The 56,559-nt window shown below is 42.3% G+C and carries 69 protein-coding genes (2 of these 69 cut by a window edge); 11 read left to right on the top strand and 58 right to left on the bottom strand.

Annotation, left to right across the window (positions count from 1 at the left end):
* On the top strand, positions 1–451 hold the 3' end of the coding sequence (locus M1J35_RS18915; protein ID WP_254651931.1) for a DUF4179 domain-containing protein. The gene continues 566 nt to the left of window position 1, outside the view; the window shows 451 of its 1,017 coding nt (coding positions 567–1,017); its start codon lies off the left edge, out of view; its stop codon occupies positions 449–451.
* A gap of 16 nt (positions 452–467) precedes the next feature.
* Here M1J35_RS18915 and M1J35_RS18920 read toward each other — a convergent pair whose 3' ends face one another.
* From M1J35_RS18920 to M1J35_RS18980, 13 genes are all read right to left on the bottom strand, one after another.
* The gene (locus M1J35_RS18920; RefSeq protein ID WP_254651932.1) at positions 468–1,337 is read right to left on the bottom strand and encodes an alpha/beta fold hydrolase; all 870 of its coding nucleotides are present in this window, start codon (positions 1,335–1,337) and stop codon (positions 468–470) included.
* Between the two features lie 63 nt (positions 1,338–1,400).
* Positions 1,401–1,814, bottom strand: coding sequence for a GNAT family N-acetyltransferase (locus M1J35_RS18925; protein WP_254651933.1), 414 nt, complete (start codon positions 1,812–1,814; stop codon positions 1,401–1,403).
* 26 nt (positions 1,815–1,840) lie between these two features.
* The gene (locus M1J35_RS18930; protein WP_254651934.1) at positions 1,841–2,707 is read right to left on the bottom strand and encodes a phosphotransferase family protein; all 867 of its coding nucleotides are present in this window, start codon (positions 2,705–2,707) and stop codon (positions 1,841–1,843) included.
* Positions 2,708–2,886: 179 nt separating this feature from the next.
* Complete coding sequence (locus M1J35_RS18935) at positions 2,887–4,101, bottom strand: MFS transporter (protein ID WP_254651935.1); 1,215 nt, start codon at positions 4,099–4,101, stop codon at positions 2,887–2,889.
* Positions 4,102–4,359: 258 nt separating this feature from the next.
* A complete protein-coding gene (locus M1J35_RS18940) occupies positions 4,360–4,983 on the bottom strand; it encodes a hypothetical protein (protein WP_254651936.1) in 624 nt (207 codons plus the stop codon).
* A gap of 49 nt (positions 4,984–5,032) precedes the next feature.
* The gene (locus M1J35_RS18945) at positions 5,033–6,061 is read right to left on the bottom strand and encodes a DUF4362 domain-containing protein (protein ID WP_254651937.1); all 1,029 of its coding nucleotides are present in this window, start codon (positions 6,059–6,061) and stop codon (positions 5,033–5,035) included.
* Between the two features lie 18 nt (positions 6,062–6,079).
* Entirely contained in the window at positions 6,080–6,901 is an 822-nt protein-coding gene (locus tag M1J35_RS18950; protein WP_224519349.1) for a lipid II flippase Amj family protein, read from the bottom strand.
* A gap of 83 nt (positions 6,902–6,984) precedes the next feature.
* Positions 6,985–7,386, bottom strand: coding sequence for a cytidine deaminase (locus M1J35_RS18955; protein WP_159362374.1), 402 nt, complete (start codon positions 7,384–7,386; stop codon positions 6,985–6,987).
* A gap of 152 nt (positions 7,387–7,538) precedes the next feature.
* A complete protein-coding gene (locus tag M1J35_RS18960) occupies positions 7,539–8,498 on the bottom strand; it encodes an LLM class oxidoreductase (protein ID WP_254651938.1) in 960 nt (319 codons plus the stop codon).
* On the bottom strand, positions 8,467–8,634 hold the full coding sequence (locus M1J35_RS18965; RefSeq protein WP_172655766.1) for a hypothetical protein: 168 nt from the start codon (positions 8,632–8,634) through the stop codon (positions 8,467–8,469). Before M1J35_RS18965 ends, M1J35_RS18960 begins: the two co-directional genes overlap by 32 nt.
* A gap of 1 nt (position 8,635) precedes the next feature.
* A complete protein-coding gene (locus M1J35_RS18970; protein ID WP_254651939.1) occupies positions 8,636–9,841 on the bottom strand; it encodes an MFS transporter in 1,206 nt (401 codons plus the stop codon).
* Positions 9,842–10,482: 641 nt separating this feature from the next.
* Positions 10,483–11,166, bottom strand: a complete 684-nt coding sequence (locus M1J35_RS18975; protein ID WP_254651940.1) for a DUF3600 domain-containing protein — start codon at positions 11,164–11,166, stop codon at positions 10,483–10,485.
* On the bottom strand, positions 11,159–11,686 hold the full coding sequence (locus tag M1J35_RS18980; RefSeq protein ID WP_254651941.1) for a sigma-70 family RNA polymerase sigma factor: 528 nt from the start codon (positions 11,684–11,686) through the stop codon (positions 11,159–11,161). Before M1J35_RS18980 ends, M1J35_RS18975 begins: the two co-directional genes overlap by 8 nt.
* A gap of 242 nt (positions 11,687–11,928) precedes the next feature.
* On the opposite strand from M1J35_RS18980, the gene M1J35_RS18985 reads away from it, so the two are divergent.
* The gene (locus M1J35_RS18985) at positions 11,929–12,894 is read left to right on the top strand and encodes a quinone oxidoreductase family protein (protein WP_254651942.1); all 966 of its coding nucleotides are present in this window, start codon (positions 11,929–11,931) and stop codon (positions 12,892–12,894) included.
* A 43-nt stretch (positions 12,895–12,937) separates the two neighbouring features.
* On the opposite strand, the gene M1J35_RS18990 is transcribed toward M1J35_RS18985, so the two are convergent.
* From M1J35_RS18990 to M1J35_RS19030, 9 genes are all read right to left on the bottom strand, one after another.
* Positions 12,938–13,390, bottom strand: a complete 453-nt coding sequence (locus M1J35_RS18990; protein WP_254651943.1) for a GNAT family N-acetyltransferase — start codon at positions 13,388–13,390, stop codon at positions 12,938–12,940.
* A 270-nt stretch (positions 13,391–13,660) separates the two neighbouring features.
* Positions 13,661–14,356, bottom strand: a complete 696-nt coding sequence (locus tag M1J35_RS18995; RefSeq protein WP_254651944.1) for a hypothetical protein — start codon at positions 14,354–14,356, stop codon at positions 13,661–13,663.
* Complete coding sequence (locus M1J35_RS19000) at positions 14,343–14,885, bottom strand: RNA polymerase sigma factor (RefSeq protein ID WP_254651945.1); 543 nt, start codon at positions 14,883–14,885, stop codon at positions 14,343–14,345. Before M1J35_RS19000 ends, M1J35_RS18995 begins: the two co-directional genes overlap by 14 nt.
* Before the next feature lie 10 nt (positions 14,886–14,895).
* Positions 14,896–15,420 carry a hypothetical protein gene (locus M1J35_RS19005; protein ID WP_254651946.1) on the bottom strand — a complete coding sequence of 175 codons (525 nt, stop codon included), beginning with the start codon at positions 15,418–15,420 and terminating at the stop codon, positions 14,896–14,898.
* A gap of 151 nt (positions 15,421–15,571) precedes the next feature.
* On the bottom strand, positions 15,572–15,766 hold the full coding sequence (locus M1J35_RS19010) for a hypothetical protein (protein WP_254651947.1): 195 nt from the start codon (positions 15,764–15,766) through the stop codon (positions 15,572–15,574).
* Between the two features lie 84 nt (positions 15,767–15,850).
* Entirely contained in the window at positions 15,851–16,189 is a 339-nt protein-coding gene (locus M1J35_RS19015) for a hypothetical protein (RefSeq protein WP_254651948.1), read from the bottom strand.
* 21 nt (positions 16,190–16,210) lie between these two features.
* Positions 16,211–16,738: a chloramphenicol phosphotransferase CPT family protein gene (locus M1J35_RS19020; RefSeq protein ID WP_229593850.1), complete on the bottom strand. Its 528-nt coding sequence runs from the start codon at positions 16,736–16,738 to the stop codon at positions 16,211–16,213.
* Between the two features lie 257 nt (positions 16,739–16,995).
* Entirely contained in the window at positions 16,996–18,015 is a 1,020-nt protein-coding gene (locus M1J35_RS19025; protein ID WP_254651949.1) for a DUF4179 domain-containing protein, read from the bottom strand.
* Positions 18,008–18,532: a sigma-70 family RNA polymerase sigma factor gene (locus M1J35_RS19030; protein WP_254651950.1), complete on the bottom strand. Its 525-nt coding sequence runs from the start codon at positions 18,530–18,532 to the stop codon at positions 18,008–18,010. Before M1J35_RS19030 ends, M1J35_RS19025 begins: the two co-directional genes overlap by 8 nt.
* A 164-nt stretch (positions 18,533–18,696) precedes the next feature.
* Here M1J35_RS19030 and M1J35_RS19035 point away from each other — a divergent pair, with 164 nt between their 5' ends.
* The gene (locus M1J35_RS19035) at positions 18,697–19,191 is read left to right on the top strand and encodes a hypothetical protein (protein ID WP_034756866.1); all 495 of its coding nucleotides are present in this window, start codon (positions 18,697–18,699) and stop codon (positions 19,189–19,191) included.
* A gap of 40 nt (positions 19,192–19,231) precedes the next feature.
* On the opposite strand, the gene M1J35_RS19040 is transcribed toward M1J35_RS19035, so the two are convergent.
* From M1J35_RS19040 to M1J35_RS19120, 17 genes are all read right to left on the bottom strand, one after another.
* A complete protein-coding gene (locus tag M1J35_RS19040; RefSeq protein WP_254651951.1) occupies positions 19,232–19,645 on the bottom strand; it encodes a hypothetical protein in 414 nt (137 codons plus the stop codon).
* Positions 19,642–19,851 carry a hypothetical protein gene (locus M1J35_RS19045; RefSeq protein ID WP_254651952.1) on the bottom strand — a complete coding sequence of 70 codons (210 nt, stop codon included), beginning with the start codon at positions 19,849–19,851 and terminating at the stop codon, positions 19,642–19,644. The genes M1J35_RS19040 and M1J35_RS19045 overlap by 4 nt, the downstream gene beginning before the upstream one ends.
* A gap of 49 nt (positions 19,852–19,900) precedes the next feature.
* Complete coding sequence (locus M1J35_RS19050; protein WP_254651953.1) at positions 19,901–20,413, bottom strand: phosphoribosylanthranilate isomerase; 513 nt, start codon at positions 20,411–20,413, stop codon at positions 19,901–19,903.
* Entirely contained in the window at positions 20,397–20,942 is a 546-nt protein-coding gene (locus M1J35_RS19055; protein WP_254651954.1) for a GNAT family N-acetyltransferase, read from the bottom strand. Before M1J35_RS19055 ends, M1J35_RS19050 begins: the two co-directional genes overlap by 17 nt.
* A gap of 14 nt (positions 20,943–20,956) precedes the next feature.
* Positions 20,957–21,718, bottom strand: coding sequence for a hypothetical protein (locus M1J35_RS19060; protein ID WP_254651955.1), 762 nt, complete (start codon positions 21,716–21,718; stop codon positions 20,957–20,959).
* Positions 21,715–22,176 (bottom strand): NUDIX hydrolase, encoded by a 462-nt coding sequence (locus M1J35_RS19065; RefSeq protein ID WP_254651956.1) that lies wholly within the window; start codon positions 22,174–22,176, stop codon positions 21,715–21,717. Before M1J35_RS19065 ends, M1J35_RS19060 begins: the two co-directional genes overlap by 4 nt.
* 55 nt (positions 22,177–22,231) lie before the next feature.
* Entirely contained in the window at positions 22,232–22,411 is a 180-nt protein-coding gene (locus M1J35_RS19070) for a hypothetical protein (protein ID WP_254651957.1), read from the bottom strand.
* Positions 22,412–22,447: 36 nt separating this feature from the next.
* Positions 22,448–22,825, bottom strand: a complete 378-nt coding sequence (locus tag M1J35_RS19075) for a hypothetical protein (protein WP_254651958.1) — start codon at positions 22,823–22,825, stop codon at positions 22,448–22,450.
* Positions 22,826–22,837: 12 nt separating this feature from the next.
* Positions 22,838–23,455 (bottom strand): histidine phosphatase family protein, encoded by a 618-nt coding sequence (locus tag M1J35_RS19080; protein WP_254651959.1) that lies wholly within the window; start codon positions 23,453–23,455, stop codon positions 22,838–22,840.
* A gap of 40 nt (positions 23,456–23,495) precedes the next feature.
* Positions 23,496–24,266, bottom strand: a complete 771-nt coding sequence (locus M1J35_RS19085; RefSeq protein ID WP_254651960.1) for a Cof-type HAD-IIB family hydrolase — start codon at positions 24,264–24,266, stop codon at positions 23,496–23,498.
* Positions 24,267–24,390: 124 nt separating this feature from the next.
* Positions 24,391–25,236: a DinB family protein gene (locus M1J35_RS19090; RefSeq protein ID WP_254651961.1), complete on the bottom strand. Its 846-nt coding sequence runs from the start codon at positions 25,234–25,236 to the stop codon at positions 24,391–24,393.
* A 29-nt stretch (positions 25,237–25,265) separates the two neighbouring features.
* The gene (locus tag M1J35_RS19095; RefSeq protein ID WP_254653803.1) at positions 25,266–25,616 is read right to left on the bottom strand and encodes a nuclear transport factor 2 family protein; all 351 of its coding nucleotides are present in this window, start codon (positions 25,614–25,616) and stop codon (positions 25,266–25,268) included.
* A complete protein-coding gene (locus M1J35_RS19100; RefSeq protein ID WP_254651962.1) occupies positions 25,609–26,379 on the bottom strand; it encodes an HAD family hydrolase in 771 nt (256 codons plus the stop codon). Before M1J35_RS19100 ends, M1J35_RS19095 begins: the two co-directional genes overlap by 8 nt.
* A gap of 12 nt (positions 26,380–26,391) precedes the next feature.
* Positions 26,392–26,937 carry a GNAT family N-acetyltransferase gene (locus M1J35_RS19105; RefSeq protein WP_254653804.1) on the bottom strand — a complete coding sequence of 182 codons (546 nt, stop codon included), beginning with the start codon at positions 26,935–26,937 and terminating at the stop codon, positions 26,392–26,394.
* Between the two features lie 81 nt (positions 26,938–27,018).
* Complete coding sequence (locus tag M1J35_RS19110; RefSeq protein ID WP_254651963.1) at positions 27,019–27,807, bottom strand: ABC transporter permease; 789 nt, start codon at positions 27,805–27,807, stop codon at positions 27,019–27,021.
* A gap of 3 nt (positions 27,808–27,810) precedes the next feature.
* Positions 27,811–28,623: an ABC transporter permease gene (locus tag M1J35_RS19115; RefSeq protein ID WP_254651964.1), complete on the bottom strand. Its 813-nt coding sequence runs from the start codon at positions 28,621–28,623 to the stop codon at positions 27,811–27,813.
* 3 nt (positions 28,624–28,626) lie between these two features.
* Positions 28,627–29,601, bottom strand: a complete 975-nt coding sequence (locus M1J35_RS19120) for an ABC transporter ATP-binding protein (RefSeq protein WP_254651965.1) — start codon at positions 29,599–29,601, stop codon at positions 28,627–28,629.
* 175 nt (positions 29,602–29,776) lie between these two features.
* Between M1J35_RS19120 and M1J35_RS19125 the strand changes: the two genes are divergently transcribed.
* Complete coding sequence (locus M1J35_RS19125; protein WP_254651966.1) at positions 29,777–30,517, top strand: MerR family transcriptional regulator; 741 nt, start codon at positions 29,777–29,779, stop codon at positions 30,515–30,517.
* Positions 30,518–30,577: 60 nt separating this feature from the next.
* Here the strand turns inward: M1J35_RS19125 and M1J35_RS19130 are convergent, their stop codons facing one another.
* The 3 genes from M1J35_RS19130 to M1J35_RS19140 all read right to left on the bottom strand — a co-directional run bounded on the left by M1J35_RS19130 (position 30,578) and on the right by M1J35_RS19140 (position 33,295).
* Entirely contained in the window at positions 30,578–31,048 is a 471-nt protein-coding gene (locus tag M1J35_RS19130) for a DinB family protein (RefSeq protein ID WP_254651967.1), read from the bottom strand.
* A gap of 206 nt (positions 31,049–31,254) precedes the next feature.
* Positions 31,255–32,775 (bottom strand): hypothetical protein, encoded by a 1,521-nt coding sequence (locus M1J35_RS19135; protein ID WP_254651968.1) that lies wholly within the window; start codon positions 32,773–32,775, stop codon positions 31,255–31,257.
* Positions 32,768–33,295, bottom strand: a complete 528-nt coding sequence (locus tag M1J35_RS19140) for a sigma-70 family RNA polymerase sigma factor (RefSeq protein ID WP_254653805.1) — start codon at positions 33,293–33,295, stop codon at positions 32,768–32,770. Before M1J35_RS19140 ends, M1J35_RS19135 begins: the two co-directional genes overlap by 8 nt.
* A 198-nt stretch (positions 33,296–33,493) precedes the next feature.
* Between M1J35_RS19140 and M1J35_RS19145 the strand changes: the two genes are divergently transcribed.
* From M1J35_RS19145 to M1J35_RS19155, 3 genes are all read left to right on the top strand, one after another.
* A complete protein-coding gene (locus M1J35_RS19145) occupies positions 33,494–34,720 on the top strand; it encodes a TolB family protein (protein WP_254651969.1) in 1,227 nt (408 codons plus the stop codon).
* A gap of 457 nt (positions 34,721–35,177) precedes the next feature.
* Complete coding sequence (locus tag M1J35_RS19150; protein ID WP_254651970.1) at positions 35,178–35,981, top strand: alpha/beta fold hydrolase; 804 nt, start codon at positions 35,178–35,180, stop codon at positions 35,979–35,981.
* A gap of 133 nt (positions 35,982–36,114) precedes the next feature.
* A complete protein-coding gene (locus M1J35_RS19155) occupies positions 36,115–36,495 on the top strand; it encodes a DUF3139 domain-containing protein (RefSeq protein WP_254651971.1) in 381 nt (126 codons plus the stop codon).
* A 182-nt stretch (positions 36,496–36,677) separates the two neighbouring features.
* Here the strand turns inward: M1J35_RS19155 and gpmA are convergent, their stop codons facing one another.
* Positions 36,678–37,445, bottom strand: coding sequence for a 2,3-diphosphoglycerate-dependent phosphoglycerate mutase (gene gpmA / locus M1J35_RS19160; protein WP_079532757.1), 768 nt, complete (start codon positions 37,443–37,445; stop codon positions 36,678–36,680).
* Between the two features lie 115 nt (positions 37,446–37,560).
* Here gpmA and M1J35_RS19165 point away from each other — a divergent pair, with 115 nt between their 5' ends.
* A complete protein-coding gene (locus tag M1J35_RS19165; protein WP_254651972.1) occupies positions 37,561–39,261 on the top strand; it encodes a pyruvate oxidase in 1,701 nt (566 codons plus the stop codon).
* A gap of 52 nt (positions 39,262–39,313) precedes the next feature.
* Here M1J35_RS19165 and ppsA read toward each other — a convergent pair whose 3' ends face one another.
* From ppsA to M1J35_RS19185, 4 genes are all read right to left on the bottom strand, one after another.
* A complete protein-coding gene (gene ppsA, locus M1J35_RS19170; RefSeq protein WP_254651973.1) occupies positions 39,314–41,902 on the bottom strand; it encodes a phosphoenolpyruvate synthase in 2,589 nt (862 codons plus the stop codon).
* Between the two features lie 201 nt (positions 41,903–42,103).
* Positions 42,104–42,949 carry a permease prefix domain 1-containing protein gene (locus M1J35_RS19175; RefSeq protein WP_254651974.1) on the bottom strand — a complete coding sequence of 282 codons (846 nt, stop codon included), beginning with the start codon at positions 42,947–42,949 and terminating at the stop codon, positions 42,104–42,106.
* Complete coding sequence (locus M1J35_RS19180; protein WP_061809375.1) at positions 42,936–43,286, bottom strand: PadR family transcriptional regulator; 351 nt, start codon at positions 43,284–43,286, stop codon at positions 42,936–42,938. The genes M1J35_RS19175 and M1J35_RS19180 overlap by 14 nt, the downstream gene beginning before the upstream one ends.
* 119 nt (positions 43,287–43,405) lie before the next feature.
* Positions 43,406–43,825 (bottom strand): SRPBCC family protein, encoded by a 420-nt coding sequence (locus tag M1J35_RS19185; protein WP_034756812.1) that lies wholly within the window; start codon positions 43,823–43,825, stop codon positions 43,406–43,408.
* Positions 43,826–44,197: 372 nt separating this feature from the next.
* Here M1J35_RS19185 and M1J35_RS19190 point away from each other — a divergent pair, with 372 nt between their 5' ends.
* Positions 44,198–45,181, top strand: a complete 984-nt coding sequence (locus M1J35_RS19190; RefSeq protein ID WP_254651975.1) for a phosphotransferase enzyme family protein — start codon at positions 44,198–44,200, stop codon at positions 45,179–45,181.
* Between the two features lie 52 nt (positions 45,182–45,233).
* On the opposite strand, the gene M1J35_RS19195 is transcribed toward M1J35_RS19190, so the two are convergent.
* The 8 genes from M1J35_RS19195 to M1J35_RS19230 all read right to left on the bottom strand — a co-directional run bounded on the left by M1J35_RS19195 (position 45,234) and on the right by M1J35_RS19230 (position 48,972).
* Positions 45,234–45,776: a ribonuclease FAU-1 family protein gene (locus tag M1J35_RS19195; RefSeq protein WP_254651976.1), complete on the bottom strand. Its 543-nt coding sequence runs from the start codon at positions 45,774–45,776 to the stop codon at positions 45,234–45,236.
* Positions 45,777–45,780: 4 nt separating this feature from the next.
* Positions 45,781–46,179 carry a VOC family protein gene (locus M1J35_RS19200; protein ID WP_034756807.1) on the bottom strand — a complete coding sequence of 133 codons (399 nt, stop codon included), beginning with the start codon at positions 46,177–46,179 and terminating at the stop codon, positions 45,781–45,783.
* Positions 46,180–46,275: 96 nt separating this feature from the next.
* Entirely contained in the window at positions 46,276–46,482 is a 207-nt protein-coding gene (locus tag M1J35_RS19205; protein ID WP_229593778.1) for a hypothetical protein, read from the bottom strand.
* 62 nt (positions 46,483–46,544) lie between these two features.
* Entirely contained in the window at positions 46,545–47,207 is a 663-nt protein-coding gene (locus M1J35_RS19210; protein WP_254651977.1) for an AraC family transcriptional regulator, read from the bottom strand.
* A 28-nt stretch (positions 47,208–47,235) separates the two neighbouring features.
* Positions 47,236–47,904: an HAD family hydrolase gene (locus M1J35_RS19215; protein ID WP_254653806.1), complete on the bottom strand. Its 669-nt coding sequence runs from the start codon at positions 47,902–47,904 to the stop codon at positions 47,236–47,238.
* A 44-nt stretch (positions 47,905–47,948) separates the two neighbouring features.
* Positions 47,949–48,332, bottom strand: a complete 384-nt coding sequence (locus M1J35_RS19220; RefSeq protein WP_254651978.1) for a hypothetical protein — start codon at positions 48,330–48,332, stop codon at positions 47,949–47,951.
* A gap of 29 nt (positions 48,333–48,361) precedes the next feature.
* A complete protein-coding gene (locus M1J35_RS19225) occupies positions 48,362–48,583 on the bottom strand; it encodes a hypothetical protein (protein WP_254651979.1) in 222 nt (73 codons plus the stop codon).
* A gap of 47 nt (positions 48,584–48,630) precedes the next feature.
* Positions 48,631–48,972 carry a hypothetical protein gene (locus M1J35_RS19230; protein WP_254651980.1) on the bottom strand — a complete coding sequence of 114 codons (342 nt, stop codon included), beginning with the start codon at positions 48,970–48,972 and terminating at the stop codon, positions 48,631–48,633.
* A gap of 394 nt (positions 48,973–49,366) precedes the next feature.
* On the opposite strand from M1J35_RS19230, the gene M1J35_RS19235 reads away from it, so the two are divergent.
* On the top strand, positions 49,367–52,399 hold the full coding sequence (locus M1J35_RS19235; protein WP_254651981.1) for an efflux RND transporter permease subunit: 3,033 nt from the start codon (positions 49,367–49,369) through the stop codon (positions 52,397–52,399).
* Positions 52,400–52,633: 234 nt separating this feature from the next.
* Here M1J35_RS19235 and M1J35_RS19240 read toward each other — a convergent pair whose 3' ends face one another.
* Both M1J35_RS19240 and M1J35_RS19245 read right to left on the bottom strand, forming a co-directional pair.
* The gene (locus M1J35_RS19240; RefSeq protein WP_254651982.1) at positions 52,634–53,059 is read right to left on the bottom strand and encodes a VOC family protein; all 426 of its coding nucleotides are present in this window, start codon (positions 53,057–53,059) and stop codon (positions 52,634–52,636) included.
* A gap of 16 nt (positions 53,060–53,075) precedes the next feature.
* Positions 53,076–53,885: a class I SAM-dependent methyltransferase gene (locus M1J35_RS19245; protein ID WP_224521037.1), complete on the bottom strand. Its 810-nt coding sequence runs from the start codon at positions 53,883–53,885 to the stop codon at positions 53,076–53,078.
* 189 nt (positions 53,886–54,074) lie between these two features.
* On the opposite strand from M1J35_RS19245, the gene mraY reads away from it, so the two are divergent.
* The gene (gene mraY, locus M1J35_RS19250) at positions 54,075–55,025 is read left to right on the top strand and encodes a phospho-N-acetylmuramoyl-pentapeptide-transferase (protein ID WP_254651983.1); all 951 of its coding nucleotides are present in this window, start codon (positions 54,075–54,077) and stop codon (positions 55,023–55,025) included.
* Positions 55,026–55,126: 101 nt separating this feature from the next.
* On the opposite strand, the gene M1J35_RS19255 is transcribed toward mraY, so the two are convergent.
* Positions 55,127–56,559, bottom strand: partial view of a carboxypeptidase regulatory-like domain-containing protein gene (locus M1J35_RS19255; protein WP_254651984.1) — the 3' portion only. 6,115 nt of this gene lie beyond the right edge of the window; 1,433 of the gene's 7,548 nt are visible here — the last part of the coding sequence; its start codon lies off the right edge, out of view; the stop codon is at positions 55,127–55,129.

Genomic DNA, 56,559 nt, shown 5'->3' on the forward strand with positions numbered 1-56,559 from the left:
TCTTTATAGCACGTCCAATGATACAGAAGTTAAAGGAGACTGGTCATTCGCCTTCTCATTAAAACGGCTGGAAGGCGATCTGCAGCTTATCAATGAAACGGTTCAGAGTAAAGATGTAACCTTCACACTGAAGTCTATTGAGTTTACCGATGTATCAACCGTCATTGCTTATAAGCAGATGGCAGCGGACGCCCTTCTCGAGGAGTGGCCGGAGGTATCACCCGTCTTCAAAGTGACGGACGACCTGGGTCATGTGTATATGGACGGAACGGGCGGTGGCGGTTTTTCAACCGATAACGGAAAAACATACGAAGGGACAACGGAGTTTGGAACCATCCAGAAAGAAGCCAGCCAACTCATCATCGAACCCATTGAAATTGCCAGTCTCGGGTCGGGGAAAGGTCATACAGAAATTGAACTTGAACCGATCGTCATTGATTTAGAAAAATAAATGATAACTCCCCTATTTAAGTTGTGGTTCGAACTTTTATAGGGGAGTTATTCATCCACTCACGAATTTCTCCCGCCACTCGTTCCGGACAATCCCAGTGCACATTATGTTTCGTATTCTCGATTCCGACAATCTTCACCCTCCTGACCGAACGCAGCAGTTTCTCGATGGCTTTCTGCCTTGAAGGGTCTGAGAAGGGAATCGTAGCATGAAAGAATAACACAGAGCACTCAATCTCTTGATAAGCTGTGGAGCACGGTTCATAATAAAAAGCTTTGATTGTTGCCAAAAGGCTGTCCCGATCCGCTCTCAGCTGGTATTGGCCATCCACAATGCCAAAGTTTGAAGAAATAATTCCGTCAAGCTGAGGGTCCCAAGGTCTTGTCGTGTACTCCTGATATATGTTCACTACATCAGTCCAGGACTGATACCGGCTGGAATCGATGTATTCCGCCCAATCCGAAAGAGCTTTTTCCTTCTTGTATCCCTCAACCATTTCAGGGAACACATACCCTCCGTCTATTAAAATAAGTCCCTTTATTTGATGCGGGTATTGTTTGGCGATATGCAGGGACAGATCTGCTCCCCAGGAATGTCCCAAAACATATACGGGTCCAGACGTCATTCTCATAATGACGCCCATGATCCGATTCGCAAGTGATGAAAAAAGGTAGTCTTCCTCGCTTCCCAAAGGCTCGGTTTCTCCGTGTCCCGGGAGGTCCAATAGAATGAGATGAAAATCGTTGAGGAGATATCCTGTGAGCTCAATAAAGCTTTTGGAGTCACCTGTCATTCCGTGGAGACAAACAAGAGTGGGGAGGTGTTTGTCTCCTATTTCATATATTGTAAAGGTATGGTGGTCTATGGATATCTTGACTTCATTCATATACAATCACCCTCATTCATTTTATAGGATTATCTTAAATATTTATTGTGGTCACTCTTTTTATTAACAATTTGATCTAAGCCTGTCCAGCACACACCTAAACCGCTCCACCCCAGGATATTTCTCACCCAAACTCGTAATATCAAACCCAAGTATCTTATAAAACAACACTGCATCCTGATCCGTTTCAGCAGTAATCCTAGTGCAATGGACGATATGATCGATCATCTTATAGCCTATCCCCTTGCCCTGGTGTTTCGGCATCACGGCTATATGCTTTATTTCACACTCTCCCTCATTCAGGAATTCAACTCCTATACATCCAACCAGCTCATCTCCAGACGTAAACCCATATAATTTCCGTTCGGTGGAATGGATGTACAGATCATATTCCTCTTCCACTTTTTCTACAGAAGTTGCAAAGCATAATAATTTTCTAATATCCGGGTGCATGGATTTTGTTTTGATTTCTTCCATAATCGTCCCCCATTTTCAACCAGGTATCATCTATACCCCTTCATCCCATTCTCAAATGCTACCGGATCATCATTCTCAATTCCGTGAAGTGCTTCCTGCAACGCAAATGTACCTCGGTAAAAATTCATTCTGTCGAGAATTCGATCCCCGTTCGGATATTTCTCTAGACATCTCCTGACGAAGTGTTCGCCGTAACTGGATAATAGTCCTGCAAAGTCATAGGCAGGGTCACCCACTTCGGCTTCACCAAAGTCGATGATTCCGGAGACTTCATGACGTTCCGGATCCCACAGGATATTGGATGCCCCAAAGTCACCGTGAGTGAGGGCCGGTTGGAAACCTGGAAGTTCATTCTTTGATAAAAACGAATCGAAATGGTGGCTGACTTCCACCTTTGCTCGTTCATTCATATGGGGAAAAAGTTTCTCCTTGAACCGATCGTATAGGTCTTCAATCGAACTTCGTATATCCCCTATACTCTTTTTCTCGATGTTCATAGAATCAATAGATTGTGAGTGAAGAGCAGTCAAAAAATCCACCAATCGGGAAGCGATTTGTTCATGATGTTCTTCATTTTCTATAAGCACGCCTGGCCACAGTGGACTCCCTTCAACCAGCCTATATCCTGTAAATACCATACCCACTTCCTCTGGTTCCAAGGATTGATAAATAGGATAAGGGACCGCTAATGGAATGTTTCCCTTTATCCCTTCCAACACACTCGTTTCTTTCTTCAATTTCCTGATTCCTTCCCTATACTTCGGGAATCTGAAAACGAGAGAGCCGTTAACGATAAGAACATCGTTATTCTGACCTATTTCATTCATTTTGCTGTTGGTGATCGTTAACTCCGGGTACACCTCTCTTATTCTTTTTTCATAAGCTGAAACCATATTTGCTCCCCCTACTTCTTTTCATTTAAAAACAATTCATACTCATCCCTAAACCGGTCTGCTTCCTCAAGGAATGGGTAATGATTATTCCTCTCGAAGATGACCAGCCTCGAATTCGGTATCCTTTCACCCCTTTTTCACTTTGAAAAAAGGCTTCCCGAAATGGGAAACCTGATGATTCACGATTCTTCAAACCGGACGGTTAAAGGTTCGTTCAAATTCTTCAACCTGGGATTCACCCAGAAGTACATAGCAAATGCCAGGTAACCGACGCCTGATAATACTAATAGGAATCTTCCAGAAGTGAACTCTCCAATCACACCGCCGAGCAGGTATCCTAAAGGACTCAGTGACCCGAGCAGCGACGAAATGAAAGCAAAACCGATTCCTATATATCCTTTTGGAAGATTGACCTGAATCAACGTTTGCACATAAATCCCGATGATGCCGATCCCCATCCATGATAAAGAAAACAATAGATAAGGCATGATCGACAAGTCCTTCAGGGTAAACGCCAGCATCCAACACAAGCCGGACCAAAGCGACAGTAGCGGTAGAATACGATTTAGCGCTATTTTCTCTACCTTACTGGATAAGGCGGTCCCTGTCAGAGTGCCTAATGACATGGACGTCAACCAGAATCCGTATTCCGCAGAAGAATCCGAAATGACCGGAAGCATAGCCATCCCCATCGTCGCCATCACATTCATGACGATGATGCCGAATACCATGGTTAGAAGCGTCTGACGTTTTCTCACCACCAGAAATCCCTCTTTGAAATCTTCCTTGTACTGCCTGATAAAGTGAACGGTTCGTACTTCCGTTTCCTTTTTCGACCTCGGGACGCTTAAATAGAATAAAAACAGCATTCCTGTCCCGATCAATAAAACGCTATTCGTCACATAAATCAAACCCAACCCAACAAATGTGATCAAGATCCCCCATACAGCATCACATATGATATCGAGGGTTTGATAAGAAAAGGCGAAAATCGAGTTTACTTTTGTAAGCTGTTCACGGGGAGTCAGGCTCTCAATGAGGGCACTTTCAGTCGGGTACGTGCATTCCGATAACGAAAGGGCCACAAACATCAATGTGAATAACAGTGGCATCCATAAGAGATTCGTATAATACAAGACAGAAATGGCGCTGACCAGCACCCCCTGCCCGAGCATGGCGACATAAAGAATCTTCTTCTTTGAAAATCGGTCAATGATGGGACCGTATAGAAATTGAATGGTGACGGGCAGAATGGCCACTGCACTTGTCAAGCCGATTAACAAAGGCGAAGGCGTCGTCGTTTTCACGTACCAGATCGTCGCAATCATGTAAAAGCTGTCAGCAAAATTGGTGATGATCCTGCCTGTTAACAGAATCATTAATTGTTTATTCATATATGAAAATCCTCCTTTAATCATCAGCAAATAACACGAAGTCATTCGCTAACCTTAAGGCGGTTTCCACACAATGAATGAGTTCTAATGATCGAATGGATTTTGAAAGCGTATGAGAATCATAGACTCTTTCCTTTCTTATACTAGTATTGGTAATTATTTCATAAATATTCCGAATCTTCAACCTTAAAAAATAAACACCCCCGCATGCAGATCGGCTTTTCTGCAAGCAGGGATGTTTGACTTTAGTGTGTTAAATCATTGGTTGGACAACTGATCAGAGGCAAGCCCCATCAATCTTCTCCCTATCATCCAAATGGCAAAGCTCGTCACCCACAGAATCAACGCAGATCCCAAGCCGACAACAGACATGTAGGCATTGAGCTGATGACCACTCAATGACATTGTCTCAGGTACGAAAAGCCAGGTGACAATAGGAACCACACATAGTAAAAGACCGGTGTAATAATAAATCCTAACCCGGAATAGTCGGGCCAACGGCAGAAAATGAAGTCCGACGATGATGGCAATGACGATTGGGATATTTTCTGTGTGTCCAACAGCATTGCACACTGCAATGGCAATCCCGATCGCTATCCCCTCCCCGGCGAAAATAATGTTAAACCACATCCTTATTTTCTTTCCATTATTCCCGCTGTTGATGGAGGTCCCTTGGGGGAACCCCTTCGATGCCGAAATCAATGAGAAGCCACCGATGACTAACACCATTCCGATTGCTAAAGCAGCGGTTAACCACCACGGGCTTCCCCAACCTTGCAGACCCATGACGCCTGTATACGACCATAAGGTACCGAAAAACGCCATGAATAAAACACCAGAAGCCGTCCCACGCAAGTCCCCTTTCGTAACGATATGTACCATCAAATACACTCCTTCTCAAGTTTCATTGAAAGTTCAATCATTATCATATCTATTCCGTTATCGTCTGAATATCACTTGCCCTGACCCTTCCAGGAGAACCTTCCTCTAACACCTCATCGACTTTCAAGACAATTTTGTCTCCCTTTGAAAATTCTTGGGCGTCTTCCGTTTCTACATATAAAAAGGTACCGTTTAAATTCGCTAAATCTTCCCCTTTTACTTTTTCCAGGGACACTAAATCTGGAGCCGTCAAATCTTCTCCAATCAGAATCTGATTTTCCTTCACCTCCAAGATGTAACCGTAGACGACATTTTCACTGGATTTTGTGGGATGTTGGGATGCATAAATAATGTACTCAGCAATATCAGTGAAGGATTTAGAGCTTTCATGAGAACCGCAGGCATTCCAGTTAAGCGTTCGGCCACCTCCATTTATCTTCACTTTCATCAGATAGTTGTCCGCCTGTTTTCCTTTAGGGCATTCATCACTCGTAGGCTTGGAGTCTAGATAATTCGCCAACACCAACTGCTTATAGACCTCCTGCTTATCCTCATCATCCAGTTGAATCGTTTGTTTTTCTCCTTCTTTGGGACCGTACCTTAACTCCACTTCAAAAACATCCTGGCGCTTGACGTCATAAGAAGTCTCGAGAACCCCCCAGGTTTCACCCGTTACACCCTCACAACCTGTCAGATAATAAGACAGATTGGTAGGATTCTCTTCCCGTTTCAGCTTTCCGCATTGAAAGGACTCCACCTCGCCATCGCCATATTGGTCTCTAGTGTAATCGAATGTTACATCGATTTGTTTCCCATCGTAAGCTAAATCCGTGAGTATGGGATCTCCCTCGATTGTGTAGGATACGACTCTCAAATCTCCTTTTTTCTGCTTCTTTACCTTTTGAAAATAGTTCTTCATGTTATCCAATCCTGAAATCCCACCATGCATGTTCACTACATCCGCATTCAGTTCAGAATCGTTTTCTTTAGTAGGTTCTGCGGTCTGATTGGATTCATTGCATGCTGTGAGAATAGCCAAGATGATGGCAAGTATCCATAACCATTTTAGATGTTGCATAGAATCCCTCCTCCATACTTACTTCATAACAAAAAACTGAGTCATCCAAGCAATATAGTATGAACCCGGGATAAAGATCAGTTGAGCGAGCAGTGTCCCGAACAGTCTCGAGATGACCATCATGATGGAGAGACCCTTCAACTCATGATAATTCCCCTTCCCATTGGCCACATCATCAGCCAGAACGGAAATCTTGGGGTCAATAAACAGAGTCAATAAAATCGTTGCGATACCATTGATCAAGCCTGAAGCCATGGTCGCACTGCCTGCTCGATCTGGTACGATGAGCGCAGCATAAAGCGCTGAAAGAACGCCAATCGTGTAAACCGCTGTAATCAACATATTGATAAAAAACAACCTTTTTGGAATGGCCCTGAAATTGATTCCCGTCAAATACCTTCTACCTGGTTTAGCAAAATGGTTCATTCCTCTTTTATATAGATCATTCTTAAACCCAAGCTTGATTAACCTTGGCACAGAGCCTCCCTGCTCGGAAAGGTGGATAATCCCCCTTGAAAACAATGCAACAAACGTAGGCAATAACACGATTCCAAGGAGAGTACCTAAAGTCGAGGCACCGATCAGCACCCTGAACTGCTCTTCCACCACTTCTAGTTTTCGGCCCTCAGGTGCAGCATCAGTGAGTCCCCCTGTAAAAGGCTGCTGCATCATATTTGACATCCGTGACACAATGACCATCATATTAAACAGAGAAAGGCCTGAAGCAATCAACTTCACCCTTGCACCGGATAACCTGACCGCATAAGCGAGTGTTTCAATGCTATGTATGATTAAAATGAATAGTGCAATCGAGATAACCGGTAATGATATGAATTCCACGATGACATCTCCCTTTTTTATCCAATCCTATTATAGCATTTTAAAAAAGGAACATTTCGTATTTTTGAAATGTTCCTTTAAATTTACTTTCTATAGGCTTCATACCAATGAAAGGGCTGGACTTCATTTAATGTCTTAAATTGAAGATCGCCTTTTGGATGGTAAATACCCACTTGAACTTGTGGTCCCCAATAGAAGAGTCGTTCCTGGCAAATTCCACAAGGAGTGAGTACTTTGTAGTCTGAGTTTTCATCATCACGCACGACACAAATCGAATGAGTCACTTCCGTATCCAATTTGTGCGCCTCCAATATGGCTCCCGTTTCAATACATAGCTCTGTGGACGCATTGATGATTTCCGGGGAAACGCTGGTCAGGATTTCCCCGCTTTTTGTATACATGGCCGCAGCACCACCCCAGCCTGTTGGATATCTTTTTTCAATTAAAGCCACTGCATCGTTGAATAGTGTTTGTTCAATGTTCATGTACCCGCCCCCATTATAAATACTATGTTTTTAATACTACTGGGGAATTTCCCATAATACCAGATGAATTCAGAAGAAAGCTCACTTTACATATGAACTACTTGAAGCCACAAGTCACAGAATTCAATGACTTGTGGCTTCAAGTAGTTCACTCATTCCTGAACCGCAGGAAAATATGGAACCACTTCCTCCCCCAGCTCCTGAATGACTTCATCAGCAGGTCGCTGACTGTCAAACAGGGCAAAAAAGAGATGATTGACTCCGGCCTGTTTGTAGATATTCAGTAATTCAATCAGATAGTTCCGGCCGATTCTAAATCCAAGGCGGATCGGTCTTGGGATTTCATTCGGATCCTCTGCAAGATCCAGATGCATAGGCTGGCTGAATGGCTTGAAGACGCCGGGATGGTACTCTGCTACCAGGCTTCTCCAGCGCTGGATCGTCACTTCCTGATCATGTGGACTGCGTGGATAGTACATCCAACCATCCCCATGTTCAGCAAACCACTGCATGTCCTGTTGGGCATATCCCGTAATAAAGGTAGGTATGCGCGTGGTCGGTTTTGGCACAAGGTTAGCCCCACGAATATTTCCTCTCGACGACTCTATATGAGGGAACTCCTTGTACAGGGCTTCCTGCAGATAGTGATATGCTTCTACAAACTTCTGACCACGGTCCGGATGGGATGCACCGAGCGCGGCAAAGTCTACCCGGCGGTCGCCGGATGATACCCCAAGCAGGACCCTGCCCGGGAACAATTGATCAATCGTGGCGATTTCCTTTGCCACCCGAAGCGGATGACGAATCGGCAGTACCGCAGCAGCCGTTCCAAGGGCAATATCCTTGGTCTGTCCGGCAAGGTAGGTCAAGTAAATCATCATATCATAGATCTGGCCGACGGCAGGATCTCCGAAGTTCGGATCCTCGAGGAGAACATCCCTTAACCACAGGCTCGTGAAACCAAGTTTCACTGACAATTGGGCAAGTTCCACCTGCTTCTCCATCGTCGGGGTGTCGAACTGATAATTTTCAAGGGGGATGTGAAGGCCCAGCGTCAATTCTCCCTCTTTGTACATGCGGTTATAAGCTTTGTGATGTGCAAATGGATTCATCTTTCCCTCTCCCTTTCTTCATCTGACGGGAGGCGGCGAAAAGTGCCGCCCCAGTCATGATGGTTATGACAATTCCCTTTTCAATTGCAAAGCGTTTCTGCCGTTGAGCCACTCGTTCCTTCCATATTTCAACCATTCTAGGCTGACTTTCGTTCGATACCGCGGAGCCACGCTGTTAACAGAACCGCTCCTGCCACCATGATGGCACCAATCCAAGGCGTATGAATCAAGCCTATTCCATCCACGATAAGTCCACCGACGAAGGAACCGATGGCAATCCCGACGTTGAATGCGGCGATGTTCAGTGCAGATGCCACATTGACCGCTGAAGGGACATATTTTTCAGCCAGGTTCACCACAAGGATCTGCAGCCCCGGCACGTTCATGAATGCGAATAATCCCATTAGGAAGATGGCGATGAGACCCGCCACTTTAAATGGTGCTGCGAATGTAAGAGCTACTAGAATGATGGCTTGCATAACAAACATCCAGAATAATGCTTTTAACGGGCTCTTGTCAGATGCTTTCCCTCCAACGACATTTCCGATCGCAACGGCAATTCCGTATACAAGAAGGATGATACTCACCCATTTCGCGCTGAATCCTGTTACGTCTTGCAGTAAAGGTGTTAAATAAGTGAACGCGACGAACGTTCCGCCATACCCAAGGGCTGTAATGGCAAAGGCTAATAACAATCGACCGTTTGTTAGAATCTTCAATTGTTCACTGAACTTGGCTGGTGGTGCTTCTTTCAAATTTTTCGGTACAAGGATCGAACTGGCAATGATCCCGACAATACCGAGAAGTGCAACTCCCCAGAATGTGGCTCTCCATCCAAATGCCTGCCCGATGAATGTTCCAAGTGGTACTCCTGTAACGGTCGCCACCGTCAATCCTGTGAACATAAAGGCAATCGCACTGGCCCGCTTATGGGCAGGCACTAGATCGGCCGCAATCGTCGATCCGATCGAGAAGAAAATCCCGTGTGAAAAGGCTGTGATAAAACGTGCTACAAGCAATAGTCCAAAGCTTGTGGACATGGCTGCAACCGAATTTCCTACAATGAATAAGAGCATCAAGGACATGAGAAGTGATTTCCGGCTCATCTTACTGGTCAATGCCGTCAATACCGGTGCCCCGATGGCGACTCCTATGGCATAACCTGAAATCAATAAACCTGCGAGTGTGATGGATATTGATAAATCATCGGCAATCGATGATAATAATCCAACGGGAACAAACTCTGTCGTCCCGATTCCAAAGGCACTGATGGCAAGGGCAAGTAACGCCGGCGTGCCGCCTTTCGTTTTTGATTGATGTATAGTAGCTGAAGTTGAACTCATAACGTAACTTCCTCCTTAAAATTTAAATGAAATGAGAAACGAAGGCGCCTTTCGTTTCTCTGTACACACATGATAATGGGTACAACTATTTATGCGAAGTACGCACTTTAAAGTCATGTAGGCACTTTTTTGTAACCTAGGGACTCTTAAGTGCCTATATACCTTTCAAACCTCTTCGATGAAAATAGGCAGGTACTGTTTGAAAAGCTAAATTGAATTATGAGGGCTGGCTAACCTTTTGGGAAGAACGCACTTTGAAGTGGCATAGGCACCTGGAAGTACCCTAGTCAATGCAAAAAACGCTCACTCTATTGATAACGGGTTTGGTGTTAAAGTGGAAAAATTGAATTATCAGTGCTTTTTGCACAGTGAATTTCAGTAGAATCAGTAGAATATTTAGCAGTGAAATGAACACGTAAAAAAGCTCGAAGCCTTATGCTTCGAGCCTTTTTTATCAATTTCTAAAGTGAACCCTTATGTTGAATAAGGGGAACCGATCGCTTCTGTGGCGTATGAAAATAAGCGGAAAAATTCCGTCTAAACCGGAAAATATAGCTATTTCACGAAAATTAGCCGGAGTTTTTCCGCTTATAAATCTGTCGCCATCATTTAAGCAGTATGCTTCATTGGATTTAGATACATTACTGATTTAATTGTTTTTCATTTACTTTTCTAAGTACATGTTGAGCTTCTAAAAAAATTTCTCTTTGATCATCTGAAAGTTTATCGATTTCATCGGATTCTTTCATTCCACTTTTGGCCATCGTTTGCTCATATATCATGATTGCTTCGATATATTCTTCATAGTCACCTGATGACAATATCTCTTTGCTTGATTTTTGTCCATTAAGCCGATCAAAGAAAGGCTGTATCTCATATAAAGTATTTTTCAGTTTAGCCAGCTGTTTAGCAGGAACTTCTGAATAATCAATGTTTCCATATTTATCTCCATATTCTACCTTTGCGTTTGTTACGGTTTTTAATAATTCTTTAAAACGCTTGAACTCTTCTTTTTCCATATCCCCTTGGGCTTGAGTCAATTTTGCATCCAGAAGCAGGTACCCTTCCATTGTCGCACTGGATAGGTGAGCCTGCACATTTTCAAATGAGCCATAGAACTCATCAGCAAGAAAGGTTTGATAAGCGATAGCTCCTGTTGGAAGAATTAAAGAAGCCGCAAGTATAGCTGATACCATGTTTTTCTTAATAAACCTGTTAACTCTTCCACCTTTTTCGAGGCGTGCTTTTCTCACTCCCATTTTTGATCGTTCGTGCAGTGTTGGTGGAATGACAATTTTGTTTATCTCCTGCTTGATATTACTCACACGTATCAGCCTCCCTCATGTGCTTTCGAAGTTTCCCTAACGCACGGTACAAGATCGTTTTTGCAGTGCCTAAAGGTATTTCTACTATCTCTGCAATTTCTTTGAAGGAATATCCTTCATAGAATCTCAAGGTAACGACGCTTTTTTCTTCTTCACTTAATTTTTCCAATAGTTCATGAAGCGTGATGCTAAGGAGCGTATCCTGGTCTTCCAATCCGATCATTTCCTCATATTCCGGTTTAAGTTGAACTACTTTTTTATTTTTTTTCAATATATTTAATGAAGTAGTAATCGCAATTTTGATTAACCAGGTTTTAAAATACGCAGGATTCTTTAACGTTTCAATATTCTTAAAAGCACGGTATGCGACCTCTTGTACGACATCTAACGCATCACTTTCATTTTTCACATACACATAGGCCATTCTGTAAATATCCTCTTCATATTGTTTAAAAAGTTTTAAAAACGCCTTATCATCGCCTTTTTGAGCTTTCTTAACTAATCGATCGATGTCCTTCACCCCTTATTATCTTCTTTCATCCATTAGACAACTGAAAAGACGATTTGGCTTTCATTTTTTTATAAAAGTAAAAATAATAGAGAACTATGAATTGCTGTAGATCATTAAACCAACGCTCTATTCCAGTATTATACATTACAAACCATTAGTCTTGGACTTTGTGTCAGATAAGCTCTTCCCTAGTCAAAAATCAAACAACTGGTTACACTAAAAGAGAATGATGTTAAAGAGGAGAGTACATAATGAAAGCACTTGTATTTGAAAAGTTTGGCGGACCGGATGTCCTCCACTATCAGGAGATTGATTCTCCCCAAATAGGACCGGATGAAATGTTAGTGGAAATGAAGGCAATCGGTCTGAATTTCGCCGATGTATATAGAAGAAAAGGGAATTATCACTTAGCAGGAGATCCACCGTACATTTGTGGATATGAAGGAGCAGGCGTCGTCAAAGAGATTGGAGCCAACGTGCAAGGAATGGCTGTTGGGGACCGCATCGCTTTTGCCGATGTACCTTATGCGAATGCGGAACTTGTGGGCGTGCCAAAGGATAAAGCCATCCCATTGCCGGATGACATATCGTATGAAACGGCTGCATCCCTTTTGTTACAAGGACTTACAGCTCATTACTTAACGAAAGACAGCTATAGTATCAAGAGTGGGGATACCGTTTTAGTCCATGCTGCAGCCGGCGGAGTAGGACAACTCCTCGTTCAAATCATTAAGATATTAGGTGGCACAGTCATAGGATTAACGTCTACGGAAGAAAAAAGGCAGGCGGCGCTTGCGGTTGGGGCCGATCACATGATTTTATACAGTGAAGACTGGAAACAACAAGTCCAGGATGTGACAGATGGTAACGGCGTGGACGTGGTATATGAATCAGTCGGTTCGACTCTGATGGACAGTTTCGAATCAACGCGCATCGGAGGGACGGTCGTCTTCTTCGGTATGGCAGGAGGCGATCCTGTTTCAGTTGATCCCCGGATGCTGATGGACACCTCGAAAACCTTGACCGGCGGGGATTTATGGAATGTATTGACGTCTCACGAAGAACGGGTAAACCGTTCCCACGAATTGTTCGGATGGATTCAGGCAGGTAAGCTAAAGATCTCTGAACCAACGGTCTTTCCTTTAAGCGAGGGTGCAAAAGCTCATGAGTATTTAGAAAGCAGGAAAAGCACAGGGAAGATTTTACTAACCCCTTAAATAAATTGAAAGTGACCCTTTCCAACTCTGAAGGGGTCTCTTCTTATAAATCCTGCGACAAACGGATCATATCCCTGCACTGAATTCCATTTTCGTAAATCTCTTCAGGATAATGTCTGACGAAGAAGTCCAAATCCACTCCAACAATCCTGAAACCACATTTTTGATAAAGGGCCAATTGACCAACCCCTGAATTCCCGGTCCCAACTTCAATAGTCTTGTACCCTTTCTCCCCAGCCACCTTTATGGCATCCATCACTAGCTGTTTACCGATTCCCATCCCATGCATCTCTTCTGCAACCGCCACATTCACTAGCTCGATGGTTTCCGGTCTTGTGGGCACTAATACGTACACGCCAACAATTTTCTTTTCGAGCTCCGCTACAAAGCATTCTCCCCTGGTGGTATATTCCTTCACAATGGTCTCTGAAGGATCTGCCAGGAGAAGCAATTTCATGGGAAGTTCTTCAGTCTCGTTTAGTTTCTTAATAATCATTTCCTACCTCCACTGATTCACTAAAATTTCCAATCTTAGAATAACTTATTCTGATCAACACATGAAGAAAAAATATTCATCTAGGCATATCACCTTTACTAACCTGAAAATAATAGTATACTGAAATTATTCTTCATCTTGAAGATAGTGGTTTAAGGCAGGACCCCTTATTGTAAATCGAAAAATTCCTTATTTGTAGCGGCTTACCAGTGTTGTTGGTAAGCTATTTTTTTGTTTATTATACATTACTACTTTTTAAGTTACAGAACATTACCGCAGATTTTGGTTAATATCTTTAAACTCTTTTTCACTCCTCAAAAATTCCGATGAAACATATTGTGTCGTATCCTCAATTTTATTCACAAGTCCGACCATCTTCATGCCGGAATATTCACCTTTACCCCGTTGATACCAAAATACATTCTTTCTTTTCTTGAGGTTTTCTCCTCTTTCACCAATCTGATTTTTAATAGATTCATTCTGTAAATGTGGATAAAGGAGCACCTTAACGATATATTCTTTATCTTTTTCAAGTCGGTCAGTTGTATATTGAAAATAGCCCTCTGAAGTGGTTGACACTTCTTCTTTTCTAATTAGCGTTTGGCCATCCCTTTCAAGGTGTTCAATTGTGAGTATTGCGCCTTCCGGTAAACCGGTCTCTCCTTTTATAACGATTTGGTTAGGGAAATTGTATACTTTTCCAGACAGGTCGTAAACGTTCTCATTTTGATTGGATGAAGACTGAGCTGAATCGGAAGTATGCTCTGGGTTGATAAGATAGTAACCTGCAAGAGGAGTAAGGATAAGAAGGGTCATAAGCACGGCTAGATTAGGGCCCGCCGATTGGAAGAGTCGTCGTTTCCAGTCCCTTCTATGCGCTTTCCTCCAAACAGTTTGGAATTCAACTGTCGACTTTTCATTTTCATCAACATGATCAAATAACTTCTTTAATCTATCTTTCTTCATATAACCCCGCCTTGGTAAGATCAAATTCCCCCTGCAATTCGAGACGCCTCAATTGCTTCAGTGCTGTATTCAACCTGGATTTCGCCGTGCCTAAGGGTATTCCCAGAATTTCTGAACACTCTCTCAATGTGAATTCCGAGTAAAAATGTAGAACAATGAGCTCCTTGCTTTTCCACGTAAGAGAATTGACGGCCATCCACAACTCATGCATACCACCTGACTTCAAGAAACTCTCTTCTATAGAATTAATTTGGTCCTTGGCCACTTCATCAGAAAAGAGCGTAAAACATTTCATTAGCTTCTGTTTCTTCATGACAGTTTTGGCAACATTCATTGTTATGGTGTAAATCCAAGGTTTAATTGGCCTCGTGTTATCGTACATATCGTACTTACTCAAAAGGCGGATAAACGTCTCCTGTGTTATATCATCTGCTAAACTGCGTGATTTTGTTAATAGCAAAGCTGTTCTGTAAACATAGTCTCTATTTTCCCTGAAAATCTGTTCTGCCCTCGACTCTTCAATAAACATTGAGAAAAATTCACTCCCCTCCACTACTTGTTTCTTCAGGGTTATTAAAGTAATCCAATAAAATGGTCCTTTGACCCGCACTCCCTTTTTCCACCGCATAAATAAAATCAAATAACTGTATTCGTGTATATTCATTTCCGTCTTTACGATCCTTTACCAAGCCTGGTGATTCTGCCCTAATATTCTCACCATTACTACCGTATATCTTCTTAATATCGTCAGGTTGTTCTTCGGGGTTAAACGAAACCACTAATTTTTGATTCTCACCTTTTTCATCTCTCGAAAAATTTGCACTATATGTTTTGTCCTTGGCCACTTCTACAATGTCATCCTCCAGCACCCTATTACTCTCAATATCTTTTAATTCAACCCTGATATGCGAACCCGCCTCTAATGAACTGGTACCGTTAACTGAAACCTTGTTGCCGATAGTCTTAACGTTTCCTGCCATTTTCACTTCTTTTTTGGATGCGACACAACCGCTGCATATTAGTACTAGAAGTCCCATTATAATTAGTATTTTATGATTTCCCACTCTCTTCTCCCCCTTAATCCTGCTTAGCATTCAACTCTATTACTAATAAACTGTTAAAAGGGTTCGGTGGTAGATCCATTTTTTTCTAAAAAAACAAGCGAAAGAGCTCCACTCCTAACAAAGGTGTGAAGCTCTGATTATATCCTTTTACTTATTCCAACTCTTTCTTCTTCTGATCAGATTCCTGAATAAATCTTATAAGAAACGCAGTCCCTGCACAGTTTAGAATAATACTCGCACTAAGGATGACAGCCCACAACGGGGTTGGGAGCGGGAGAATAAATGATAATACTAAGACTAAAATTCCTGCTAATACAAATACGATACCTTTTGTTGCACGATTCATGAATCTTCCTCCAGGAAAAAAATTAAGATATTATATATTTTAACATAAATATCCATTATCGACGGTTGTTGCTTTTGATATGAATTAATTCACTACCTCCCAAACACGGCCATCTTCCATTGGGATGATCTTACCTAGAAAGCCAAAGGTTCTGAATGTCAGTTCTTCTCCCGTCTCATAGTCATAAGTCCTCTCGTAGGAAGAAAAAAATCCAACGTTTCTAAAATGGCCGGATCGTCCCCAGACGGCTTGATTGTCCTTTTCACAGTAGTTAACTCCTCCATCATTTGTACAAACAATGTCATTCTCATCCAACATCCATTCCTCCATTTCTTCACTCGTTGGAGAGGAATAATCCAATAGGGCAAATAACATGATGAATATAACGATTCCTGGAATGAACATTTTCTTTTTTGATAACACAATAAACCACCTTTAATAAGCTTACACTTTTTGTTTAATCAATCGAATGCATCCCTCAGCCGATGACTTGGACGTATCCACCTTTACATCATAATTCATATCTTTGTGCACGATAGTAGCCTGTGATACAGCCATTCCTTCAATCCGGTCCCCGCGTTCTTTCTCACGTGCAGCAGCGACGTCCGGATCACAGAAGACACCGACCCATAGTACCTGGAGTCCGTCCAAGGCAGTCTCCCATTTTTCACGTCCCTTCACTCCGCTTAAGAAGACATCATCGATGATGATCCGGGCACCTCTTCGTGCCATCTCTCCGATACCGTGCATCCAAGCTGTTTCCAGTTTTTGAAATTCTGTACCAGGGTGGACCGATCCGTCTCCATTAAAGGTAAGCCCGGAGTCTTTCTTGAGCATGGCTTCAGGCATAGACTTGATCAGGTCATCTATGCCGAATCTCAGCCATGGCTCGGTTAATGAATTCTGTAGGTATCTTGCCAGGGTTGTTTTACCGGAGCTTGATCCGCCGTTTAGGATGATGATATTGGTCATTTGGGGTTACCTCCAATTCTATTTGAGTGTTTTCATAAAAGGGTAGCTGCCTTTTAAGCTTAAATGTGGCCTGTATTATCGTTTCATAATGACTTCCGAAAACCGTAGCTGCAATAATGATCCGATTTCCAACCCATATAATCCACTTTTTTGATATATGATCCGCCTTGAGAAAATAGGGTCCGACTTAAGGATTTATAATCTGGTTTGAGGATTATTGAAATTTAGGAATTAATCGAAATCAACCTGTTCTTCACTTATTCATGAATTCGCATTTCAAGCTCAAGGTCTTCTAGAATTTCATCTTCACCTTCAGGATTTTTTATTATAGGGGTTATGGTTAAAGACCCTACATCCTGTATCGGCTCAAACAGAACTTTACTTTTGAATTGCTTTCTATTATCAATATTCTCGATAAAAATCATATCTTTTTTTATCATGTCAACTGCTTCTCCAGTATCTGTTATTATATTGAATTCGAGTGCTTGTTCATTAAAGTCATCATTATTTGAAGGAACCGAAAATGTATAGTCCATTTTTGTACTGCTTGGAGTTAATTTGATAGATTCAATTGTAAAAGTATAGTCTTTGGTAGTAACAGTTTTCTCAAGATGAATGACAGTGTTTTGTTCTGCTTTACTTGCAGTTAATTGAAACTTCCAGTGACCTTTTTTATTTAACACTTCCGTTACATCTATAAAAAAATTAACTTTATCTTTTGACTTCGGCAAATCATTGTCTTCAATGGTAATGGTTCCAGTAATATAGTCATTTTCTAAAGTAGAAAGAATGGAATATCCAACTTCCTGTGAATCAACTTTAATATCTGCCTTTGCAATGCCTAAGGTCTTATATTGTTTCATCGTTTCAGGATCCTTTTCTTTAAAAGGGATTGAGTATCCTATTTCTAATCTTGAATGATCATAATAAACGTCTGTGACAGTCATTGAAATTCCATTTTGATCAACTGTTTGACCAATGGATTTCACTAAACCTTTCTCATCTGCAGTTTCTAATCCAGCATCTGTAAATGGCAATACAGAATTGATGAATGGAATCTTACTTAATACATCTGCCATTGTTGGGGAAACGTACCCACTTCCCAATAAGATAACAAGGAAAAGAATTGCGGTTGCAACAGAATATAGAATTTTTTCACTTCTTCTATCCTTCCTGACACTTCCAAATATCCCCTTTTCAATTACAGCATCTAACTCATCGATCGGTACCTCTACATTCTCAACATCATCTTTGAATTTGCTAATAACTTTATTCATTTACACAATCCTCCCCTATCAAGCTTCGTAGTTTCTGGAGAGCACGATGAAGGTTCGATTTTACTGTACCTTCAGGAAGATCCAATATTTCCGCTATTTGTTTCAGTGTTTTGTCTTGATAATATTTAAGAATAATGATGGTTCTGTACCGATCCTTCAGACCATCGATAGCATCAAATAGGTCTAATTTGTAATCACTTTTAAATTCTCTAAGTCGAATATCATCTAGGATTTCTAAGTCAAGTGGGATGACTTTTTTCTTCTTTTTTATAAAGTCCAATGAGGAATTGATCACTATCCTCATTAACCAGCTGGAAAAATAATTCGGCTCCTTAAGATTCTTTATGGATACGAGTGCTTTATATATCGAATCCTGAACAATATCCAGTGAATCATCCTTATTTTTTGTGTAAAGGAAAGCAGTCCTGTAAATCTTCACCTTTTCTTCCTCAATGAGTTGAGCAAATGCTTTTTTATCTCCCTTTTTTGCTTTTTCTACCAACTTGTATTTATTCATATTGCCCTCCTTTCTTTCATTTATTAGACATGTCAGGGGGCCAGACAGTTCCAATAAAAAGAAAAAAGTTGGCATTTCGTTATATGCTAGCTAATCAGTTTATGCGAAATTCATTGAAACATTTTCCATCTCCACCCGTATAGATTGATAAGGGGGAATAATTGATGAAAAAACTATGTATGTACTTTCTCATAATTACGTCACTTTTCACTTTTATGGCTGGATGTACCTCACCCAAAGAAAGTGATACAAATGCAGATACGATTCAAACCTTTTTAAAAGATGAATTTACAGGACCTGATAAAGAGCTATCGGATGCATTTAACCAGGAAGGGGCATTTCCTCCTGAGTTAAAAGAGTATGTAAAAGAAACCTATAAGCCTCTCGTGATGGATTGGGAAGATCTATTGAATAAGAATCATATCCTGTTATTTCACCGCATTGCTTATGAAAAAGGATATCAATTGAAGCCGGTCAATATTGAAGTGAAAAAGGATCAAGACCTCGCTTATGAGTATGAAGTCAAAGTGGAATATAGCAAGGATGGGGAAACCGATACCGCAAAGGTCAGTGGCCGTATAAACCTCAATGATGATGGAAAGATTGTGACGAACCGAAATATGGATGATGGGGGATTATTGGAGAAGTTGAATCAGTAAGACCCAACTTAAGGGACCTTCTAAACGATGAAGGTCCCTTTTATTTTTCATGTCTTTCAATCTTCAAAACATCCTCATAAGGAGTCAGATACTCTTTACCATCCGTTGTAAAATCCGCTTTTTGACGATTGATTTCAGTATACTGAACCACCCTGCCTTCATGAAGAAAGACGAGTAAGTAGATATCATCCCTGTTGCTGATATTATTGGAATCTTCGTATTCAACCTTAAGCTTCTTTTCTATACTTTCTTGTGAGGTATAGGGTGGAAACAAATAGGCTTTGTCCCATTTGAAGTCCGCTATTGAATGAATCTCAATCTCCTTGTTTTGCAGTTCTTTCACCATGAAATCCACTGTATTCTCAAATGTTTTATTCTGCTCGGCATCACTGCTACTACAGGCTGTGATAACCATTGCCAGGAAGAAAAAAGCGAGCGTCCTCAACGGATTCATGCAGAAGGTCCACCCCCACCACCTGTTTGATTATTCGCGTTCGTGGATTGTTGGGAATGCTGAACCGACTTTTGATAAGCTTCGTCTCTTGGATTGGAAGAATTCTTTTTAATGCTGTCTCCATAAAACTCCATTTTCCTTGAACCGATGAATATACGGATGGCAAAATATAGAATGACGATTCCCAGAAAGATCAAGAAATACATGATTACACACCTCCGGAATTTGGTTTATATTCACTGTAACATATATGGTTTATACGTTTTTTTCTTTATGAGAGTTTACATGTTTTAAATACTCGATCTTCCCCAAGTCCTTATGATTATTCTGGTCTGCCCGGTAGCTGTCCTTGGAGGAAGCTTCGTACACACGCAAATATTGTTCGGGATTCAACAGATAATAGGTCACTTCTTCCTTTCGATGCATCTCTAAACCCTCCATCCGAACTCCAGCAAATTCCGGCAGCGTATCGATGATCCCAAACTCCACGGATAATCCATCTTTCGAAAATTCATGTTCATGCAGATCAATCAGCACATAGTCCATGGAATTCATGACCTCAACAATTTCATTCCAGTTATGTATGGATGTTTCAGCCGGCACTTCCCATCCCCTCTTATCGCCAGGCACATGGATGTCCAGATCCTGTGCATCCCAGCTACTTCCGGTGACCACTTCCAATCCCACCGAACCCATTAGCAGTGGCGTAATTCCGACCCCATTTAGCTTTCTGGCAATCTTAAAAAATTCATTAAACTTTTGGGTCATAGACAAATTCCTCCCTGAGAATACTCATCCGCAGTCGGTCGACGAACTCTCCGTTTCTCAATCGATCCTGCCTTAAAGTGCCTTCTTCCACATATCCCATTTTCCTGTAGGAATTAATGGCTTTTTCATTATCGATCTCTACTCTTAGCCATATCTTGTTCAACCCGAGTTCCTTGAACCCCCATTGAAGCATCTCGCGCATGGCTGCTAACCCGTAGCCTTTTCCCCAGTAATTTTTATCACCAATCGCAATCCCAAGTTCTGCATGTTTATTTAACCGGTCAATATTTTTTAAATCAATCCAGCCGATGTGTTTGCCTTCTCCCGTCATGATCGCCTTTTGTTCATATCCATTGGTTTTGTTGATGCACATGTCGATCCAGGCACGGGTTTCTTCCAGGCTGAAGGGAGGATATTTTTCCGGCATGTTTAAGTGTTTGGTCACTTCTTGGTCCAGACACCAATGGTATCGGTCTTCTGCATCATCCAACGTCAATTCTCTTAGTGTCACATATGCGGTTGTTTTCATAGTCATGATTCCTTTCAAACTTGTATGCTTTTATAATGCTCTAATATCTCTGTTAGAATTTCTTCGCTGTATCCCGTTTTCCCATGAATCCTTTCAGCCCACTCAGACACCGTTTCAAGCTTCGGGTCTTTCATCAATCCTTCTGTCGTACTCAGAAAGCTCTCCCAATTATAAAACTCCCAATGCGCCGTTTCAGATTGGTACGGGATTCTGCACTCCAATAATGGATGATTCTTTATCATATGTTGAGAATGTTCAGCAGCCTTCAAGAAGATATCCATCTCGATTCGTTCAGTCTGGAAAACCTGTTTCGATACTTTTCCATTAGGTCGATGATACAGGATTTCAGTTCCTGCTGGATGAGCTTGAACCTGCACCTTTGCAGCAGGAAAGAAACCACTTAATTTTTCGTTGGAGTAATCGGGACTCTTCGTATCTATTAAAATCGGCTTCAACCATTGATCGCCCAGGTCACAAAGGAATCGTTCCCCTTTTTCATTCAGAGCGATGACGGCCGCATGAGCCTCTTCCGAATTCAGGTTATGACCGACGGGATACGCCTCGACGCCGTCTCTTTTAAATTCATCCAGTAACCAGAGAGCGAGATCGAAACAATTCCCCGACATGCCGTATTGTTCCCGATGTTCACGCATAAGAGAGACATCCCGCTGCTTCTTTACACTCCCCTGATGATAAAACCAGACTTTCGTTAACGTTTCCATGGGAAAATCATTAAATTTTGTCCATGTTTTCAATATGCTTTCTGAAGCGTTCATACTTGCACCTTCTTTACTTGATCTATGTATGGCATAATATAGCTTTTATATTCATCCGTTAATCCACCCGGCAGTTCATACAGTTTGAAAAATCGGACTTCAACCGATTCGGTTTCATCGATGTCCATTTTTCCCCTCACATCCTTTGTGACATAAACAGCCGTGACGGAATATAGTTCATCCCCATTCGATACTTTGAAATAATAGTCCTTACCGGAGAAGATATTTACAAGGGTCAGTTCCCCAATCTCAAGACCGGTTTCTTCCTTCACTTCTCTCCTTGCCGTCTCCTCTAAACTTTCACCCAGTTCCATCAATCCTCCCAGAAGCCCCCAGCCACCGTCTGTCCGGTGTTGGAGAAGGACTTCCTGTTGGTCGTTTAAGATGATGACGACAGCCCCGGGGAGAATGAGGGGTCTGGTGCCAACGAGTTTACGCAGATCTTTGACGTAGTTCATTATTTTCCTCCTTGTGCCATGTACCATAACGATCATTCAACCTGATTCAAGAACATCACCCTTTATGTCTTGCTTCTTCAATCTTAATACTTCTGATTTTCGAAACAATAAAATTCATCAGAAACCCAACGACTAAATAAACCAGTAAAAGTACATCTTTCGCTTCTTTCCAGATGAATCTTGTCGCAACAAACAGGGCAAGCGATCCCAGCACGGCTGTCAACCACAACCCCACTTGAAACGTTTTCTATGACATAGAATCCATCCTTTTTTAATTTTTTTCTAGAGTAAATGTTTCCTCTTGATCATCCCACTTCACCGTTACCTCTATCTCGGAATCTTCATTCATTTTGACATTGGTCGGATTCGCTTCTCTGCTGTCCCGGATGACTCCATTTTCTTCAAGCGTCACACCCGCTCTACCAAACTCTCCGTGGTCCTCCTCGACTGTATAGCCAATGTCACCAACAGAATCAACATCATCCCCTACGTACTTCAGGACGAAATCCTGTTTTTCAAAATCACTGGACTGATTGACGCTTAGGTCACCTTTCCAGTGATCGGATTCACCTGAGAAGGAGAAATCTTTGGTGTTGCAGGCAGTTAACAGAAGAATCGTTCCAATTATGAAAAGTATTTTCTTCAGCATGTGCTCATCCCCTTAACTTGATTTTTCCCGATGCGATAAATCCCCCTCCATTACAATCCTGCTCCCCTCTTCCCATAACTCAACAACGGTAAGACTGGTATCATGAATGAATGGAGGTTCCCATAATCTCTCCAAGGGAAGGTTTTTGAAATAAGCTAGCAATGTTTTGATGACAACAGAGTGGGTAACGACTAAGATATTCCCTGAATCGTAGATCTCACGAATCGAGCTCATACATTTCAATACTCTGTCCCTTACTTCATCAAAGCGTTCTCCACCCAGTGGTTGATAAAGATGAGGCGTATTCCAAAATGAGTGAAACTCGTCGGGATGGTTCGCCTTAATGTGTGAAACCGTTTCTCCCTCCCAAATCCCCATATTGATTTCCCTCAATCTTTCATCCATGATGATCGGAATTTCGTTGTTACCCCTAATTAAGCCTGCTGTCTTTTCGGTTCTTTTACTTGGACTTGAATAGATGGCCTCGAACTCAACCTCTTTCAGTCTGTTTCCTAAAAGCGTGGCATGTTCTTTCCCTTTATTTGTGAGGCTTGAATCTCTCCAGCCCTGCATTCTTTTTTCCGTGTTCCACTCGGTTTCTCCGTGCCTTGTAATATATAAGGTTAGCAAAACAATCCTCTCCCTTTAAGCAGGTATGAACTGGTATGAACTAGATCACACCGAATCTCTCCAATGCAAAAGTGATTCCATCTTCACTGGATTTTTTGGTCACATAATCCGCAACCCTTTTCAATCTGTCACTACCATTTCCCATCGCAATCCCAAGACCCGCAAGTTCCAGCATATCCACATCATTATCCCCGTCACCGAAAGCGATGGCTTCAGATGGTTGCAAATCATAATAATCTAATACTTTCTTTATGGCTAATGACTTTGACACATCTTCTTGCAACACATTTAACACGTAGGGATGCCATCTTCTGAAGGTAAGATGAGGAAACCTCTGTTGATATGATTTCACCACTTCATCCGTTGCAAATAAACACATCAAGTAGACATCCTGTTCACCAATAAGATCGGCCTGCACAGGATATTCATCCAACGATAACGTTTCCTTCAATGCCCGGGCTATTTCTTCTTCCTCCACTCCGTTCATACAGAAGCTTTCGGTATAGAAAGAAAGGCCATGCTTGCCATGGGCGAAATCCACAATCTCTTTTACCAGATTCCGGTCCATGGGAACTTGATGAATCACTTTTTCGTTATGTTTGACATAGCCGCCATTTGCTGTGATAAACGTATCGATTCCTAAATCCTTTATCTCCTGGCACATGGATAAGGGTCGTCCCGTTGCTGCCACCAATTTGAACCCTTTGTTCTTTAGTGTATGTATGACGTCTTTCGTCTTATCTGGTATGCTCCCATTTTCGTGATGAGTGATCGTTCCATCGATGTCAAAGAAAACGATTTTGTACTTCATCTGTCTCCTCCCTGAACTAACAGTTTTATTACTGACAATTCCAATTATTCCAGTTTATTGACAACAACTCAATATATAGTGATAAAAAAGAAGCTTATCATTAGAAATTGATAAGCTTCCCTCCTCACATGTGATGAATGTCTCTTGTTTCTTCAATCTGTTCAAGATGCCCTTTTGCATGTCCCGCTACCATCTTGATCATTTTTCTAACGGTCAGCTCACCCTGGTCTTCCGTTTGAATTTTTCTATCAAGGGAGTCCGGTAAGCTTCCACAAAGATTGAGTACGTGTTCCCGTATCAATTTAAAAAGGGATACTTCGGTTTCGATTGATCGACCTTTGTAATTCGTTCCCGTTTCCCAAAGATTGGGGTCATATGGATTATTCTTATAATTCCTGCCATCTTCAGCCAGCGCAAACTTGATACGATGGAACATGGTCAAGTCCGAATCAATGAAATGTAGCACGGTTTGCCGAATGGACCATTTCCCTTCAGCTCTAACCAAGTCCAATTCATCGTTAGATAACCCCTTAAGCACGGTATCTATTCGGTCAATCCCACTCTTATATAGCGATAATATCTCTTCATCTGACATAAACAACTCTTCCCAATGTGAAACGAGGTATCCATCTGGGTCCTTCACCATCATTAGCTGGCCAAATCCCGGATCTACTTCCAATTCATAAGCAACTTGTTCTTCCTCAAACTTTCGCTTCAGGTTTTCAATTTTCTCTCCCATAATATAAAACCGCTGGCCCGGATCAGGTTTGACAAAAGCGACATCGGTATATTTCTTGAAATCTTCTTGGTTTCCTTCCGTAAATAAAACAGCCCCACCACTAGGAAGCTTCCATTGTGCAATCGTATCTTCTCTCCATTCCTCAGTCCAACCAAATAAATGACGATAGAATGAAAGAGATTGTTCAAGATCATCCACCTTTAAAACCAATCTAGGCTTTACACTTTGCATATCTTCACTCCTACGAAAAATTTAGTATCCTAACTAACCCTGGTACCTTGATGAAACACCATTTGCCATCTCTCATCTGCCCATTTCCAAATCGAACTTCTTAACGAATGTTGCTCCGTTTCCTCATTGAAAATTCTATATGTAGCCAATACGATTTCATCCGATAGTGGATGGACTTCAAAGTGATCCATTGTCATCTTCACTACCCCAATACCTTCTTCGCTGATTTCCTCATCTTGATAAAGAAACTTACCCGAACTCCCAATCTCAAAAAATCCCTCTGCAAGAATCTGGGTAAGCTCTGTTTTGGATGAGCGAATTTCTGGTTTTAATAGATTTTCTTCTAGGCGTTGGAGTTGGTCTTTTACTGTTTTATTCATCACTTTCTTCTTCCCCTTTTGAACTGCTCAAACTGCTACTCACCAATATATCTTTTATTTCCATAATAGAAGAAACAATTGCATACGGAGTATGATCCGTTGGCTTTTCTTCCCTTCTGAAATTAACCCATATCGCTTCCATTCCTGCTTCCATGGGACCAACTACATCATGCGTCCACGAGTCGCCTATGAATATCGTCTCTTCAGGTTTCTTATTAAATGCTTCTAGAGCAATAGTATAGATTCTAGAATCGGGCTTTCTAATACCTAATGGTTCTGCATGGATGATCTTATCTTGACTGAATATATCCCCTAACCCCATATTGATTATCTTTTGTTGAGGGTCATAAAGTCCGTTTGTAACAATTCCAACTTCAAATTGCTTATTCAGTTCATTCATTAAATTTAATACGGATTCATCGGCAGTAATAAAATTCATACTCCTGTTAACAAAGAGTGATTCAAGCTGATCAATTTCCTCAATGTCTGCTCTCACGTCCAAGGAATCAAGAGCACTCTTCCATCTTTCTCTTTTAAATTCAAATGTAGTTAGTTCACCACTTACAAGTTTATCGATTAGAGATCTTGGAGGTTGTTTTAATTGCTTCAAAAATTGTTGATCGTCCATTCCCTTTGTCAAAGGATGCTCCGCTAGCGTCTGCACCAGTCCCTCGTCAAACCAGGAAGAATTTTCAAGAAGCGTGTCATCCAGGTCAAATAAAAGAAGGCTATACTTTTTCGTTGGCTTATCTGTCAGATTCATAAGAACCACTCCTTACGGATGTAACCGTCCCATCACCACAGTATCGTAGTAACGTCCATCCGATAATAATTTATCACTCTTCAATACTCCTTCAAATTCAAACCCGTTATTCTTATAGAGCATGATGGCTTTTTCATTGGTTTCGAGGACATTCAAGGTGATCTTCTTAATGCCGTTATCATCTGCCCAGCGTATGCTCATCTTTAATAGATTTTTCCCGATGCCGTATCCCCAGAATTCCTGTAAAACACCTACACCGAACTCTACCTTATGAGCAATCCGCTTTAATGATTTCCCTTCGCACCTGGAGAAACCGGCAATCCTTACCCCTACTTCACAAACCAAAAAGAGATTCTGGGGACTCGCTGTATCTTCAATGATTATTTGTTTAAAACCCGCCTCATCTATGTACGCTTCACCTTTTTCCCTATCCATGTTTTCTGTCTCTCCATCGACCTGGAGCCTAACTTCTGACAGGTTCTGAGCATCTTCTATTTTTGCTGATCTGATGGTATAGGGCAGATTTCGAATATAAAATGTTATTGGTTGAATAATGATCTCGATCCACTCCTTGGAATTGTGCTCAATATACTCTGAAACTATTATCCATTAATTTCTAATTCCTAACAATAGGTAACTTCAAGACGTAGCACTCGAATACCTTCCCAATCCCTTCATCCACAAAAACTTCGTAAAAACCGAAATGATAATAGTCAACACCAACAACCCCATTAACTGAACTAATGATATTCCATGAAAAAGGGCATAAGTCGGAACCGCAGCCACAATCCCAACAGGAACCAGGGTATAAAGAAGCCACTTGATCATCGGAGGATAAAGATCAACTGGATACTTTCCCATCGTCCATATACTCGAAAACAGGACGAACCCGCCTCCTGTTCTTCCCAGCCAAAATGACAGCGTGCCGATCCACATTCTGAATGAGTAGCTGATGATGAGAGAGCATGATAACAAAAGGACGAACTGAATGAAATGAAGAAGTACCACCTCTTCTAAATGGAAAAAGACAGCCCCCGTTATGACGGTCACCCCAAGGATGATGTCAGGGATTGCCCATACATTACAGCTCCCGAAGCTCGATAGGAACTGGGCATTCTCCGGAAGTAAGAGCGTTTCATCCAAGTGACCATCCACCACCTTGTCTGGAAGGGCTTCGAGATTCCCCATGACAAAAAGGGAAAGGGCACCAGCCACCAATTGATAGACTCCTAATAACGTGATGATTTCAACAAACGTCCATCCTGCCAGGAATTCTGTAAACTGAAACACAATCCGGAGGCCGAATACCCCGCTTGCAAAATAGAATAGTGAAGAAAGAGCCTGAGTAAGAAAATTCACCCGGTAAGGCAGCTGGGTAATGAGCGACGTTCTAAAGAACAGGAATACTAAAGCAAACTTTTTTCTCATTTCTTAACCTCCTAGAGCAGAATATCTTTTAATGCCTTTTTTATATATAAAGGTGCTGCATAGGACCAGAATGCCGATCCAGCCATACTGCAGGGCAAGGCCGTGAAGGATAGAGATGCCACTGGTCCAGGTCAGGACTTCAGCCGGGAAGCCCAACATCCCGTAAAAAGGAAGATAGTATAGCCAATCACCGAAACCACCCTGTATAAGAAAAAGTGGAGCCACTTCTCCCCCGATAAAAAAGATGGCCACTTCACCAGCGTTGACCAATGATTGCGTTTTTTCTGTCCAGAAGGCAGCAAGGGTCAGCAAGTAAAGCCACAGAAAGCGAAGGATACAGGCATTGATGACAGTCAGGATAAAGAGAATGATGCGTGTAACCGATAGTGTACTTTCCGGGCTGAGCCAAATCCAAAGGGCCATAAGCAAGGGGATTGAAACGGTGTAGGATACTATTTTTACAGCGAGGTTTTCTCCTATCACGACATATAGCAGATGATGAGGCTTCAATAATAGATTCGTTAGTTCTCCATTATAAATCTGCATGCCCAGCATATGGTGTTCATACGAGACCGTCAGCTGTCGCACCAAAACAATCGCTAAATAATAGTCCATAAACTGATTGGATCCCCAGCCTCCAACGACCTGCCCTTCTGCCGTGACCGTTTGCCAAACAAATAATGAAACCAACGGGGTAATCAAATGGGAAAATACGAGGAGGTAAATGAATGACCTCCAGCTAAACACATCCATCGTCTTCCACACCGTATAGCCCTTAAGCAGACGAAAGGAATTGAGAACAGCGATTCTACTCATCTATCACACCACCTCCGTTGTATATAATTGTTGGATCGTGTTTTCAAATGGTGGATGTTCGACAGTTAAGTCAAGAATGGAATACTCCGATAATAAGCGTGCGGTCACGGAAGGAACTTGTGCGTTCGGAACACGCATGGTGTACTTCCCACCCTGTCCCTCTTCAACCATTCCGGATAAGTCAGGAGGCAGCACGCTGGAATGCTCAAGGGTAAACACAATAAATTTATAGGGAGTCAACCGTTCGACCAAGTGATCGATCTCTCCATCGAATCGCAACCGGCCTTTATCAATGACCATAATTCTTCTACAAAGCTGGGTTACATCCTCCATGTAATGAGAGGTCAACAGGATCGTCGCATTGGTTTCGCGATTATATTCTTTCAAGAAATGCCGGATCCGTTGCTGTGCATTGGAATCAAGACCGATCGTCGGTTCATCGAGAAAAAGGACTTCGGGGTTATACACCAAAGAACAGGCTAATCCACAACGCATTCTCTCTCCTAAAGAAAGTGTTCGAAGAGGCTTTTTAAAATAGGGTTCAATTTGCAGCCAATCGACGATTCTATTTAAATCCTTGGAGAACTCCTTAAAATCGAGATCATAGATAATTCTCTGCATATGAAGCGCGTCCAGTGCTGTCAAATCAGCCGGTGCAAAGAGAGGCTTGCTTCCTCGGATCAATGCAATCCTCTTCAGATACTCATGTTGACGTTGATAAGGTGTAAATCCAAGCACCGTCACTTCTCCTTTCGAAGGATGCAGTATGCCGCTAAGCATCTTCAAGGTGGTACTCTTTCCCGCTCCGTTCGACCCGATAAACCCGACCATCTCCCCTCTCTGAATGTCAAAAGAAAGATCCGTCACAGCACAAATCTCCCTTTTCTCCCGTTTCATAAAACTTGATAGAGCTCCTTTGAGACCCGATTCCCTGACAGGGACTTCATAGGTCTTCCCTAAATTCTGCACCTGCAGCATATAACCTCTCCTTTTTTTGGTTGAAAATTCCAAATACTTTACCTATACTTTAATCGTAGCACTCTGTTGCAAGGTTCGAGGGTTTAGCAAAATAGACGTGGAATGATCATTTAAAATACATAAAAAAGTCGGAATGAGACTTTCATGTTTTACTTCAATGTTTTGAGGGGGGGATATGATGAATTTGCGTGTTTATAGAGGAATCGAAATCACACGGCCATTTAACTTAAGTGCCGACCTGCTCAGAAAATATGAAACATGGGGATTCATCCCTCATGCCCCTCGAGGGAAAAACAACTATCGGCAATATAGCGAGATACATAAGAGATTTTTCGAAGCATCCCGTCATATGATGGCTGGATATTCATGGACAGAAGTGGCCAAAATGATGAGACATCTTGTGAAAAAAGAACGGGAAGCGGCTATTATTTTGGCAGTGGAATTTCAGGCCGTACTGGTTAATAACTACAAAGAAAGCACATTGGTCATCGAGCAATTGCAATCAACGTTAAGCAATCAGGAAATTCCCCCAAAGGTTCAAGTTGAACGACCCGTCACCTACAAAGAGGTATCCAAGCGATTGAGCCTGCCGATTTCTACTTTGAGAGTGTGGGAGCAGCAAGAACTATTTGAAGCCAGCAGAGGAGAGAATAACTATCGCTACTTCGATGGGGCATTGATGAACAAACTATTTATCATTAAACTACTGCGTTTATCCGGTATGGGATTCGATCAATGCAGGGAGGTTCTTAAAGGGATTGAGAGGAAAAACTACCGAGATATCCTTCCCATCCTTCAAGGTCGGATCGTGGATATGAGAGAGCAGATGAATAAGGGATTGAAGTCGTTGGGGACGTTGAATGAGTTGGTGACTTATTTGGAAGAGGTAGATTATTTTAGTGATTTGTCGGAGTAAGAAATAAAGCAGAAAAAAGCTGGAGATCATTTATGATCCCAGCTTTTCACTCTCCACCATTCACCTCTGCGACGGCCACGCCCCCTGCATCTTCCTCAATTGCATGATCTGACCCGTATGGTAAGCATCATGCATCATGATGTCCAACAATTTCTCTTCAAGAGAATGTTCTTCAAGCATTTCAGCCGTTGCTTTACTAAGTGCTTCCCTTAAGCGACCATGGGCCGATTCAATACGCTCAACGACTGCTCCCCATTCCTTGTCATCATTTATTTGTTCCGTTAGATAGAAAGTATCATTACCATCGAGAGTTTGGTTCCATTCACGCCCTTCTAATTGTGCCGTCAATCTTTCTTTATAATAAGTAAGGTGATTCACATTTTCCCATATGGTTTTCGCCGCTTCTCCATCCGGTCTCCAACAAGCCTGTTCAGCAGTGAGTCCTTCTATTGCTGGTTTTAGGGGCGCATACCAACTTTCCTGGTCGTATGTGGTGTCGAGCATTCTTAAGAGTAGATCTGTTCGATTCATTTTCTCTTTCCTCCTACAAATTAATCTATCTTCTTAGTATTTCATCAAAGATTGGATAATTCCTTTTAAAAACACAAAATAGAAAACTCTTCTCCAACAAACCAGGATTCTTATTCCACTCTCTCTTCTGTTAATCCAATGTGTCATGATAAATTGAAACATATAGAAAAGGCGCATATCTTAACTCGTGATATGCGCCAGTAAACCTATTCTATTTTTTTATATGTGCCCAACAACCTTTTCAATTCACTGCCGGATACTTTTTGCGTGACAATTTCAATCATATAGTCACCGCTCTCTCCTTTTACAAAAACTTCATCTGTGTCTTCCACTTTGAACATATGCCATTGAATTCCGTTCATTTGCATTGAATCAATTTCTTCGCCTAGTGTCCTTACAAAATCGCCTGTTTTTCTGAGGTATGTGTCCTTAGGATGTATCCTTGTGTAAAGCAAACGAGATCCGGATCCCACTTCATTTACAGGCTTGTCATAACTGTAGACGACATAAGCGTGAAGATCCTTGCGGTATTTTTCAATACTGGCGGAAAAAGGGGAGAGTTTCGGGTCTTTAAACTCATAAAACAAAGGCATGGTCTCCCTTTGAATGGCCATTACTTCCTCTACTTCAGTCCGTTTTGTATCAGCATGTTCAATGACTTGGAGTTCCCTATCCCTCTCATCCCTAAAAGAGTGAAATCCGTCAAGATCAGGCTCGAGCTCATTTTCATGGAATGTTTTATTAATCTCCAAGCTTTTTGGATGTAAATAACTGACTAGTTCCCCGGTATCACTATATATCTCATGTTTCACCATGATTCCAGTATCTTTATCCACCCATATCCTAAATTTTTTTTCATCTGGTTGCATGGTATCGACCAGGCTATCGTCCAGTGTACCTGCAATGACCAGCGTATTATGTCCCAATAGTTTCTCATTTTGCTTTTCTATTGACCAATCATTTTCAGGTCTCAAGTATTTGGCGATGAATGTATAATTATAAAGCGAAATTCCCGCTAACATGTTTGGAGGGGTTTCCCTGAAAATGTTCATTGTATCGTATTCAAGAATATCGTCTGGGTCCATTTTGAAGATATCATCTGCCTTTACAACGGATATATTCTTTTCCGGCATTATGCCGAATTTTACATATTCCATTGAGTCCAAGTCAAGGTGCCAAACATGATTTTTGTTATAATACGTTTTACTTACCCTCTCTTTCGATATGGGATTCTTCGGGTCTGGATAATCAATTACCTTCTCGTATCCACCAACCACACCCTTATTTCTCACCTTATACTTAACCGTTGATTTGCTTAAATAGTAAGATTCGAATTCTCCGGCCGCTGTTTCAAAGTAATCGACTGAATTAAATAACTTATGGAGAACTTCCTCTTTTGTCATAACCTCATCGTTCTCTTTTGGCTGTGGGTGAGTATGCTCTTTATATTCTTGAATCTCATTCGATTTTTCATTCTTTTGAGAAAGACCTCTGTCTTTTGATAAGCCCAAATGATCCATGATAAAATAGCCGGCGACTCCCAAAAATAAGACTGAAAAACAGAAGCTTAAAACCAACCCTATACCAAAGTGCTTTTTGTCTCTACTCGGCTCACGATTACTCTTAAAGTGGTTCCTTACAACCGCTTTGTTTCTCTCCCTGAAATCTATATCTTTCAGAACCCGTTCGTCCAATTCTTGTTTCAATTGATCCAACATATCACTCATTTCCCTCCCCTCCTTTAAGCTTCTTCCGTAACATGTTTCTTCCTCTATGTAATCTGGACTTGATCGTTTGGCTGCTGATTCCCAACAAGTCTTCAATCTCCTTGTACGTTAATTCTTCATAATAAAAAAGAATCATGATTTCACGATATTTGATGGGAAGACCCAATACACTTTGGGATAGTTCTGTTTTTGCTTGGAGGTGAATTAAGTTGCTCTCCGGTGTATGATGACTAATCCCCCTTGAAGAAAAGAAATCATTAAACACAAGATTCCTAAAACTCCAGCTTTTCAACCGGTCCTTACACAGATTTACCGTTATGGAGTAAATCCATGTGTGATAGGATGATTCTTGACGAAACGTATCAAACTTTTGATAACACCTGATAAACACTTCCTGTGCCACATCCTCAGCAAGCTGCTCTTGTTTCAAATAGGTATAAGCAAGTCGAACAACCTTCTTCCCATACTCATCCATTAACCATTCAACCGTCTCTTCTCTGCTCATTTCATTTTGCTCCATAAACAACTTCTAATCCCCTATCATCATGTACTCCCTTTCAACCTTTAGACGATGCCCAAATTGAATGGTTGCATAAATTGCCAAAAAATCCTTTTTTCGTTTATTTTCATATTAGCATGGAGTCAATGACTGCCCCCCTACATAATTAATTCGATTCAAGAAAATAGTAAGTACACCACCCAAAAAGGAGACTTCCCGATGAAACCAGCCATCCTGCTAACCATTATATTATTACTTATTTTCCCATCGACGCCATCCGCATCGATTAATAATAGAGTTAAAGCTGCTTTTATCAGGGAAGGAAACGTGTGGACCTTAGCAGATGGAAAGGAAACTCAAGTCACGAACACGGGCAATATCCACTCCGAACCAAAATGGTCAACCGACGGAAGGCTACTTGCATATCAAGCGGAATCATCAACCGGTGGGCAGTCTGAGCTGTGGATATACAATTTCGCCACTCGTGAAAAGAAGAAAATTTCATATAATGGCCATGTACCAAAATGGGCTCCCCATAAAAACAATCTTGCCTATATTAATAATGGAATCTTAGATATCTCTGACCTCAACCGTTTCTACAACATCGCAACCGGGGTCAGTGATTTCACGTGGCTCCCGGACGGAAGTGGATTCCTTCTGTCTTCATCTGGAACCCTCAACCCGGATGGATGGTCAAGTGCCTCTTTGTTTACTAAAAAAGTCGGCGATAATTATGAGGATATTGTTTTATTCGGAGGCGTGGAGCCGTTTTTTACACTACCTAAAGAAATCGGGACAAATGAACATAACAAACTGATTGCCGTCAATGCAGAAGAGCTGACCTATTCACCCAGCGGCAAATGGATTTCATTTGTCGTATCTCCCACCGCTTCCTGGTCCATGGACAGCGATATGGTCTGTGTCATTGATAGTCTCGGGAAGAATTTCGAGGTATTGGACGAAATGATTTTGCAGGTAGGACAGCCCAAATGGTCACCTTCAACCGATACACTAGCCTATATCGCAGGCGGCGGAAGAATCGTGTTCGGCTTCAAAAATAAGGACTTAAAGGTAAAAGAAATGCCTGCGTCAGGGACTTATACACCTGCAGATTACGCTGACCTTGACTTTGATTGGATGACTGACAAATCACTGGTCGTGTCGAGGATCAAGGAACAAGAGTGGACGAACGACTTTAGCAAGCACCCGCTGCCTGCTCTATATACTTTGAGTATCGATTCGAAGAAACAAATGAAGATAACGAGCCCTCCTAAAGGGTATGGGGACTATGCTCCTCAGTATATCCCTTCCATTGGAAAACTCGCTTGGTTAAGAGGGAAATCCCTTACTGATACGAAAAGGGATCTGTGGATTGGAAATGCGGATGGGACTGAAGCTATGGAGTGGGTTCGGGATATTGAGGAGATTGTATTTTTTGAAGGATAACGTTGGCTTTTTTAATGGATTTTCATAAAAAATGGTCAGTGGCTGAGTGCCTCTGACCTACTTTTTTATGGAATTTGCTCAATTGAAGACCCTTATTTATTTACATTGTCACTAAGTCTTTCTTTTATTTGTTCTAATAACTCAGTCTGCTTGTTTTGGCTTGTTAAAATCTTGTCTGAGATCTTTTCTAAAGTCTTAGTAATCGACCATAAAGATAAAATGATGACGACAATTACCCCTAATGCTTCCAATTGATATCACCTCTTTTTTCTTCTAGACCCGTTGGTTTAAAGGTTCTGTTCTTAATACTTTATCATACATACCGCCCTTCGTTTCTTGGTTTTCACAGCTTAAACGTCCATAGAAATTGCACCATAAAACACGCATGAAGAAGGATCCTTTGATTAATCCAGAAAATAACATATACTTTTAATAGATTAAAAGGAGGGGAATATACGTGGCTATTTACCATAAAATCATCGGAGAAGGATTTCCCATTGTAATGGTGCATGGGTGGACGCTGGATCATCAGGCCATGAGGCATGCAATGGAACCGAACTTCGAGAACCGCACCGGATGGAAACGGATTTACATAGATCTGCCTGGAATGGGGAAATCGGAAGCACAACCTTCAATCAAGGATTCCGACGATATGTTGGAAGCTGTGCTGGCAATACTGGACGAGTTGATTCCCGATCAACCCTTCATCGTGTGCGGATATTCGTATGGAGGCTATATGGCGAGGGGAATCGTAGAGGCCCGACAAGATAGAGTTCGGGGCTTAATGCTTCTGGCACCCATGGTCATACCCGATACGGATAAAAGAGAACTGCCAAAGCAGATCGTATTAAAAAAGGACCCTGACTTACTATCGAATCTCTCCTCACTGGAAGCAGAAGCTTTTTCAGCGATGGGTGTCGTGCAAGGTCAGAGGGAATGGGAAAGGTTCCGTGATGACATCCTGCTTCCTTCCACTCAAACGAATGAGGAATTCGTAAACAGAATCCGGGAAAATGGCTATGGCTTCACCTTCGAGCTTTCACATACACTTGACTGTCCAACGCTGATTGTCACCGGACGGCAAGATCATGTAGTCGGATATCTGGATGCGTGGCGATTAATCGAGAATTATCCAAGGGCAACCTTCGCCGTGCTTGATATGGGTGGTCATAATGTGCAGATTGAGCAGGAGGATGTGTTCAATTCGTTGGTACATAATTGGCTGGACAAGCTTGATTCTGAGATTTTAGGACCGTCGTAATGATGTAATGGACAACTTAATGGAATACACCTCATCTCAACCCTTAAATAAACTGATAATTTAATTATAAATAAACCCTTTTAGTGTATAATTACACCAAAAGGGTTTTTGTTCACAAAAAGGGGGAAAGGTTTTGTCTACTATTATCAAAAACAAAAAAGTAATACTCGCAATTCCATTGGCTATAATTTTACTTGCTTATATGTCATATCTCATCTATGCAGATGCAGGTGAAAAAAAGCGAAAAGATGAAATATTTAGGTATTTGACAGAAGACAAAGGCTATAAAGAAAGTGAAATAACAAAAATTGAAATTGAGCATTCAGTGCAAGCTTTTCTGCTTTCCTATGAGCCCTGGAGTATATCAGTCGTATTTAATGATGAACCAAATGCCATTTATTATTATCAATATGATAACGAGATAATTAGTCAAGGTGGTATTTCAGGTTATACTAAAAATGAGATATACAAACATTTTGAAGGGGTTAATGGACCCTTAGATAAAAGTAAATAAGTTATTCCGTTAAAGGGGCTTTAATGGAACATGAAATCATCAAAAAGATATGGTCCGTCGCACCGACACGGACCATATCGTTTTTGAATTACATTGATTTTTTACCACGAATAATGAACCCATACAATTAGAATTTTCACTTCGATAAAAGTACTTTTAGCCACTAGTACTCCTTAATACATTCATCCCATCCAATCCCAATTCTCCCTATCCTCTATATCCATGTGCCGCGGAATTCGATCATGAGGAACCTCTCCCTCGTCGTCCAAATAATAATGCCTGATGGGTTTCAAGTCGTCATCCAGTTCATACACCAGTGGGATGCCATTAGGTATGTTGAGACTGACAACTCCGTCATCCGGGATGTGGTCAAGGAATTTAACGAGTGCCCGAAGCGTGTTTCCGTGGGCGGAGATGATGACACGTTTATTGTCCCGGATGCTCGGGACAATCACCTCATGCCAATAGACGAGTGCCCTCTTTTCCGTATCGAGGAGACTTTCTGATAAAGGCATATTCTCCTTGCCAACGGTGGCGTATTTCGGATCGGACAGATTTTCGCGATGGCCCTCTTCTGAAATCGCAGGTGGCCGAACATCGGCAGACCGCCTCCATTCATGAACCTGCTCTTCCCCGAATTGCTCCGTCACTTCATCTTTATCCAGTCCCTGCAGACCCCCATAATGCCGCTCATTTAACCTCCATGATTTATACACGGGAATCCAGACCAGGTCCATTTCGTGCAGAGCGATCCATAAGGTTCGGATTGCGCGTTTCAAAACAGATGTATGGGCCACATCGAAAATGAATCCGTGTTTCTTCAGGACAGCCCCTGCTTTTCTTGCTTCTGAATAGCCGTCATCGGTTAAATCGACATCTGTCCAACCGGTGAACCTGTTTTCAAGATTATAGAGGCTCTCGCCGTGTCGAAGGAACACAAGCTTCTTCATTTTCATCACTCCAGATCTTTTTTTTCAGTATGTGCATCTCGGAATAGAAATATTGAGTAATTTAGGAAGTATTGAACCAAAATAGGAATAACCAATTTCGAGAGGAGACGATGTAATGTTCAAACAGAACGCTGGAGAAAAGTTGATTGATCTCTTGATTGAATGGGGAGTCGACCATATTTACGGGATGCCCGGGGACTCCATCAATTCCATTATAGAACCACTTCGAAAAAGACAGGACAAAATCAAGTTTATACAAGTCAGGCATGAGGAAGCAGGGGCACTGGCCGCTGCCGCATATGCGAAATTAACAGGGAAACTGGGGGTATGCACGGCGATTGCCGGTCCAGGTGCGATCCATCTTCTAAATGGTTTGTATGATGCCAAGCTTGATAAAGCTCCGGTGTTAGCCATCACAGGTCAAGTAGAAACGGACCTGTTAGGGACGGACTCTTTTCAAGAAGTGAATCTTGAGCGGATGTTCGACGATGTAGCCGTGTATAATCAGCGCATCATGTCCGCCGATCAACTCCCCGCCGTCGTCAATCAGGCAATCCGGACAGCCTATGCGAAAAAAGGGGTGTCTGTCCTGACCATCCCGGATGACATCCCGCGCTTTGAAGTCGGAAAAGAAGCACGTGTGACGTCCCATTTTTCAGTAAAGCAGAACATTGCGCCTCTTCCTGAGGATTTGCAAAAAGCAAAAGAACTGATCGAGGGTGCGGAACGACCGATCATTCTTGCGGGAAAAGGTGTCCATGGGCACCGCGAAACACTATTGTCTTTTGCTGAAAAAGTGGGGGCACCCATTGTGCTGACTCTGCCTGGTAAAGGGGTCATACCTGATAAGCATCCGTATTGCTTGGGAGGTCTTGGCCTGATCGGGACAAAGCCTTCGTATGAAGCGATGCAGGAAGCCGATTTGCTCATGATGATCGGGACCTCATTCCCGTTCACTGGATTTCTGCCTGACAGTGCCAAAACGATCCATATCGACATTGACCCATCCCAAATCGGGAAGCGCTACCCCGTTGATGTCGGTCTTGCCGGGGATGCCGGTACTTCCCTTAAGTGGCTGACCGAACATGTCTTAAGGAAAGAAGATCGAACATTCCTGGAGAAAAATCAGGAACGCACGAGCAAATGGTGGGATAACTTAGAATCACAGGAGGTGGATGGATCGGTCCCGCTCAAACCGCAGCGACTGATTCATGCCCTAAAGGAAGTCGCATCAGACGACGCCATCCTGTCCGTTGACGTCGGAAACGTAACGGTTTGGATGGCAAGGCATTTCCCGATTACCAATCAGTCCTTCATCATTTCGAGCTGGCTCGCGACCCTCGGCTGTGGTCTTCCTGGTGCCATTGCCGGTCAAATCGCCTATCCGGATCGACAGGTGTTCGCGATATGCGGCGACGGCGGTTTCGCCATGACGATGGCGGACTTCGTCACGGCGGTCAAATATGACTTACCCATCATCGTCGTAATCCTAAACAATCATAAGATTGCCATGATCAAGTTCGAGCAGGAAGTGATGGGGAATATTGAATTCGGCACAAACCTCCAGAACCCTGACTTCGCTAAATACGCGGAAGCCTGTGGTGGAGTCGGATACCGCGTCGAACGCCTGGAGGACATCCTTCCATCGCTCCAAAAAGCGATCCAACAAAAGAAACCATGCATCATCGACGTCGTAGTCGACGCCGACGAAGCACCAATGCCGGCCAAAATCCAGTTCTCCCAAGCCGCCGGCTACACCAAACACATGCTCAAACAACTGTTTGAAGAAGGAAAGTTTGATCTTCCACCGTTGTAAAAGATGAGGGACGGACCTTGGAATGCAAGGTCCGTCCCTCTTATATTTTCTCTTACAATATCTCAACATACCCTTCTGTCCCATGCACACGGATTCTTTGTCCATCTTGTATCCGCTGGGTCGCACGTTCAATGCCGACGACAGCCGGTAGTCCATATTCCCTTGCAATCACCGCTCCATGGGTCATCAGTCCGCCAACTTCAGTGACTAACCCTTTGATGGAGACAAATAACGGTGTCCAGCTCGGATCGGTATAAGGGGTAACCAGGATATCTCCCTCTTCCAAATCCGCGTTTTCCATATTGACAATCACACGTGCCCGTCCTTCTATCACTCCTGATGAAACAGCCAAGCCGGCAATGGCACCCTCGGGAAGATCTTCTCGCTTGTATTCACCGGAAATAATTTCTCCGTCCGACGTGATCACCCGTGGCGGCGTCAGTTTTTCATAAAAGTCATACTCTTCTTTTCGCTTACAAATGAGAGCATCTCCCCGTTCCTTGGTTTTCACCAAGTCCTGTAATTCTTCGAATGTAAGATAGAAAATGTCCTCTTTTTCTTTAAGTATATTCTTTTCTGCAAGCCGTTCCGCTTCTTTTAATAATGCCTGCTTATAAACAAAGTAGCGGTGAATCATGCCGTATTTCGGATATTCCCTGTAGCCGGTGAAATGCCGGATGATATCGATCCTTCTTTTTGTCTCTTTTACCTTTTGTTCACCATCTGGTAATGAGCTTAATCGCTCCAGTAATTCTCGTTCTTTTTCTAACGCTTCTAGCCGCCCTTGCTCAAATTTACGTTTGCTTTCCTGCGGCTCGAACCGTTGGATGTTCCTGAGGATCATTGGGATAATGATTGTTGGCTTTTCACTCCAGCGCATCCTCGAAAGATCAATTTCCCCGCTGCATCTCATCCCATATTTGGAGAGAAAGTCTTCGATGGCTTCCCGGGCTTCTTCCCCACCCTCGACTTTCACCAATTCATCCAGGAAATGGTCCTCTTTTACCTGGTGCAAATAATCGATTACTGCCTGACGCGGACGTATCACATCAGCTACGTCCATCAATGCCAAGCCCATTTCAGACGTGATATTGTTCGGGACCGATTGAGACAGTGTATCTGCCACATTTTTTTCTCCCAACCACTCGTACATATGGTCATTGATCCAGAATAAAGCATCCATCGCAGCCATGATGACCCGGGAACTCTCGGGATCAAATAGAATCCTTTTTAATTCCTTCATATCTTCTAAGATGAAATCGATTAACTCCGATCCCATTTTCGAATGAATGGTTTGTTTCAACTGTTCGATTGAGGCTTCACTTTTCTTTATTAGTTCTGCAACGATGGCAGGATTCGGGTCGATTGGAGCGACTTCACCTTTCCTTGGAGCAGGCTCAGCTACATCCTCAACCGTTTTGATGAAGTCTTTTCTTTCTATAATCGTTGTGAGAGCATCTTTTATAAGTGGTTCAGATTTGCCCATTAATTCCATGAACGATTGTCTGCTGGCAGGTGATGCCAACCGAGGGGTGCAATCCACAAACAATCTTCCTCCGGCGACTTTCATCGGTGCAGGAGTGGTTAATAGGAAAAAGGACAAACCGAGAGGCTTCATGGCATCCGTCATCATTTGCTGATGGCCGACGGAAAGATATACTCGATTCTCCCCATCAACCGCTTCCGGAATCGGGTATAGCGTCGTGATCGGCCTAGTTTGCACAATGTAAAAGGTGCCATCTTCCAAACACCATTCAATATCTTGTGGACAAGCAAAATGCCCTTCGATCTTCCTGCCGATTCGGGAGAGCTGTATAACCTGCTCATCCGTAAGGGCCGCTGCCTGCTGCTGATCAGGAGGGATAGGCAGCGTCTCCGTCCCTCCACCGTTCACCCCATAGATGGCCAATTTCTTCGTTGCAATTTTCTTATCTATGATCATGCCGTCCTGAACTTTATAGGAATCTGGTGAAACCTGGCCGGACACCAAAGCTTCTCCAAGACCAAACCCTGCGTCGATGGAAACCACTTTCCGATTGGAACTCACTGGATCAGCCGTAAACAGAATCCCTGAAACCTGCGGGGATACCATCCTCTGAATAATAACGGAAATGTGAACCTCACTGTGATCAAACCCATTTTGCATACGATAAGTGACGGCCCGATCCGTGAAAAGAGATGCCCAACACTTGCGGATATGCTCGAGGATTGAATCCATGCCGATCACATGAAGGTACGAATCCTGCTGCCCGGCAAAAGAGGCATGTGGCAAATCTTCCGCCGTGGCACTTGAACGGACGGCATAGGCATGTTCCTCTCCAAACCGGGAGTGATAGTGTCTAACGGCTTCCACTACATCGGAAGGAATCGTTACATTCAGGAGGACTTTCCGAATCTCCTTGCTGATTTCCCTAATTTGATTCCGATCTTCGGGTTTAAGCTTGGATAACCTCGAGAGCAATGTATGATAGTTCTCTTTCTGTTCTACCGCTCTCCGAAATCCAACCGTCGTCACACTGAAACCATCCGGCACCTGAATTCCTTGAATCGTTGATAACAACCCTAGATTTAAGCCTTTTCCACCCACAAGCGAAAGCTCCGATGGTTCCATTTCCTGAAAGCTGAGAACCAATGAATTCATCCTGCCACTCCCCTTCTCCATCAATGTTATTTGATTTTAGCAGTACTGCATGGGAAGAAACAGTCTATAATGAATTTTTTTAGCGTGGTATAATAGAAGTAGGAAGAGAAGTTTAGTTTGTAGAAAACCTACGAATAAAGATGATAAAAGCTCAGAGATCATTGCTCTGAGCTTCTTTAAATACAACTTCATATTGGTCATTCAGCTAAACGTGTTATGCTTCTTTAACTCTCGTTTTAAGCTTTTTCTCCCCACAACGTAATAAACCAAATACCCCAAGACATTGAACAAAGCAAACACCACTATCCACCCAATATTTAATCTTCTATGATGATAAGCATTAACCGTTGCCCAAATCGTAAACAATGTGATATAAATCGCCATTCCCGAGAACAAGATGATCGACATCAAATCGCTCATATGTCTTGTTTCCATTTCCACATACCACTGTTTTCCATCCCCGTTTCCATATGGAAAGAAATCAGCCTGAAGCCATTTTGGACTCCACACTTTTTGTTCGTAACGGTATTCCGGCTTTGTATCCCTGACATAATCAAATACCATATTAGTATTCTTAACACTGCTTACATCATAAATTTCAACATTTGCGATTTGATCCGTCCCTTCTATTAAGCTATTTATTTTATTTTTCATGTCATCAGAAACGCTGGTTTTATCCTGTAGGATAGTTGAAACTTGTGTAGCTACTTCAGAATTTTCATTCGCATTTTCTTCTTCAAGTGACCATAAATATCCGAATGCAGACACGGTAAAAAGAAGGACAACCAGTGCAAGGTAAAGGACCCATTTAGCGAAAGTTTTTTGAGCCTTGAAGAGCTGTCCTACAATCGAACGCATCTCCTGTTCCCCGCCGAAACGTTCAATGGCCACATCAATGGCTTCTTGCTCACCCATCCCTTCGGCTCTTAGTTCATGAACTGCCTCCAGTAAGTGACTTTTCATCTCAGCCTTCAATTCCTGAATTTCTTTTCTGTTCCCCCCGATATGTTGATAAACAGAATCTACATATGCATCAATCTGTCTCAAGGTTCTCTCCCCCTTCAATAAAGGTATCAATGATTTTCTTTACAAATTGCCACTCTCTGCGCTTCTCTTCAAACCCCTCTTCGCCTATTTGGGTAAGCGTATAATACTTCCTTCTTCCGCCCGGCCCCTGCTCATCACCCCAGTAAGAAGAGATCCACTGGTTTTTTTCCAGCCTTTTCAATGATAAATAAAGCGTACCTTCTTTTAATTCAAATTGATCTTCGCTTTTTTCACGAACCGTTTTCGCCAGCTCATATCCATACATATCACGGCTATTCAGAAGCGAGAGAATCAATGTATCGATATGACCTTTTAAGACCTCTTTATTAATTTCCAAATTTTACACCCCCTTACATATTTATATAATATATTACCTAATAATGCAAGGTATTCATTTATATAAAAATCATCCTTCAGTGACAGGATGATTTTTGTTAAATGGGCTATCATTCAGATTTATTTAACAAGCGATGCCCTAAGGTTCACACCATACTCCATGTACCCCTTCAAGCATGTTAGCATATATACCCAGCCTTCTTTATTGTCTACTAATTCGTTGATAACATGCTCATTGTCCTTATCGAACCCTTCTTCTTTAACCCCTACGATTGTGCTGCCTGTTTCTTCAGTAAAAGATATGGTTACTTTGTGGTTTCCTGCCCACTCGAAGACAATCTTCTTTTCTTCTTGGATTTCTACTATGTGTATATCACCCTGAGCGTCATACTCTTCATATCTCAACGTAACCGTCTTTCCTTCCTCCCACCTTTCAGAGCTTGAAGAAAACCAGAACCCTCCTATTTTTTCGGGATCAACAAATGCCTCGAAGATTTCATGTGCCGGCTTTTGAATTTTCATTTTAGTAATATTATTCATGGATCATCCACCCGCTTTCATTTTATTTACTACTCATTATACCTCATACTCACCCATTCGAAATCCCTTGATTTGCCAATCTTATAAATGGTATAATTTTCATACTGATAACGAAGGGAGTGAGATGACGCAATGACTAATTTCATGAAGATAACCTTGGAGAATGATATGGATTGCCCTCTCACTCATACGGATACAATGTGAAAATAGAATGAGTATGGCAACATCTGCTTATGATGAAGAACGAAATCTTTAGCCACAGGGTTAATTTATATACCCTGTGGCTTTTTATATTTCGCTTTTTACAGCAATATCTTCTCCAGTTTTTCTTCTCAAATGGATGACCAAACAAAATGAGGAGTTGACTGTTTTATGTTGAAGCTGAAATATCTTTTTAACAACGAAGACCTGGCAGAAATGTTGGTAAGGAATTGGGAATGTGATGGACAATCACCTGACGTGTTCACAACCTACAGAATATCATCGAATGCTACTTATTCTTTTCATTTCAATGGAAAGACCCAGTTTCTCAGATTTGCCCCAACATCAGAGAAGTACTTGGAAAACCTTCTCGCGGAACTTGATTTTATTTCTTATCTTCGTTCAAAGGAATATGGCGTATTAGAAGCTGTGGAATCAAAAAGCGGAGAGAAGTTGGTTGAAGTTCAAACACCATGGGGTGAGTACTATGCTACCGTGTTCAAACAGGTACCAGGTGTACCCATTAGCGAGACTGATCTGAATAATCATATTATCTTCACTTATGGAAAATCATTAGGAAAACTTCATCGATTGTCCAGTGAGTATCATCCTGTTCAATCCGACAGGTGGTCCTATTGCGATATCCTCACTTCCATTGAGACGATTCTGATGGATCTTCCTCATGAAACATTAGCGATAAAAGAGACAAAGTTATTACAAGAGTATTTTAAATCCATTCCTAGATTAAAGAGCAATTTTGGATTGATTCATTATGACTTTGAATACGACAATGTGTTTTATGATGCACAATCTCAATCTTGTTATGTCATAGATTTTGATGATGCAATGTATCATTGGTATGTAATGGACATTGAGCGGACACTTGATAGTTTGCAAGACTGCATTCTGCCTGAATTGTTCCAGGAGAAAAAAGAATGCTTCCTGGATGGGTATCGAACCGAATTTGAAATCCAGGATGATATGATGGCATTACTTCCGGCTTTCAAGAGGTTTGCCGATTTATACGGGTATGTACGTATTTTGAAATCAACAGAAGATCAGTGGAACCATGAACCGGAATGGTTAGTGGGCTTGAGAGGACGTTTAATGGAGGCATTGAAGAATAAATCAAGGTATTTCGGAATGAATTTATAACATAAAAAGGGTGTCTGGCTCGATGTGTTGAGGGTCAGACACCTTTACTCTGTTACTTAAGTTCGTTCTCCAACATTCTTTTATGTTCTTGAGTCAGTGTCATTAATCTAAACTCATCATTATCTAACTGACTCATAATTTCTTTCACTTCATTGAGTGCTATATCATATTTCTCCTTAGAGATCGTTCCATTTTTATACGCCTGTTCCAGATCATCCTCATCCAAGAGAAAGATCTCACCTGATGGTAGCACCACAATATCCAAGTAGAGGTCATCCATCCACGGAACACCGTCCTCCACTCCATTTTCCAGGCATATATCTATGTACCACTGGACTATCTCTCCATTTTCATCAAACATGGAAGTGACGGAATGATTTTTTTCCAAAGGAAAGTGCTGAAGCCACATATATCCGTTATCAACGATGCACACATCTCTGTCTCCGTATTGGGTGATTAAAGGTTCCTTCACTTTCACTGTGTTCAGCAGAGTGATATACCCTTGGAATTCCTTCGTGTGAAGATATGTTTGAGCGTATTTCCTTTGTTCTATTCTCTTCCAATCAGCACGGTTTCCGTATTTTCTTTTGAGCATAAAATCAGTTAGGCAGATTCAGCTGCCACGAAACGCCAAAACGGTCATTCAGCCAGCCAAATTTTTTACTGAATCCGTAATCTCCAAGTGGCATAAGCGCTTGACCACCTTCACTCAGCTTCTCATAGATCGTCTCAAGTTCTTCTTCCGTATCGCATGTAAGGAATATGGAGAAAGAAGGTGTGAAGTCAAACTGATGCTTCACATTGCTGTCAATGCACATAAACTCTTGTCCCTTCAACGTGAACGTCGCCTGCATGACCGTCCCTTCATCTCCACTATCATTTGCACCATAGCGAGCTATGTTAGTAATGGAAGAATCCTCAATCAGAGAGGTGTAAAAGTTCATTGCTTCCTCGGCATCCCGGTTTTGGAACATTAAGAATGGTGTAACCTTGTTCATAGTGGATCTTCTCCTTTTCATCTATTTTCTTAAGTATCATTCAACATTTATCATTATATCCAATCGCTCTTTTAAATTCACACAACATTTACTTCGCTAGTCAGTCATCCCTAATAGGTCAGCCACAATATCCGCACTTCCCGGGGTAAACATGAAAATAGAGAGGCCAATCAACACAGCCCCCATAACACCGTAGACAAACACTCTTGGCTTTAGGAATGAACCCTGCTTAGACGCCTGCAAACCAGCACGGAAAATGAGAAAAACCCCTATAAATAGAATAGCAAAATAATAAACTCCCATTAAATCACCTCGTTAAAGTTTTAAACGACTAAAAAGAATTGGACACATTTAAACTAAAGAAGTCATCGAATTTCACGACAATCCTCAATCAATTTAAAGTATTGAGTATCCCCCAACCCATACGCTCTAAAATTCTCAATCAAAAGCGATACCAGCTTCTCTATCGGAACATCCGGATGCTTCTGGATATACACCATCAGTTCACTATCCTTCTCCTGGTAGTTTAAATAAAGCTCAACTCCCTTTTTTAAAGGCTCTAGCACAATGTCCTCAGGCACCGTTCGATGAATCATCACTTTTTCGTAAATGGCCGCATACCCCTTCGCCTCTAAGCTATACTTTTTCACTGGCATATACTGATGATCTACAAGATGCAGCTCAATTGATCCTCTATACTCCCTCTGTTCCAGCCAAGCGAGTATCGTCAGTACATTCATTTGACAGAACATATCTTCATCAAACCACAAGGCAATAGTGTCCACACTCTCATGAAAGAGTGGCTCCAACGGCTTCAGGGTGATGTCAGTATATTGATTCCGCGTTACATGATGAACCTTCGAACGCATCTCAATAAACTCATCTGAAAATATGTTTTCGCACGTCTCTCCCCAACACATGGCTTCGTTAAATGGAATCATCTCTTCTGATTTAAGAAACCCAGTCTCTTTGAAACGTTTGTACATCTCTGTTCCATTTAGGATATGGATCGATTTATGTTGGATCACTTGGATACCCCTTTTCAAATGAACGATTTCATTTAATACCTTGCTTTTTTGCAGGAAACAGCATTTTTAATTCCAGTAAATCCTCAATGATCACATCAGCCTGAGCAAGCTCCTCTTCCCGGGCAAAATCAAAACGACAGCCAATGGAAATCAACCCATTGTCCTTCGCCGCATGAATATCCGATAACCGGTCCCCTACCACAACTCCACTCGTCATCTCGTATTTATCCACAATATGCCGGACTAAATCTGATTTATTCAGAGATTCAATATGCTGAATACTGAATGTCTCCGTTATCCATTGGTCCAGGTCATAATAATCAACAATAGCGTTTAAGTATTCAATTAATCCGTTACTGGCTATGTAAAGGCTGAATCCATTTTCTTTTAAATGACTGAAAACCTCCTGAACATGAGGATATAGGGCCCCTTTTCCATTCCTTATATTCTGAATTAATCTCTCAAGGAAAAAGGCATCGGTCTGCTCTCTTTCTTCAAGAGAATGGTCAGGCAGCAGTACCTCCCATACCTTTGGCAGAGGAACACCCATAATCTCCCGGTATTTCTCAATCGGGGTTTCCTCATCCCACTTGCCTTCTGACCGTAATCGTTCATAGGCATCATCCAGAGAGACTTCTAATATTTTGTCTGTTTGAAAGAGTGTTCCATCCATATCGAAGATCAATGATTGTGTCATTATAAATGTTCCTTTCTCTTTGTCATCGTGCAAAATCGTTCTCCTCACAACCCAGTAACATTATCAAAAACGGCAGGCTCCCCATCCACTAAAACATGAATGACGTCTTGCCCTTGATCTCTTGTTAAATAATAGACATGTTGCCCCACAACATTCTCTTTTGACGCGGAGGTGTTGAACTTGATCGTGACCGTATCATCTTTTGACTCCACCTCTGTTTCTACTTCCCCACTTGATTGAAATACGATATATGAACCTTTTTTTCCTTCATCCATCAGCTGGAGTGTGTATTCCGGTTCGATTTTATTTTGTACATCAGCTGGGACAGTTTTCACTTTACTGAAGCTTAAGGTTGACGAATCCTTTGATGAACTGCATGCGGTTAATATCGAGAGCACTAAAATGGCTAAGACTATGATCCTCTTCATTCTCACACTTCTCCTCTGTAAGAATACGATTATTTCTCATATGCATACATAACGATTTCCATTCCACTATGTGTCTTACGCCAATCGTAGACGACGATGACCTCTTTCCCATTACGATTTTCGACCTCTTTTTTAAATTCCTTTACTGTCTCATCAATGATCATTTTTTTATGATCATACTTTCCTGAATTCACTTCTTTCCTCGCATCATAGACGATGGAATAGTCAATTAATTTATTTGGGATATTCATAGATTGTCGTCTCTTTTCTTATTATTATGTAAATCATGCAATCACCATTAGCTTTCACTTTGTTTAGTTGATTGAAATAATCCTTTATATGTTGCCGTTAGCAACACCATGGTATAGAGAAGGAAATAAAATAATTTAGACGTGATCATAAGTGGTTCATCTAAAGAATAAGCCAGAAAAACACTGGACAGGATGAAAATACAATATGCCCAGAACCAAAGTTTGGCACGCTCCATTTTCTTTTGAAAGTACAGAAGCATCGGTTCAGTAAATGCGAAAATTAATAATACAATTCGCACATGTGTGTAGGGCTCATACACGAAAAAACTGATCACGATTCCAATCGCAGCAAGGAGATTAATCCAATTAGAAGCTTTTAAATCTTTCATAATCAATCCCCCTCTACATATGTCGGCTTCATTTAAAATTTTTTTCTTATTCCTTTAATCCATTAAATTCCAATTATTCCAAAAAATCTTCAAATAAACAATCGGTTTATAAAACTTTTGCTTACATGAAATACCCTATTCCCACTTCTTACCATTCATACTATAATACTATATTGTGACAGGAATATTTTTACACAGAGGATGTCCTTACATAAAATTTACAAGTTTTTAAGAATAACAGGGAGTGCTCTACAGTAAAATGAATTTTGTGACATGAGGAAATCCGCCTCAAGACCTAGGCGAATATTAGCCTGGAGGTGGCTGTGATGCAGTCCGTATTACAGTATCTTTAAAAAGAAGGTTAAAAGCCAAATCAGTATTAGGGGGGAAACACATGCAAACTTTAACCAATTGGGTATTCCGCAATAAGGCAGCCATGACACTATTTATCATCATCACATTGCTTCTCGGCATCATCAGTTATTTCCGTCTGCCTATGGAATTTCTGCCTGAAGCGGATAATCCACAAGTGACCGTCGTCACCCTGGGACAGGGGTATGACGCCGGATCCATGACAACGAACATCACGGAACCCGTGGAGCAGTCGGTCTCATCCATATCGGGAAAAACATCCATCCTGTCCACCACCGGAGAAGGATATTCCCAAGTGACCATCAACTTCGATTCAAAAAGCGACATGAAGGAAGCCAAAAACAAGGTGGAAGAAGCGATCAAAGGAATCCAGCTTCCAGAGGGAGTCGGGCAACCGCAAATCTCCCAGCTGAATACTTCGATGATTCCGATCAGTCAGGTGTCGGTGACATTTGATGACGGATTGACGAAAAAGAATCTTGACCTTGTCAATGATGAGTTCAAACCGCTCTTTGAAAATAAGGGTTCATTGTCTCAGGTAAGCATTGCCGGAGAAAACAGCCCGCGGGTCCAAATCAATCTTGATCACGACAAACTGGAGAAGTTACATATCCCGGTTAACGCAGTGATGGGCGTACTGCAAGGGCAGGATGTTTCCGCCTCTGCGGGAAGTACAACGATTGACGGCCAGAAAAGTACGATCAACGTCACGGACAATCTGACATCCGTTGATGCGTTGAAGAACTTGCCGGTACCACTGCAGGCCCCGAATGCTCCTGCAGTCAAATTGAAAGACATCGCAACCGTTGAAAAAGTGAAAGCGGAAAACACCATCACCCGTGTCAATGGGAAAGAAGCTTTGGCATTCGTCCTATTCAAAGAAAGCGATGCAAGTGCCGTTACCGCTGGTGAAGATGTAAAAGATACGGTCGATCAAATCAACAAGGACTATAAAGGTGTGGAAGCAACCGCACTATTTACCACCGGGGATATGGTAGAGAATTCGGTGAACAGCATGGTTCGCGAAGTAGCACTTGGTGCTCTGTTCGCAACGCTTGTCATTCTGTTGTTCCTAAGAAAATTCAAGCCGACCCTGATTACCGTCGTTTCCATTCCATTGTCACTCTGTATCACACTATTCCTGCTCTGGTTATCCGGAGTCACCCTGAACATCCTTACACTGGGAGGAGTCGCGGTGGCCGTCGGTCGACTGGTCGATGACAGCATCGTCGTCGTCGAGAATATTTTCCGGCGTAGCCAGAATGAGAAGCTTTCCAAACAGAATGTCCTGCTCGCAACAAAGGAAGTTTCCCGTGCGATTACGTCATCCACTCTCATTACAGTCGCCGTATTCCTGCCGATGGGACTCGTCAACGGATCGTTGAAAGCGTTCCTGCTTCCATTCGGTTTGACTGTTACGTATTCATTGCTCGCATCACTGCTTGTAGCCGTTACGGTCGTGCCATTATTAAGCCGAGGTATGTTGAAAAATACAACCTTGCCAAAACACAACACGCCGCACCGCTATGTGAATGTGCTGCGTTGGTCACTCAATCATAAATGGATTCCCATCCTGTTGGCCATTCTTGTATTCGGGGGATCCATCGCTCTTTATATCACGTTACCGAAAGCTGCTACGAGTGCAAATGACGCCTCTTTTGTTGCTGTCACCATGGAGTTCCCGAGTGATACACCAGAAGAGACAATCAAAGACCGCACGATGAAATTCGAAGACACATTATCAAGTTTTGAAGGATACGATTACCTGATCACCCAGTACGGTGCAAGTGAAGAAAACGCCGAATACGGAGCCGTGAGTGATCCAAACACAGCGGTATATACCGTCATCATGAAAGAAGGATCCGATGCAGAATCCTTCATCGAAGAAGTGAATGAAACAAAGAAGGATGAAAAAGGTGTGACGATCACGGCATCACCATCCTCCATCTTCGGAGGCTCATCCAACTCAAGCATTACTTATGACGTCGTCGGAAATGACTCAAATGAACTTCTGACCACATCCAAAACCATCATGGATAAGATCAAAGATGTAGACGGAGTGAAGAAAGTCTCAAGCAACCAGGAGAAAACGTCACCTGTCTTCACCGTAAACGTCAACACGGAGAAAGCGAATGCCCAGCAAACGGCCATGCAAATCCGTTCATTACTGAATCCACAGCCGATCGGGGCCATCAACCTGGATGATGTAACGACACCTGTATTTCTGGACGCAGGCGTCAATCCTGAATCAACGTCAGATTTGAAAGACTTGACGATTGCCACAAACTCAGGCATCCAGCCTCTTACGGAAGTGGCTTCCATCACGGAAGAAGAAAAACCAAGTACCGTCCTGCATAAAGATGGTGACTTATATGTCCGGATCACGGCAGAGGTAAAACCTGAAGAGCTTTCGGTCATTTCGAAAAATATCGGTACCGAAATCAAGGATATCGACCTGCCAAAAGGCGTTTCCCTTGATACCGGCGGCGCCGCTGCCCAGCAGGCCGACGACTTTAAGGACCTTGGCATGACGATGCTTGCTTCCATCATGATCGTCTACCTGATCATGGTCCTGACCTTTAAGACGTTGAAAGCACCACTCGCGATTCTCATCACGCTGCCACTCGCCTCAATCGGGGCAGTTCTCGGACTGTTGATTGCCCGCGTCCCTGCAGACGCCACGGCTCTAATTGGAGCGTTGATGCTGATCGGAATTGTTGTGACAAACGCTATCGTCTTGATTGACCGCGTGAAGCAGAATGAGGAAACGATGATCATTCGTGACTCGATCCTGGAAGCGTGCGGCACCCGTCTCCGTCCGGTCATCATGACGGCGATTGCCACCATCTGTGCCATGTTTCCCCTTCTCTTTGGTCACACGGAAGATGGAAGTCTCGTGTCGAAATCACTTGCCGTTGTCGTCATCGGAGGTCTTGCCGGTGCCACGGTGCTGACGCTTGTGGTTGTTCCTGTGTTTTATGAATTGCTGTATTTCAGTAAATCAAAGCGCCAACGTGCTCAGCAGTTGGAGAGTGAGGAGAAAGTAGCACAATAATTTTAAAAAGGTGCTTATCCTGTTCTGGATAAGCACCTTTTTTGTTAGGTTAAAGTAATTTCGATCTTAACCTAGAACCGTGGTGCATTCAGCGGTTGAATAACCTCTGTTAATCAGCTGCTGAGTTAATTGGAATATTCAACTGCTGATTCTTGCCGAATATTCAGCAGCTGAACCCGCAAACCTCAACCATAAAAAAAACCACACCCCTCAGATGTGGCCCACCCATCTATATCACTTTGATTCCGAAACTAAATACTTTTCCCTAAACGTCGGACTTAGTTCACTCCACACATCAAACTTATTCCCATCCACATCATAAAAAACAAAATTCCTCCCAGAGTGACCCCTGTCCTCAATCTCTCCAACCTTCATCCCGCGATGAATAAAATCCCCTCGTACATTTTCCAGAGCCTCTAACCCATCCACTTCAAATGTTAAAGAAAAGCGTTCCTTACCATGGACATCTATAAAGTTAGCACTCTCGTTTTCTTTTGATTTCACAAGAAAGATACTTTGGTTGGCAAGATTCAATATAGCCTTATCTTCATCCTTGTAATTTAATTCTGCCTCCAATTTGGTTACGTACCATTCCGAAGAACGTTCCACGTCAGCCACTGGAATATAGGTAGTTCCGACCCTTAACAATTTTTCGTTCATCTAAAATCCCTCCATTTTATTTTTTCCGGCCGATATAAAGCAAGTGAGAAGAAATGCCAAGGATATAAGGATCTGTTGCTCTTTCGATAATCAAATCAATGATTTTCCTTACTTCCTCTTCTCCTTTTTCTCTCCAGTAATTCCAATTGCCTTGATTCAAAACAGTGCCTGAATTGGAACCAATCAGGTCGATTGTTTCAAACCCGTTCTCTTCCATAAAAGGATTGATGTCTTCTATTTCGAAATAATAGGCTCCTGTAAATCGCCCTTCATCTGCGTGATGAAAGCATCCTGATTGGGAAAATTGCAGTATATTATCCATCTCATCATGAGGCCTCCAATGGTCAGGGGATAGGAGCGATGTGAGAATGTGTCTGATCCTCGGCATAAACGCAACAAAGACCAATCCATCTTTTTTCGTCACTCGATTTAATTCTTTCACTGCTCTTATACGGTCGTTTTCTTCCTGCAGATGGTACATGGGACCAAGCATGAGGGAAGAGTCGAACTGTTCATCTTCAATCATGTGAAGGTCCCTGGCATCTGCTGTATGAAACCCTTCAAACTGTTCTTCTAAATGAAGTTCCTTTGCTTTACCTTTCGCCACATCAACTAATCGAGGGGTCAAATCGATCAATGTCACCCTAAACCCAGCTTTGGCAAGTTCCATTGAATATTTTCCCGGCCCCGCTCCATTATCAAGAACAGATCCTGTACGAGGCATATATTTTTTCATGTAATGCCAATTCACCTGAAATTCAACAGGTTCACGTTCAAGTCTTCCCCATTCATCAAATTGATTGTAATACTCAATGATCTTACTCAGCACATCCACCTACATTCCACTTTTTACCTAATTATATTCGCTGCAGTTTATGTCATATCCTGCCTACTATCCACTTTTTTTGCAAGCAACATTCGATTGAGTACCTAATTCTGTAATCGATTAAAGGATATCCACACTCTTCATAGAACTATTGTATAGACGATTAAATAGAATAGGAGAAGATACAAAGTGAGAGATCAATTAATCCCGGCCATTATTGCGTTTGTTTTAGTCGCAGCTTTATCCCCTCTGTTCATTGCACTCTTAAGAAAATTAAAACTCCTGCAACCAATACGAAAAGAGCTTCCTTCCAATCATCAGATTAAAAAGGGTACACCGCTCATGTTTGGAATCATTCTCTTTATCGGAATTATCGTCTCCTTATTTTTTTCACCTACGCCCCTGATGTTTTTCTTGGCCATTACCTACATTCTATTCAGCTTCATCGGCTTCTTGGATGATTTTTGGAAAGCGTCCCGGCAAGATCCCGGCGGTGTTTCAAGTAGAACGAAGCTTATCTTCCAATTTCTATTTACGGGTACCCTGCTTTACTACTTGATGAATGAACAAGGAATAGATACGAACATCGGCATCTATCAAGATTTCTCTATCAATCTTCCAATGGCCTTATATCTCATTGTCATCACCTTGTTTATTGTCGGTTCTGCCAATGCAATTAATTTTACAGACGGATTGGACGGCCTTTTAGGGGTGGTCGCGATCCCTACCTATTTCTTCTTTTTTATGATTTCGGACAGTAGTGAGGTACAGCTTTTTTGTTTAGTGATGATTGGCTGCTTACTCGGGTTTCTCATTTATAATATCTTTCCTGCCCGGGCCTTTATGGGGGATACTGGGTCATTGGCGATAGGGGGCTCCCTTTCATTTCTTGCGGTTATTGAAAAGGTGGAGATTCTCATTCCTCTGCTATTCTTTATCTATTTTGCAGAACAGCTTTCGGTCATTCTACAGGTGGCTTCATTTAAATCGAGGGGTAAGCGAATCTTCAGAATGACTCCGATTCATTATCATTACGGGTTAAAATATGGATGGGGTGAAACGACCATTGTGACCGCTTTTGGGTTTGTTTCGTGGATTTGTACGTTTATTTGCTTTGCGTATTGGAAGTTCGTTCTCTAACCTTAGAAAATGGACGAGCATCAAAGTTTATCCATTTGACCCTGGTTTCGAATAAAACAAATATAAAAAGAGGTGCTCTCTCTCGGAGAACACCTCTTTTTTTAGTAACACATGTCATCCTCTTCTTCTACCATTTCCACCGTTGTTCTTGGACTACAGAATGAACCAAGTACTTCCAGTATAACCGGGTGAAGAATTTCAATTTCCAGGCATGCGATGAATTGAATGTTGACCTGTTCCTGGGTGAGGGTTCCTTGTTTTTCCCCACATTTGATATCGATGATGGAGCATTTCACATTCTCAGGATCGATTCCTTCAGGTAAACAACATGCGATCTTTTTATCAAAGAAGACCGGTATTTCCATCGTGCAGGTTTCTGCTTCAATTACTCTGGATTGGATGGTCAATTGAAGTGTTGCTTGGCCACGCACCTCCACATATCCCGGTGTCCCTCTTTCAAACCCGATGACCGAACATCCGGCAGGGGTTAACTGACATGATACCTGTATACCTTCTCCCCTATTCAGGAGTTCATCGACCAGCTCACTACAACCTTCGGATAACCAAATAGGTTGCGTTGCGTTATGGGTAGCAATGACCCAATCATATACTTTTTCTACTGCGATGCATTCAGGTCTCAAATTTGATGGTGGAGGGAGTACTTCTCCTAACTGAACATTCAGCACCCGATCCTCCCCTTCTTGTAGATTGATGCGCACCTCTTTCACCGGGTATCCCGGTGCCGTAAACCTGATGATGAAATTCCCAGGAGGCAGTCCTAACAAGATATAGAATCCGTTGGGATCGGTTAACGTTGAGCGAATGGGCACCTGTGATCCAATCGGAAAGATTTGAACCAGCACCTGAGAAATCGGTTCCCCCGTTTGGATATCTGTTACATATCCCCTGACGCTTGCAGGATTGTCTTCCAGCAGGAAGTTGAGGGTCCTTGTGGTTCCCCTGATGAGCGTGACCGTTTGGAACTGACTTTGATAGCCTCTCGCTCTCACAACGATGACCACCTCTCCACCAGGGAGCCCCGAAAGCGTATAGTTCCCATCCATATCCGTAAGTGTCACACCCAGTAACCGTCCATCGGTTGTAAAGGCTTGGATAAGGGCATTATCTATGGCTGCCAGAGTGCCGGCATCCCTGACATTTCCCATGATCGTGGCCGGGTTTGATTCTAGTGCTGCATTAAGAACCGCCGTTTCCCCTGGACGAAGGGTGATAGGGATTGTCTGGCTTACATATCCCTCTGCGGAGAATATGACATTGTAATCACCTGCAGGAAGCCCGGTTAGAATATACCTTCCCTCTTGATCGGTTAATGTAGATGCCACAACAATTCCTGATCCACTGATGACGGTTACGACCGCTGCCCCCAGAATTGGCGTTCCCGTCCCGGCATCCGTAACCGTGCCTGTCAGCGTGGCAGGCTGGCGTCCAAGTTCTACATCGAGAGTCCTCGTTTCTCCATTCGTCAGGAAAATCCTGAACACTTCACTCGTATAACCCTCCGCAGAGAAGACCA

The organism is Rossellomorea sp. KS-H15a, from assembly GCF_024195245.1.
In the GTDB taxonomy this organism is placed as follows: Bacteria; Bacillota; Bacilli; order Bacillales; family Bacillaceae_B; genus Rossellomorea; species Rossellomorea vietnamensis.

What these genes read in the sequence shown, in the direction of transcription:
- M1J35_RS19075 (WP_254651958.1), bottom strand. Translation starts at nt 22,825, where the DNA reads ATGCTGAAGAAAATACTTTTCATAATTGGAACGATTCTTCTGTTAACT.
- M1J35_RS19065 (WP_254651956.1), bottom strand. Translation starts at nt 22,176, where the DNA reads ATGAACTACGTCAAAGATCTGCGTAAACTCGTTGGCACCAGACCCCTC.
- M1J35_RS19230 (WP_254651980.1), bottom strand. Translation starts at nt 48,972, where the DNA reads ATGAAAGATTTAAAAGCTTCTAATTGGATTAATCTCCTTGCTGCGATT.
- M1J35_RS19195 (WP_254651976.1), bottom strand. Translation starts at nt 45,776, where the DNA reads ATGCTCAAAAGAAAATACGGAAACCGTGCTGATTGGAAGAGAATAGAA.
- M1J35_RS19110 (WP_254651963.1), bottom strand. Translation starts at nt 27,807, where the DNA reads ATGAGAAAAAAGTTTGCTTTAGTATTCCTGTTCTTTAGAACGTCGCTC.
- M1J35_RS18930 (WP_254651934.1), bottom strand. Translation starts at nt 2,707, where the DNA reads ATGGTTTCAGCTTATGAAAAAAGAATAAGAGAGGTGTACCCGGAGTTA.
- M1J35_RS19135 (WP_254651968.1), bottom strand. Translation starts at nt 32,775, where the DNA reads ATGAGTGATATGTTGGATCAATTGAAACAAGAATTGGACGAACGGGTT.
- M1J35_RS19165 (WP_254651972.1), top strand. Translation starts at nt 37,561, where the DNA reads ATGTTCAAACAGAACGCTGGAGAAAAGTTGATTGATCTCTTGATTGAA.
- M1J35_RS19140 (WP_254653805.1), bottom strand. Translation starts at nt 33,295, where the DNA reads ATGGAGCAAAATGAAATGAGCAGAGAAGAGACGGTTGAATGGTTAATG.
- M1J35_RS19040 (WP_254651951.1), bottom strand. Translation starts at nt 19,645, where the DNA reads ATGAATCCGTTGAGGACGCTCGCTTTTTTCTTCCTGGCAATGGTTATC.
- M1J35_RS19010 (WP_254651947.1), bottom strand. Translation starts at nt 15,766, where the DNA reads ATGAATCGTGCAACAAAAGGTATCGTATTTGTATTAGCAGGAATTTTA.
- M1J35_RS19000 (WP_254651945.1), bottom strand. Translation starts at nt 14,885, where the DNA reads ATGTTTATTGAAGAGTCGAGGGCAGAACAGATTTTCAGGGAAAATAGA.
- M1J35_RS19090 (WP_254651961.1), bottom strand. Translation starts at nt 25,236, where the DNA reads ATGCAAAGTGTAAAGCCTAGATTGGTTTTAAAGGTGGATGATCTTGAA.
- gpmA (WP_079532757.1), bottom strand. Translation starts at nt 37,445, where the DNA reads ATGAAGAAGCTTGTGTTCCTTCGACACGGCGAGAGCCTCTATAATCTT.
- M1J35_RS19145 (WP_254651969.1), top strand. Translation starts at nt 33,494, where the DNA reads ATGAAACCAGCCATCCTGCTAACCATTATATTATTACTTATTTTCCCA.
- M1J35_RS19050 (WP_254651953.1), bottom strand. Translation starts at nt 20,413, where the DNA reads ATGACCCAAAAGTTTAATGAATTTTTTAAGATTGCCAGAAAGCTAAAT.
- M1J35_RS19030 (WP_254651950.1), bottom strand. Translation starts at nt 18,532, where the DNA reads ATGAATAAATACAAGTTGGTAGAAAAAGCAAAAAAGGGAGATAAAAAA.
- M1J35_RS18925 (WP_254651933.1), bottom strand. Translation starts at nt 1,814, where the DNA reads ATGGAAGAAATCAAAACAAAATCCATGCACCCGGATATTAGAAAATTA.
- M1J35_RS19020 (WP_229593850.1), bottom strand. Translation starts at nt 16,738, where the DNA reads ATGACCAATATCATCATCCTAAACGGCGGATCAAGCTCCGGTAAAACA.
- M1J35_RS19125 (WP_254651966.1), top strand. Translation starts at nt 29,777, where the DNA reads ATGATGAATTTGCGTGTTTATAGAGGAATCGAAATCACACGGCCATTT.
- M1J35_RS19185 (WP_034756812.1), bottom strand. Translation starts at nt 43,825, where the DNA reads ATGAATAATATTACTAAAATGAAAATTCAAAAGCCGGCACATGAAATC.
- M1J35_RS19200 (WP_034756807.1), bottom strand. Translation starts at nt 46,179, where the DNA reads ATGAACAAGGTTACACCATTCTTAATGTTCCAAAACCGGGATGCCGAG.
- M1J35_RS18935 (WP_254651935.1), bottom strand. Translation starts at nt 4,101, where the DNA reads ATGAATAAACAATTAATGATTCTGTTAACAGGCAGGATCATCACCAAT.
- M1J35_RS18945 (WP_254651937.1), bottom strand. Translation starts at nt 6,061, where the DNA reads ATGCAACATCTAAAATGGTTATGGATACTTGCCATCATCTTGGCTATT.
- M1J35_RS19190 (WP_254651975.1), top strand. Translation starts at nt 44,198, where the DNA reads ATGTTGAAGCTGAAATATCTTTTTAACAACGAAGACCTGGCAGAAATG.
- M1J35_RS19235 (WP_254651981.1), top strand. Translation starts at nt 49,367, where the DNA reads ATGCAAACTTTAACCAATTGGGTATTCCGCAATAAGGCAGCCATGACA.
- M1J35_RS19060 (WP_254651955.1), bottom strand. Translation starts at nt 21,718, where the DNA reads ATGAACGCTTCAGAAAGCATATTGAAAACATGGACAAAATTTAATGAT.
- M1J35_RS19045 (WP_254651952.1), bottom strand. Translation starts at nt 19,851, where the DNA reads ATGTATTTCTTGATCTTTCTGGGAATCGTCATTCTATATTTTGCCATC.
- M1J35_RS18955 (WP_159362374.1), bottom strand. Translation starts at nt 7,386, where the DNA reads ATGAACATTGAACAAACACTATTCAACGATGCAGTGGCTTTAATTGAA.
- M1J35_RS19130 (WP_254651967.1), bottom strand. Translation starts at nt 31,048, where the DNA reads ATGAATCGAACAGATCTACTCTTAAGAATGCTCGACACCACATACGAC.
- M1J35_RS19120 (WP_254651965.1), bottom strand. Translation starts at nt 29,601, where the DNA reads ATGCTGCAGGTGCAGAATTTAGGGAAGACCTATGAAGTCCCTGTCAGG.
- M1J35_RS18995 (WP_254651944.1), bottom strand. Translation starts at nt 14,356, where the DNA reads ATGAAGAAAGATAGATTAAAGAAGTTATTTGATCATGTTGATGAAAAT.
- M1J35_RS18940 (WP_254651936.1), bottom strand. Translation starts at nt 4,983, where the DNA reads ATGGTACATATCGTTACGAAAGGGGACTTGCGTGGGACGGCTTCTGGT.
- M1J35_RS18990 (WP_254651943.1), bottom strand. Translation starts at nt 13,390, where the DNA reads ATGATTATTAAGAAACTAAACGAGACTGAAGAACTTCCCATGAAATTG.
- M1J35_RS19215 (WP_254653806.1), bottom strand. Translation starts at nt 47,904, where the DNA reads ATGACACAATCATTGATCTTCGATATGGATGGAACACTCTTTCAAACA.
- M1J35_RS19225 (WP_254651979.1), bottom strand. Translation starts at nt 48,583, where the DNA reads ATGAATATCCCAAATAAATTAATTGACTATTCCATCGTCTATGATGCG.
- ppsA (WP_254651973.1), bottom strand. Translation starts at nt 41,902, where the DNA reads ATGAATTCATTGGTTCTCAGCTTTCAGGAAATGGAACCATCGGAGCTT.
- M1J35_RS19220 (WP_254651978.1), bottom strand. Translation starts at nt 48,332, where the DNA reads ATGAAGAGGATCATAGTCTTAGCCATTTTAGTGCTCTCGATATTAACC.
- M1J35_RS19055 (WP_254651954.1), bottom strand. Translation starts at nt 20,942, where the DNA reads ATGAAAACAACCGCATATGTGACACTAAGAGAATTGACGTTGGATGAT.
- M1J35_RS19205 (WP_229593778.1), bottom strand. Translation starts at nt 46,482, where the DNA reads ATGGGAGTTTATTATTTTGCTATTCTATTTATAGGGGTTTTTCTCATT.
- M1J35_RS18960 (WP_254651938.1), bottom strand. Translation starts at nt 8,498, where the DNA reads ATGAATCCATTTGCACATCACAAAGCTTATAACCGCATGTACAAAGAG.
- M1J35_RS18920 (WP_254651932.1), bottom strand. Translation starts at nt 1,337, where the DNA reads ATGAATGAAGTCAAGATATCCATAGACCACCATACCTTTACAATATAT.
- M1J35_RS19240 (WP_254651982.1), bottom strand. Translation starts at nt 53,059, where the DNA reads ATGAACGAAAAATTGTTAAGGGTCGGAACTACCTATATTCCAGTGGCT.
- M1J35_RS18965 (WP_172655766.1), bottom strand. Translation starts at nt 8,634, where the DNA reads ATGGTTGAAATATGGAAGGAACGAGTGGCTCAACGGCAGAAACGCTTT.
- M1J35_RS19115 (WP_254651964.1), bottom strand. Translation starts at nt 28,623, where the DNA reads ATGAGTAGAATCGCTGTTCTCAATTCCTTTCGTCTGCTTAAGGGCTAT.
- M1J35_RS19085 (WP_254651960.1), bottom strand. Translation starts at nt 24,266, where the DNA reads ATGAAGTACAAAATCGTTTTCTTTGACATCGATGGAACGATCACTCAT.
- M1J35_RS19035 (WP_034756866.1), top strand. Translation starts at nt 18,697, where the DNA reads ATGAAAAAACTATGTATGTACTTTCTCATAATTACGTCACTTTTCACT.
- M1J35_RS19025 (WP_254651949.1), bottom strand. Translation starts at nt 18,015, where the DNA reads ATGAATAAAGTTATTAGCAAATTCAAAGATGATGTTGAGAATGTAGAG.
- M1J35_RS18970 (WP_254651939.1), bottom strand. Translation starts at nt 9,841, where the DNA reads ATGAGTTCAACTTCAGCTACTATACATCAATCAAAAACGAAAGGCGGC.
- M1J35_RS18985 (WP_254651942.1), top strand. Translation starts at nt 11,929, where the DNA reads ATGAAAGCACTTGTATTTGAAAAGTTTGGCGGACCGGATGTCCTCCAC.
- M1J35_RS19095 (WP_254653803.1), bottom strand. Translation starts at nt 25,616, where the DNA reads ATGAATAAAACAGTAAAAGACCAACTCCAACGCCTAGAAGAAAATCTA.
- M1J35_RS19100 (WP_254651962.1), bottom strand. Translation starts at nt 26,379, where the DNA reads ATGAATCTGACAGATAAGCCAACGAAAAAGTATAGCCTTCTTTTATTT.